Origin of the sequence: Fibrobacter sp. UWH1, assembly GCF_002210365.1 — a bacterium.
Classification (GTDB): Bacteria; Fibrobacterota; Fibrobacteria; order Fibrobacterales; family Fibrobacteraceae; genus Fibrobacter.
The window spans coordinates 57,672-115,342 of the sequence record NZ_MWQG01000003.1; the positions used below are offsets into that span (position 1 = coordinate 57,672).

Sequence of the window (57,671 nt, forward strand, 5' to 3'; positions counted from 1 at the left end):
ATCATCGGTATATTGTTCATCTCTGGGGAAGAACTTTACAGAAAATGCAGTAAGCAGGTGACTATAGTCCCTCTTTTCTAAAACAAGTCTGCCGCTCACATTTCCGCAGTCAAACAAAAAAGAAACGTACCTGTCAAAGCGTTCTTTTTTTACAAAAGGTTTGAGGAACGGAGCATCATCTTCAGTCAATGGCAGCGGGCGCAAAATGCCCCTGTCGTTCATAGGAACAATATTCTTCTCAATGTAATAAGGGTCCTCAACAGCCAGGATCCCGGTCTTTACCATATCACTCATAAGACACAAACCAGATGATCCAAATATAGAATGAAAAAAGCCTCCCCGTAAAAGGGAGGCCATGCAAATGTCGTACCGATGCGCGGGCGTCGGCGGATCTACACTTACTTGATTACCTTGAAGGTCTTGTTACCGACCATCACCAGGAAAGCACCCTTGTTGCTCATGGGAATTTCATGGGAAGCGGAGCTGACCTTGGACTTCATCATGACTCGGCCGTTCATGTCGGTCACGGAGAAGTTGGTGCCTGCGGCAACGTTTTCGATAACGATGGCGCTATTGGTAGACCATACGCGGGCGGCGTTCATAGCCTTGACAGAAGTAATCGCAATGGCAGCGTCGACGACAGGAGCGCTCTGCTTGCCGGTAATGGTGACTTCGTAAAGCTTGCAGCCTTCAAATGCGTTGATGGTGGTTTCCTTGTCATAGGTAACGCCATTGTATTCGGTACCTTCAACAGTCTTCTTTTCCACGGTGGGCTTGGGCTTCCAAATCTTGAAAGTGCCAGACAGGTGGAGCATGGAGAGGTAGTGAACCAGACCATCGTAGTAGCGGTACTGACCGGTCATCAAGCTTGCGTTCCAAGCCTTTTCCAGGTTGGTCTTGATAGCCTTTTCGTAAGACGGATTGTTGGCCAATGCCATGGCGGCAACAGCGTTGGCACCGGTTTCGCCCAGGGTGTAGGATTCAGAGGGATTGGAACCATCCCAGTTGAAACGGGCGTGCTGGTAACCGTCCTTTTCGAAGAAGTCGATAATGCGCTTTGCCATTTCTTCTTCGCGCTTTGCGTCGGAACCGAACAGGTAGTAGTCCATACCGAAGTTCATAGCGCAACGCATGGCGTCGTACATATACCTGGTAGCGTCGTTATTGAAGCTAACGGCGTGGGGAGTACCATCGAAGTTATTGTAGTCAGAGAACAAGCCGGAGGAGGTGTTGGAGGACTTGTAAAGGTGATCGCGGGTTGCCTTAGTAGCGGCAGTCCACTTGTCGGTATGAGTCTTGGACCAGCGAGCGAAAAGGTCTACGTAGGCCGGCAGGTCGTAAGACGGGTCGGACCAGGTATTGTTACCGTTAGTGGGCTGGAAGGTAATGATGTAGGAAGAGGTGTTGAACAGCTGATGGTTATAGTTGCTCCACATCTTGTCCAAGATGTACTGGGCGTCGTCCATGTACTGGCTATCGCCCCAGCGGTTTGCAGCGAAGAGCAAGGACATCATGAAGTACATTTCGCCATCGGGTGCGCAGTTGTCGTCGCCGCCCTGGCCGTTGTCGCCACGCTTCCATGCAAAGTAGCCATCCCAGTCGCCAGACTTGTGCCACATGTGATTCTTGGCCCAGTTCCAGAGCTTGTCGAATTCTTCCTTGTGGTTGGTCTGAACGGCGATCATCATACCGTAGGACATGCCTTCGGAACGGACGTCGTTATTGTTGATATCCTTGATGTAGGCTTCGTTGCCGTTATCGTAGTAGACCTTGGAGTTGTTGTCGCCCTTGAAGTAATGGTTCCAAAGCTGATCCATTTTTTCCTGGATTTCAGCATCGGTCTTGCCCAAGAAAGTCTTGAAGGGGCTGGTGTAGTCGCCGGTGTAGTATGCGCCAGAATAGTTGGTCTGGTCGCAGTCGGGACCGAAGTAGCCACCGTTTTCATCGAAGAAAGACGGAGCAGTGTAAATCGTTTCTGCAGCAAAGGCTGCAGAGGCACCCAGCAACAGGCCAAGAGAGAGAGAGGTCAATTTCTTTTTCATGCCCTTAATGATAACCCCAAAAAAAGGACGTGTTTAGGGTTTTAGCGAAAAAAGGATTGTAAAGTTTTACAACACCCCTAGACGAAAATCACCCCTCGAACAGGCGGCAGGCGCGACTCTCATCCGGCTTTTCGAATACAAAGGTTAGATGTACCGACCCGCAACTATTCCCAAAATCCTCAAGGTCGTTCATCCACATGGTCCTATAACCGGGGATCCTGATCTCGACCCAGGTGGAGTTGCACTCTTCTCCCGAGACTTCGGGAATCTTGATGACCTTGCCCCACTTTTTCTTTTCGATGTAATTCACGATGCTGACGTAATCCCTAGAAGATACTGCCGCAGACAGGCAGATTCCGTATACAAGGTGAAAAGTTCCCGACCAGGAGATCCCCCAGGGGACTTCTTCCACCACCTTGTGCAATACCTTGGTCATGGACTTTCCGTCAAAGCGGATGTAAAGCGAGCCTATGCGACCAAGGCCTCCAAGCCCCGAAACGATACTGCTCGAAGGCACCTCGGACACACCGTCGGTTTCCCAGTCCACGAAGGTGCCGGGCTCCGCCAAAAAGCGTTCGTCGTGTACGGTGCAGCGGCAACTTTTAGGGAGGGCGATTTCCTTGAGCAAGTCGGAGAATTCCACCCCGCGTACGGTTTCAGCCCCCTCCGCCCAGACCCATACGGCACAGAGCATCACAACACAGAACAACCTCATAATCACCCCTAAATCAATCCTTCTGCAAACTCATGGTAATCCACCTGATAATCCCCAGAGAAATCTGTATACAGGAAGGGATCGGCGCACACCTTCGTAAAGGCGTAATTCAGCAGTGCATTCTCTAGAAGTGTTGCATTCGGTACAGAGGGAGCCAGATCCTCTTCAAGAAATTTCAACATCAGGGAAACCCGTTTGCGCAATGTTTCTAGACCTTCGTGCAAGTAATCCCGATCATTTAAATCAGGATTATTTTCTAAGGAAATTTCAACATAGCCATGGGTTGTGGCAAAGCGCATTTCGGATCCATAGCATTCTCCCGAATCAAAAGCTTTCTGGCACTGTGCTAGCGCTCCATCAAGGGACTTGACATACCTGCACATATCGCCCAATGTCTGGTCACTCTTTACCCGCTGTTTTACCTCATAGTAATTTTTGTTCTGTAGCCAACCCACAGTCTGGCGTCTTTTCAGGCCTTCAAAAACATCCCTTTGATCCGTGGTGGATTTGCCGTACTTAAAGTACTGTGCATAATTGTAGAGTACCTCCATGGAACCAAAACACCTTCTACCATACATCAGAAAGAACTTGCGACGAAGTATCGCTTCATCGGTAGACTTAGTGATGATGTAATAACCGGATTTGGTACAAATACATTCAATCCCATCCGGATTTACAATCACCTCGTACAGCACCCGCGAAGACGATCCCGCCTCGAATAATTCATTGGAACTAATCTTAAGGCCGCGATCAAGTTCATCGGAGTTCAATCTGGAAACAGCCTGATTTAGCGAAACCGAGGAATCAAAAGTCACGGTCACCACGCGGCCGCTAAACACCCACTTTACGCTGGAAGAATCCACTTTCAGCGAAACCTTGATGTTCCCTGCCACAGTCTTGGGAATCGGCAAGGTACAACCCTCGCCAAAAATCGATTGCACCATCTGGGCCACAATTTCTTCGCGAGCCAGCGATTCAGGCAGTTCCACCATGAGTTTGTTGTCCACAACCAGCAAGGATTCCCCTTCTAGAAGACGACGGAAACGGAAGCCCTCAGGCGTCTTGGCCCGATTCATCCAGTAACGCACATTTCGAGTGGGCATGTTGAAACTGATCCGTCTCCTTTTAATTTCCCCCTTAAAGTCAGACGAATTCAACCTGATATAATCATTAATGTGAAAAAGATCCCGCATACACCATTATATCGTGTACACGGGACCATTTTGTCAAATTCAGCCAAGGATGGATTGCGGCCTAAAAGGCCTTTCTACCCACGGTAGGAGCGTAACGGTAGCCAAAAAATATGCTGTTGTCGGAAGTAAGGTTCTGGGCAGTGTCTTCAAGCACACCTCCACTAACACCCACATAGAATTCATGGTTCCTTGCAAACCTGAAACCCAATTCAAACATGCCCACCGCAGGGACTGACTCTAGATCCAACATGCCTCCATATTCCATACTTACATTAAAGCTTAAGCCGGCCCTCGCAAAGAATTTAAAACCTGCCCAACCCACGCCCAGCACACAGAAGGCATCAATGTTTATCAGTTGCACATCATCACTATAGCTAACATAGTCGCTATAATAATAGTAGTCGCCATAATAGGAGCTGTTGCTATTGTAGATATCGTATTGAATATTCTGCGTTTCAAAAGACATGCCTAATCCGAGGCCAAAAACAAAGCGGCGGCTGGTGGCCAGGTCATATTCAAAACCTAAGCCAAATTTAAAATCCGTGTCAGAACGCTCCTCTCCGTTGCTTGTATAAAGCAATCCACCAAAAGAAACGTTAAAGAACAACTTGGTTTCACGACCGATTGTATCCTTGGGCATACCCGATCCATCAAAGGTCGAAGCCTTTACCGGTGCGTCCAGGTGAGAAGCCTGGTAGTCTTCTTTTCCGTAAACAGACGAGTATTTTGAGGGTTTGTACACATAGCGGTTCTTCTGGCCCGGTTTAAGGTCAGTAACCATGGTCTCCTTGCGTACGCCCATCTGGATCTTGGCGCAAACGGGAACCTGCCCCGTATAAGGAGTTACACCCACTTGAACCCCATTCACGTACACAGGCTCCGGATCATCCCAATTTCCATTTTCAGCAGACTCGATAGTAATACCAGCCATGGCCACATCTAGAGCCTTGCTAAACTTCAGCTTACTTCCGTTAGACACGTTCACCGTAGATTCACGCGTTTCGTAACAGCGATGAGAAACTGCAATCTTGTAATTGCCGGGAGCCAATCTAAACTTGGAGCCGCTCTGAGTCTTGCCATTTACAGTCACCCGTAAATGGCCTGCAGCCTCGTAATTATCCGTAAACACAGGAGCCACCGTAATCGTGCCGAAGTTAGCCTCCATAGAAGCCCACAATTTCTGATTATCCTGCCTTACATCGACGACCGTATCCAGATCCTTATAATTTTCACTAACAAAAAGGAATCGATGACGTCCGGGAGTCAAATACACGTTACAGGGAGTATTCTTACAGGACCCCTGAGGCTTTCCATCTACACTGAGCAAGGCACCAACCGGATCCGTTTGCACATCCACCACATAGCTACGAAAATCGTCGGCTTTGGAAGCCGGCACACCTGCGGGTCCGCCCTTCACCAGTTCAAAAAGTTCTGGGGCCTTTTCTTCGATATCTTCGATGAGGCCCTCCGCATCGGGCTTACGGGCGGTAAAGCTCCCCACCAGTTTATTGGATGCGGTTTCGTAGAGTTCCACAGTCAAGGTCAACTGCTGACCGAACATTCCGATACGCCCCTGGGCAATAAAGTCAGCGGCAATATTTCGGCCAGTTTCAGCCAGGCACGAACCTTCACATTCCTCAATCGTCTTACCCGGAGGCAGCATGGCGTTGATGTTCTCGCGAGTCATGATGGTGTAATCCATATAGGCAGGCAAGGTACGACTGGCAATTTCGCGGAGCTTATCGGTCAGGTACATTCTTTCGGACAGGCCAAGAGCACCCGTACTAGACATTGTCTCCAGAACAGCCACATAGGTTGCAAAGGAATTTACCACCAGGCAAAGCAAAAAGAGAACAGTAAACTTTATACGAGCACTCATAATAATACGCAATAACGATGATTGCAAAAAAAGATAAAAACTTTTTATTCAATCAGACCGTTAGCGTATATTACAACCTCTTCGACGTCGGAATCCGTATACAACAAGGGATCTAGCGATACCACATCTGTGATTTTTTTCGCAAGTTCCTTGCGGGAGCGAACAAGATCCCAATTATCCAAAAGAGATTGCAAAATATGGATCCAGGAATCCACTGTTTCAAAGAACGTCTCATAATCCCCAGGAGAACTCAAAACACCGGGGCTATGCCATCCCCGATAATCAATTTTCAAGTGGCAATTTTTAGGCGCACCGGCCTGCATGATCTTAAGCAAGGGCGAAAGCAGATTCCACTCATTTATTGTCCCAAAATCACAGAAACATCTCAGCATATTTTCAAGACACCATACGTCACCAAAGTACTGCTTGTACTTGAAATCCCTATATTCCTCTAGGGTCGGAACGGTCATCAGGAAACAGTCACTCACACAAAGTTCAAGAGGATGTTCAAACAGGTCGCGAAAAAACTGAAAAAAATCCGCCCTCGAAAAGTCCATATATACCCCACCTTTATATCGACTTAAATCATTGGAAAGTTCGGTTCCGCCTACCAGGTAACCACGACTTTCAACAGAGCAGACGAATTCAACAAAGGTAATATTACCGTCGGCATCGTAATCCCACTCAAAATAATTGACAAAGTCACCCCAAAAGTCATTTTCATCTGCAGGCTTTCCTTCATATGGATCACAGGAATAGAAACAGACATCAGACACTTGTACCGTATCTAAATCATGTTCAACTTTTATGCGGGAATCTCCAGTATCTGCATAGTAGTGTTCCACAAAATGACGGGCCATTTTTAGCAGGCCCCGCGGAGTGGTGTCGTTACAAGTCGCTACAAACTTGAGTCTAAACCGACTGGTCGACTTGGTTTCCTGACCACACAGGAAACTATAGGTCCTAGGGTACAAGATTTTTGCCATAGGGCAATTAGGCAGGTACGCAGCCGTCTCCATCAAGCGATGGAAAATACCATAGGCAGAAAAGGTTTCTGAATCACCCAAAGTATAACCGTCAATTCGCCCCGCCTTATGTTCCGCCCAATAATCAGAAGACTGGATTCTCGGAGATAAAAAGGAATCGTTAAATTCTAGAAACGAGATGCGTTCATATTCCGGAAAATCTCGTACAAACCGCTGACCTCGTTCATGGGGGGCAACGACCTTGAGAAGGTCCCCATAGCTTGCAGTTCGCTTGCGCTTCCACTTTTCCGAAAAGCGATACTCCATAAAGCCATTCCAATCGCCCTTGATTTCTTGTTGAATATTGTACAGGTGCGCCATACCTAGACGAAAATCAACCAGTTGACTTACGAGGCGTTCAATGTTTCGCTTCGTATGATGTCCTACAACCTCGCTGTAGAAACCGACGCTCATTATGTCTTCTCCAGGTAGACAGCCTTGTACGATACCCACGCCCCTCAAAAGTCTCCAGACGCCATAGAGATTCTTTGACCCGAACTTAAACCGGCGAAAGTTTTCAGACATACACGCACCTCAAAAGCATTATCGTTTTGAGTGTGAGCGGTGTCAAGTAAACCTTTCATTTTTTACAGCTACTGTTCCACTTGAGAATAGGGCTTTGGGACTTTTCCATTATAAAGGGCTTTATGTCAGCATATATTACATAGCATACTTTTGACAAGGAGCCTTTCATGATTTTCCCAATTTTAACATCACGAAAAGTGCTGATGGCAGCATTGCCTTCGGCCATGCTCCTTGCAGCCTGTTCTAACGAAGACTTGATCAACGCAGAACAGGCAGTTAACGCCAACGGCGAGATTACGGCAAACGTTACGGCATCGGGCACAGTCTCCGGCTCGACCGCAACCAATGTCCAGAGCGTTCCCACCTGTTCCATGGTTAGTGTGTCTAGCGGCATCCATGTCATTTGCAATGGAACCCTAGTCGGAGTGTTGACTAACAGCCAGGTGAATACGTCTGGAACAAATACCGGCAATCAGGAGTTGGCGGGCTGCGACCTGATGGAGCTCGAGAGCAACCTCGGCTACACAGTGACTTGCGGCAACAAGTCCGGAGTAATCCTGAACGGGAAGGATGGTAAAGATGGGGCAGACGGCAAAGCCGGTAAGGACGGCACCTCCTGCCAGACCACTCCTATTCCCGATGGCTCCGGCATCTACGTCATTTGCGACACCTCCGTGGTGGCGGTCTACAATGGTCGCGACGGCCTTGATGGCGCAAATGGCGTAGATGGCAAGGATGGCGTCGACGGTAAAGACGGCCGTGACGGTGTTGACGGCAAGGATGGCGTTGACGGTAAAGACGGTCTGAACGGCCGCGACGGCGTAGATGGCAAGGATGGCGTTGACGGTAAAGACGGCGCCGACGGTAAAGATGGTGTAAATGGGAAGGACGGCACAAACGGTGCCGACGGCAAAGACGGTAAGGATGGCAGGGATGGCCAAGATGGAGTCAACGGAACGGATGGCGTTGGGTGTCGCATCCTGAATTCCTCGGACTCCACCCTTACCGTTGTTTGCGGTACCGATACCAGCACGATCAAAGCCACCATCTATAACAACTACACCAACGGAACCCAGACCAGCATCACCTACGAACCGGTCATCGTATATGTTTCCTCCAGTTCCAAGGCTCCCACCAGTAGCGCTGCCCAAGTGACGGTGAACCCCCAGCCCGCCTACAGCTACAGCGTGGAACCGGGAGTCGTAAGCGGATACTGCGGAGCATACTATCCTGGATGCGTTGGTTGTATGACAACTATATACCATGGAGATTCCGTCAAGTTCCAGTTCGACGCCAACGAAACTTCCTCTATCGTAGACATTCTCAATTCCGTTTACGAATGGAAGTTCCCCGGTGCCACCATGGCCTCTTATGATGCTACCGGCAACGACGGTATTGTAACCGCCAACGTGTTCTACGACACCATCGGAACGTTCTACTCCAAGCTTTCCATCAACGGAAATGGTTACGAAAGATGCGGCGGTTATGTAGAGGTAAAGGCATCCCAGATCAGAAACTGTGCCTGTACCGAAGATACCGAAAACACCACCGATACCCATCGCGCCTGGAAACTGAGCGGTTGCCAGTCCTACGCCCCCATTACCAGCTATACCTGGGATGGTGTGGAATCCACCTCTGCCGACGGCATGAGTGCCCTGGCCCCCTACGAATACGAAGGTCAGACGAGGGTGACCCTGAAGAACTCCGACAATACGGTAAAGGAAGTGGCTTGCGGCTATATTCTGGACAACATGACCGGATATACCTTCACCCGCCCCGGCACTTACTACCTGACCTACATGTGCAACAAGGTTGGTCGTTCCTTTGTAACATTCAGGGCCCAGAACGAAGAAAGCGAAGGCATGTGGGTCACGAGCAAGACATCCGCAGAAGTGAACTACAGCACGATTTCCAACACCCTTTACGGAAACGTAAACTACAGCAGATTCTTCAACGCAAGTTCCAACGAGAACGCATCCGGCTCCGCAATCGCCTTCATCTTGAAATCCGGTTCTTTCAGAGTCCACTGCGATTACTAATACAAAACAAGTCTACTCCTCCAAATCAAAGTCCGCTCGCTGCATTTCAAATCCGGCGAGCGGATTTTTTCTATCCTTGTGATATGAGCATCAACGACGCCACAGCCCTCATCAAGAAACTTTCGCCCCTTATGGACGAATCTTCCGAAGTATTTCGGGAGCTGGCCTTCTTTTTCGGAGGCAGCGCCAAGGTGATGGTAAATCAGGCGGACCTGACAAAATTCCTGGGCCGCAAAAGGCTATACCGCGTGATCCGTCTGAAGGGCGAATCCTACAAGGATTGCGTTTACCAGCTGGTAGATGACTACCCCGAATCCATGGAAGCACTGGGCATGCTCAGGTACTACAAGGCCCCCGCAGGCAAAATCCAATGGCAAGAAATCGAGAACGCCGAAATTGCCATGGGCAAGGAACTGACCATGAATGCCTACGGTTGGGCCCCCGATGCATGGACTGCCTTTGAATCCGGCGCCACCAAAAACGACAGCGAAGAAAGCCCCCTCCACGAGATGGTGGCCATTCTGGCCTTCGATTTTTAACGGATTTTTTCTCCCCCCCGCCTTTTAAAGGTGTTTTATAGTGTTCTAAAACACTCTTATCATTTATTTTACCGTTAGACGTTCAAAATGTGCGTTCACATAGTTATTATTCTCTAGTGAATTAACTCGGAGGATTCAATGGCCGACGCCGTCGCAATTTGGAATGGATTTTTGCAGAAAACAGCAAGTCTCCCTGGAATCAGGGTCGACAGGAACGAGTACCTGACCAAGGAACTCAAGCTTTACTGCACCCAGGAACAGCTGGACATGATCCCTTCGAAACGTCCTTACGCCATTGTCAACGAAGACGTGATCGATCGCGTTGCAACGGCATGCATCCGTAACCACACCATCGCCGTCACATCCGCCTCGGCTGTTGCAGGAATCCCCGGCGGCATCGCCATGCTGGGCACTATTCCCGCAGACCTTTCACAGTACTATTTTCATGTGCTGGTACTCTCGCAGAAGTTGGCTTACCTGTATGGATTCCCCAATATGGTTGACAACGACAGCGGCGAACTTTCTGACGTGGCCCTCGACATGATGACCATTTTCGTGGGAACGGTCATGGGCGCAGGGTCGGCATCCCAGGCCATCCACTCCCTGGCGCAAAAGCTGGCCAAGCAGGCCCTGGAACAGCTCCCCAAGAAGGCGCTGACCAAGACTGCCATTTTCCAGATGGCAAAACCCATTGCAAAGATGCTGGGAATTAAGCTAACCAAGAAGGGATTCGCCCAGGCCGTCAGCAAGGCAATTCCCTTTATCGGGGCTCTTGCATCGGGCGGCATTACCGTAGCCACATTCCTCCCTGGAGCCAAGAGGCTGCAGAAAGAACTGATGGCCCAGCGCGGCCTCTTCGCCAACGAAGAGATCAACCTGACCAGCTACGAAAAGGCAACCGAAACTACTGCGGAATAAATTCGAAGAGAACTATGCCAGGAAGCTTTCCGCGGCGACTTTCAAGATAATCTGTAAGGGGAACTTCCACCACCTGCTTCTGCAAGGAAGAGGCGTGGCGCAGCTGCGGCAACTGACCGGGACGCAACACAACGAATCCGGTGTGGGTCACGTCGATCTTTTCGGACTTGGCCACAAAGGCAATTCCAACCACAGTAAAGGGACCCTCGTAGGCACGAGACATCAGAACCATAGCCTTGTCATAAGGCAGGTAACGAAGGTCTGTGGGTTCGTCGTCCCTCTTACGGGTAATGCCCTTCGCCTTAAAGAATTCCTTTTTGGGCATGGTGCGCTGAATAATGGTATCGCCAGGCAGAGGCAGAACCCTGGCATACTTGCTGCCATTCACCCAGTCAACAATCATGTAATGTTTGCGATGAGCGAAATCAATAATGCCCTTGTAGTAGCGAATACGCTGAAGGGTATTGAAAATTGAATCTTCATCCGCGGCCCTTGCCATAGCCAAGGCATGTTCCAGATAAGTTACACAGTTCACGGAATCCATGTTCACCAAGGGTTTATTCTCGATGGTATCCAGATAGCTTTCACCCATAGCGGCCAGCAAGTAGGGCTTACCGATCATAGCCTTGGAGAAGTAATCCAGACGTTCATGGAAAGGTTTGATGTGTCTGGCAGACAACCACAAAGATTTCATTTCCATGAGGGAGGCGTAACTGTCGTTGGTCTGCATGACAATGCGGGTCCACAGAGTATCCAACACATCTTTCAATTTGGCATCGGGGTTCTTACCGGTATCATTCAGGTACATGGCCAGGGCCAGAGTATCGCCATCCATGGGGAACACATAACCCACCAAGGCATGGGCTTCACCAATGAATCCTGTCTTGAAGCGGGTAAGCCAAGGATAGGGATTTTCCAGCTGACGCTTGCTACCTGTACCAGCGCCAGGGCCAGCAAAACTGTTGATATAATAACTGCCCTTGGGATGACGAGCCATCTTTGTCAGCAACAAAGTTTCTGTAGAGGGCAGCAATTTGTTCTTGGGAGAAAGTCCGCAACCGTCCCACACTTCAAAGTGGGTAGAGTCTATTCCCATTTCGGCAAGGAACTTGCGTTCCATAGCCTTGCCGCCTTCGACGCTTCCTTCCCCAGCCATCTGTGCGCCAAGATTGCGGAACAAGGCTTCGGCGTGGAAGTTCTGGCTGCGCTGATTGATTTCGTCAAGGATACTCAACAGTGGAGCGGCGCTAAAGGTGAATTTCTTGATCTCGATACCGGGAGTAACCGTGCTATCGGGAACGTAGCTGAGGCCCTTTTCCTTGAAGGCGTGCATCAGGGCTGCCCTAAAATAAGCCACCGGATTTCGCACAGGAAGAACCAGCTGATTGGAATCAATGCTAGTGCCAATGGTACCGCCAAGGACTATCTCGGGTCTTACCGGATCCAGAGCCCATGTCCATCTCTTGGAACGCCCCTTAACCGTCTGCAGTTCATTCTTGAGAACCACATAACCTACATCGGGAACGATTTCGGCAATAGCACGATCACCAGGTTTTGCACCGGGCTTAAAGCGGATCATGGTGCAGTTGTCATTAAAGTTCAGGGGAGCGATTTCTGCACCGTACCAGGCATCATAAAAATTCTTGCGCCAATGCTCAGCCTTCCAGGGGCCAGTGTAATAACTGGTATCCAAATTCAAGTTTCCGCGGATAGTATCAATCCCAAGGCTCTTGATAGAATCAGCCATGGCATACAGGGCGTCAAAGGGATCCGCATAATAGCGTCCCGAAAAATTTGGATCCCCTTCTCCACGAACATTTACGGTTCCTACGAAAACCGGCTTCAGGTCATAGCCATCCATACCCTTGTTCTTCTGGATACTGCCCAACAGAGAAATCTCGGTCTTGGGTTCATAATCCAGAGGCAGAAAATGCAGGGCCGTAGCCGTAGTCAAAGTCTTTAATGTACTTGCCGGAGTAAACTTTTCGGAGCCGCGAATCTGACCCAGTTCCACACCGGATTTCACAGAACGGATCGAAAGACCGAAACGGGAACCCGGCACAACAGAATCCACATAAGACTGGAAAGGGGCCAGGTCAAAACCGGCAAGGGCGTTTACACAAAGGAACATCGAGAGCGCCGTCATCTTGCGGGCCATCGAAAAATTCTTAAGGCTAGAGAAAAGCTTCATATTCAGGAAACCGTACAGGCATCAACGCTTGCGGCGCAAGACAACAACAATAACGACAACAACAAGGACAAGAGCCGCGGCAGCAACTAACACGACAAACAGGGGACGTTCTGTTTCCTGAGGTTCTTCGCGGATTTCATTTTCATGTTCTTCTACAGGTTGCATCAACGCCAGGCGGATACAAGCCCATAAGGAATCTCGGTCTAGGCCGCTTTCGTGGCGGAGCAGGCTATCAATCTGTTCGTGTGCGGCAAGAACCACTCGAGGAATTTCATCGGACTCATCACTGCTGGTGTCTGCCAGGGACTTGGCAATGCGGCCCACCATATTGTTCATGACCACTTCAACTTCACGCCATTCAGGAATGTTAATGAAGCTGCGGCCATCCTTTTCGAGACCATTAATCAACTGGTAATAGCGGGAGTCCTGAGCCCACAGGTGGATCAGGCTGCGGTCTGCCGGCAAGAAACCGATCTGACGGGAATACTGGTCCACGTTGTCGGCGCGGAGCAGGAACAGGAACAAATCCGCAGCCTCCTTCTGACGTTGGGCTGACCTGTAAGACAGAAGCTTCGGGAGAGCCAGATGACTTCCGCCCACGAAGGTAAAGCGACCGGCAGGTCCCTTAGGAGAAGGGATGACAGCAATGCCATCTTTAGCCAGGGGACTTTCCATAAGGCCACCCACATCACTACCGAATTCCATCTTGCGGATGATTTCGGAGGTCCCGTGAATCATGAGCATTTCGGAACGGACAAAGCGGTCGGCAATCTGACTGGAATTTTCGCGAAGACCGTTAGGAGAAATTTCCCGGTCGCGGACAAACTTGAGATAATGACGCAAACCTACCAGGGAAGCAGAATCCACCAGGGCGCTGCGATAGCCAGAGAATCTAGAGGAATCGTTCTCGTGGACCTCGCATTCCACCACCAGGTCACCACCAAAACTCCACAGGATCGGAGCCATCTGCTGTTGAGCAGTCCAGTCTTCGCGTACACCAAATTCAAAAGCTGTCACAGGACGACCGTAACCATTCTTAAGCTGAGCCTTGGCCACGGAACGCAATGTTCCATAGAATTCAGGGAAGTTCTCTACATCTTCATCGTTAAAGCCCATAGAAAGCCACAGACGTTCATTCACGAACAAGCCGCGCACATCCAGGAACCATGGCAGGGCGTAAGTTTCCTTGCCACGTCCAACGTGAGTCGCCTTCATAGCCTCGCTATAGAAGCGTGTGGAGTCCACAACATCCAGAAGGGAATCAATGGAGGAAATCATACCAGCATCGGCAAAGTAGGGAACCCAGCTGGAGCCCAACTGCACAACGTCAGGGACTTCGACACCAGAAGCTTCCACCTCAGAAGAGTCCATAGCAAACACGCGCTGCAATTCGTCAAAAGCCTCGCCCCAATTCAGGAAGCGAACCTTTACAGGCTTCTTTGTCTGCTGGGAATACTTACGGGTAATCTTCTGCAGGGCAAACCCTGAATTGACACCGTCGTCCATAACCCACAGAGACAGAGTATCCTTGGCAGGCACCGCATGCAGCTCGGGATCGGCAAAAGCCGCTACCGAGAAAACAACCAGCAGAAATAATCCAAAGATCTTATTCACTTTTTCTAATCCAAACACACCGAATTACTTAGCCAACTTCTTGAAATCCTCGAAGTACTTAGGATAAGTCTTGTTCACGCAGGCCGGGTCCATAATCTTCACCGGCACACCACCCAGGGCCACCAGGCTAAAGCACATGGCCATACGGTGGTCGTTGTAAGTTTCGATAGCTACGTTCTCGTTGAGCTTGGCCGGCGGGGTCACGGTAATGGAATCGTTGGTTTCTACCACCTGGGCGCCAACCTTGCGAAGTTCGGCAGCCATGGCGGCGATACGGTCGGTTTCCTTGACACGCCAGCTGGCAATACCGCTAATGGTCATGGGGCCGTCGGCAAACAGGGCCAGCACGGCAACGGTCATGGCGGCATCGGGAATGTCGTTCAGGTTCATATCGCAGGCATGCAACGGAGCGCCTTCGCATTCCACCCAGTCGGGGCCCATGGTAATCTTAGCACCCATCTTCTTGAGCACTTCCACAAAGGCCACGTCACCCTGGCGGCATTCGCTGCCCACGCCTAGAACGCGGCACTTGCCCTTGGCGATAGCGGCGGCGGCAAGCGGGTAGCTGGCAGAACTGGCATCGCCTTCCACCATGTAGTCACCGGGGCTTACATAAACGCCCTTGGGAACGTAAAAATCAGTCAGGCCATCGTGACGCACTTCGATGCCGAAATGCTTCATCACATCCAGAGTCAACAGGATGTAGGGGGCAGAAATCAGCTGACCTTCTACATGAATGTGGAGTTCGGAACCTTCTTCGCCAATGGCGTAGGGGGCGCAAATCAGAAGGGCGGTCAAATACTGGCTAGAAATATTGCCGCGAACACTTACGGAACCGCTCTTCAGGCCGTTGGAGCGGATGCATACCGGCGGGAATCCAACCGTTTCCATGTAGGTGATGTCGGCGCCAAGGCTGCCCAGGGCATCCACCAGGTCGCGGATGGGGCGTTCCTTCATGCGCTGCTCACCACTCAGGTGGAATTCGCCCTTGCCCAAGGTAAGGGCCGCACAGAGGGAGCGCATGGCGGTACCGGCATTACCCAAATAAAGGTCTGCCACATAATCGCCATCTACATTTTCGGGGGCATCCATAGGACCACCGTTGCCCACCACAGTGGCTTCGGTATAGTCGTCGGACATTTCGATCTTGATGCCAAGTTCCTTGAGGGCCTCGCCCATGTAGCGGGTATCATCGCTGCGCAAAAGGTTATGCAGCTTTGTGGTTCCGCGGGCCAATGCCGAAATAAGGAAAACACGGTTTGTAATACTCTTGGATCCGGGGACTCGAACTTCACCATTGTAAGAACTGAGTGCCGGCAACTGTAACGAACTGGGACGAGAAAATGCTTCTACCATGGGCACAAATTTATAAATTGTGAAGGAATTTTTCTGTGATGTTGCAAGCATTTAAGGGTCTAACGAGAGCGACGTCACACTGCGAGGATTTAATGATTTTTGAAAAGCTATTTGGTAAAAAAAAGCAGGCCGGTACCGCAAACACAGCAGATGGTGCCGTCGAAGTCGCAGGTACCGCCGCGAAAAAATCCCAGGGGTTTGACGCCTCGTCCATCGCCGTAACCCCCATCAGCCCGGAGCTCATGGCAAACGCCACCCGCACCGCCCCAAACTCCGACGAAGACGACACCGACGAAATCACCGAGCTGAAATTTACCGTACGCTTTTCGGACTGCGATGAACACAATCGCCTCAAGCTTTCTAGGCTGTTTCAGTTTACTGAAGAAGCCGCCTTGTCAGATGCCGAACGCAAGGGCTATGGCTTATGGAACATGATGAAGGCAGGCTACGGCTGCGTCGTGACCCGCATGAAGTTGCGCCTGAACCACACTCCCGTTTTAGGCGAAGAACTGCTGGTCAGCACCTGGGCCAAGGAGAACTACAAGGACAAAGTAATTTACAAGGATTACAGGGTCTGCGATGGCCGCGGCAACATCCTGGTCGAAGGCACCTCCTCCTGGCTGCTGGTGGACTTGAAAACCGGCAAGGCAGTCCCCCCATCTACCAGCCCCTTCCCCCTGCCCATCGAAGAAGGCCGCGAAGCTCTGCCCTCCAAGCTGGACATCCTTTCTATGGGATTGTTCCCCAAGGTTGTGGACCAGGTTCAGGGCCGCAACACCGACCTGGACATCAACCATCACGTCAACCACTGCCGTTATGTGGACTGGGTTCTGGACGCCTTGACCCGCGAAGAAGTCAAGGACCGCGGCATCCGTTCCATCCAGATGAATTACATCCATCAGATTCCCCTTGACGAAAAGGTCGACATCGTCCGCTTCAGGGATTCCAAGCACCACGCCGTACTCTTTGGCATGAACGCCGAAGAAATGAAGAAAAACCCTCTCAAGGCCAAATGCCACTTCCAGGCCCGCGTAGGATTTTTACGATAAACGCGAAAAGGCTTTTCAAAAAGGCATTTTTTGGGGAAAGTACTAACCAAATGAAGGAAAAAGGGCTTTCGGTTAGTAAATATTTAGTTTGTTCGCAAGCAAAACAAGCAAATTGGGGATTTTTACCACCCACAAACCTCAAAAAAGGCCATATCTCCCGCAACAACGTCTAATTTCGCCACAGAAACAGTTAATTTATTCACAAAACTACTAACCAAGCGCTCGTAAAAAGGCCATTTGGTTAGTAAAATCCGAAAAAAAACACATTCTCAAGGTTGCGGGAGCGGCGGTTGCAGAGTCGTGGGAGCGGCGGTTGCAGAGTCGTGGGAGCGGCGGTTGCAGAGTCGCGGGGACTATGGTACAACGCCTACGCCAGGCACCAGCATGAAAGTAACATCGCCCTCCCGGTCGGTGCGGAAAAGATTCGTTACGTCTGCGGAGTTTGAAGTTGTCGCAGAAATTTCCGCATCCGCGGAGTCGGGGGACGTCGCGGTATCGGCCGCGGAGATTGTCGCGTCTGCGGAGGGAGTCGCGGAATTGGAGATCGCCGCGGAGCCCAGCACGTATTGCAGCTTTCGCAGGACAGGTTCCGCGGGGTGGCCGTAACTATTGCGGGCCCCCACGCTAATAACCGCATACCGAGGCGACACCCCGCTCAAAAATCGCAAGGTGGAACTGTGGACGGAACCGTGGTGCCCCACCTGCAAAAGATCCGCCGACACATCCGAGGTCACCTCCAGCAGGCGGCACTCCCCCAGCGAATCCAGATCACCCGTCAGCAGAAACGAGCCTTCGTCAGTACCGCCGGCGGACACCCCGACGTTCCCAGCAGACTCCCCGGAGCCATCATCGACAAGGCGGCCCCGCAAAACGACGCTGGCCCCGTTTTCGCCCACCTGCAGATATTCCACCGGCCAGAGCACCGTCAGCAGCACCTTGCCCAACGACACTTGATCGCCGCGGTGTAAAGTGTCTATGGGAATGCCCCGCCGGCGGGCGGAGCGCAGTACGCTGTCCACCAGAATGCCTCCCGAGGTATCCGGCCCTACCATAAGGCGCCCCACCGGAATGGCCCGGCGACCGTCCGACGAAACAGACCGCGAATTGTCCGACGAAACAGACCGCGGATAATCCGACGGACCAGACGACAAATCGCGCGACGGACCAGACGGATCTGCCAGCAGTTCCAGCAGCCCGCCCAAATGATCCCGATGATTATGACTCAGCAGAACCCAGTCTAACGAATCCACCCCGTGGTCCCTCAATTTTTCTATAAAATTTGCGGAATCCGGCCCGCTGTCATATAGGGCGTAACGCCCTCCATATTCCAGCAGCACCGAAAGCCCCTGACCCACATCCAAAAAAGTCACCCGGCCAACCTCCTCTTCAGCCCCTCCCCCAGACACGTATTGACAGCCCCAGGAAACCATGGCAAAAAACGTCAAAATTGCGCAAAACAGACCAAACCAGCCATATTTTTTCATCAACAGACCTCCAAATTAAGGAATAGCATGTACTTATACACGCACGAAAACGCAAAACGTTCATTTTTCCGCCTTTTTTTTACTATCTTTCCCCTTAAACGAGGTTTGTTATGCAATTACCCAAGTACAAAAAGAAGAAGCGCATCAAGTTGAAAGTCTGCCAGGAACCCGGCTGCGGCCGCGAATTCTGGGGTCACCCGATCGCCAAGTACTGCGAATTGCACCGCGACATCAAGCAGCGCCAGAAGCAGAAGAAGGATGTGGAAAACATCGAATCCAAGAACATCATCTTCCGCCACAACTACACCGAGTCCATGGACTTGACCTTCAAGTGCTGCCTCGACGGCTGCGGCGAGTCCTTTAGCATCCGCGTGTTCCCCAAGCAGTACATTTACCCCCGTTTCTGCGAAGAACACCGCAATGACTTTAAGCGCGCCAATTTCCAGCGCATTATGGCCAAGATGAAGAACGACTAATTTTTTTGGGGCCCGCGGGCCCAAAAAATCAGATTTTATAAAAAAAAATTAGGAGCTACCCTTGAATTTCGGGGTAGCTTTTTTATATTTGGGCCACATTCATGGTGGATGTAGCTCAATTGGTTAGAGTCCCAGATTGTGATTCTGGATGTTGTCGGTTCGAGTCCGGTCATCCACCCTTAAAAAAGAAGCGTTGCGAAAGCAGCGCTTCTTTTTATCACTCAGGGGCTTCGCCCCCGAACCCCTGGGCAATCGCGTTGCGATTGCGAACTCTGGAACAACCTCGCGAAAGCGGGGTCTTTTTTTAACAGCGGCAAAGATGCAAAACTGTTGCCAAACGAAAAATCCCGCGGATTCCTCCGCGGGACTTCTCCTAACCCGGGGCAAACAGCCCCTTCCTCCTAACCAGCAATTTTAATCAGCCTTGATGCAACGGACAGACAACAGGTTGTAATAGCCAGGGTCGAAAGCACCATAGATATCTACAGCCTGAGCGCCACGATCAATTTCTACATAATTTCCGTTCAAACCAAACTGATTATCTTCATCAGCCCCAGGAATAATTGCAAAATATTTTTCATGCTGAGCGCCATTGGGGGTGGCAGAAAAATCAACAACGTCCATCGACCTTGCAAACATAAATCCGATAGCAGATTCTTCGGCCGCAACCATAATAGGCCAAGCATCATCCTTCATCAGCTTTACATCCATGTTGTCGCCCAGGAATTCAGACAGAGCATTCCAATCCTTGACCGAAGGAATTCGCCAGCCATCGGGGCAGATCCCCTGATGATTACGCGGGTCAATTGATTCAAGAACCTTGCTGTACTGAACCTGCTGATCCATGCATGCCAGGTATGCGCCGGTACTGTCCAGACCAATCCATTCGAGGTTTCCATCCGTCATTTCCTTTTCCATACACTCTTCCAAGGAATTAAAGCGCTGAATGGTCGGCTTACCGGATTCATAAACAGCAGTTTCCATATAGCCTGTTGTATCCAAGTCCATAAGATCCAGCCAAGAATACAGACGTCCATATGAATCACAATTCTCGGGAACATCCCCAAAGCAACGAGATCCAGATACATTGTACTGTAAATCTTCGGCCATCCAGGTCACACTCTTTCCATCAATAGAGAATGTCGTTGTCATATAAGTCCGACCATCACGGGCATCCGTCATAGTCCCCACCTGGTGTTCATATTCCGGCGCAACCCAGAACCACAAGCCATCCTCACACTTCAAGCTATAGCCGAACTCCTTCACAGATCGGTCAAGGAAGCCGAAATCAAATTCATTATATCGAATAAGGCGTCCCAGGTTTTCACCTTCACAGCGTCCAAGATTTAAAAACACTGAAGCAAAATTCGACATATATTTATCTGCCAGCGACATGAAGGATTCGTCAGGACGATCTACACCCAGCCATTCCCAGAACGGATCACTGTGAAAGAATTTTGCACTCATGGCAACATCGACGAGATACTCTATGGATTGTTCTTCCGAAGGCAATTTCAATGCAAAGGTTGCAGCAACCAAGGCAGCATCAGACTTCGAGGCACCTGCGAGGTTCATCTTCCCGAAATCATCATAACCTTCTCCAAGTCCCATAGTGTCTAGAACGCTTCGCCTTGCCTGCGCCAAAGCATCTTCAACACTTGCGCCCGATGCCACAAACTTATCAGCCAAATAGTATTCCCATTCAGTTAGAATATTCACATTTGTCGCCAAGCTTTTTTTCGCATCAACAACGGCGCGGTAACTAACAGGCTCATCAAGCCAGCTCCCATTTACGGTAACTAAACCGTATCGCCAGGATTTATTATCAAGCTTCAAATCATAATTTCTTTGATCTCCCACAGTTGCACGGAAGCACTCCTCAGAAACAGCAAAAGTTGCAGAATCCAAAACGCAGAATTCAACATTATGAGCTTCAAAGGAAATGGCCTTTGTAGTGCTTCCGAAGTTTTCCAAATCCGAAATGACCATCTTAGCCATCACCTGAACAGATCCCGCCAATCGCAAAGTTCCCTGGGCGATACTTGTTTCTTCTTCGACTCCGCCGTGGCCAACCGCATCGCCACTTTCGGAGCAACCCGCCATGAAAGCGGAGCTCATAAACATCGTGGCACCGGTGAGCAAGCTTGCGCTCAGTTGTTTAATCATTCCCTTTTTCATGTTATCCTCCTAACCTTCTTTCCCAAATTTTTTCACGTCCATTTCTTTTGCACCAGCATCAATTCCAGAGACATCGTGAGTCATGGGGAACAGTTGCATATTCAATCGGTAGACTCTTTCCACAGTATCATCGCTAGTAACGATAGACGCAACCTTCTTTCTGAATTCTGCGATTTCCTTCACAATCTGATTGTAGGATTTCGTAGAGAGACCCATAGTAAGCCCAGAAAAATGGCGCTGATTCTGGGGAACATTCTCGATGGTATCCAAGGCAAGTTCACCCATTTGATGATGCAATTCACGAACAGCCAACGGAGTTATCTCCATGGGGCCCGTGGTCACGAACTGTTCCGTTTGGGTGTAGCTGCCGTCAGCGTTCTTCTTGAGAAGTCCCGACTTTGTCAAAAAGGCGAGAACCTCGGAAACCTCTGCCGCGGTAATTTTAGGCATGCAGGCCTTGGCCATTTCCAAGGGCTTTGCGCCGGGCATGGCCGGTGCCAATTCGCGGATTACAGGATTCTTCCAGTCGCTAAAGAAGCGGAAGGAATCCCCTTCTACAACCGTGGCCTTATGGACATCCGCGATGCGGAGCATTTCGTTAAAATACTCCCTTCGACTTTCGTTATCCTTGGCATGGTTCAGATTCACCAGGACCTTGAAGTAATCCACCTCCCAGTCCCTGAGCCCCATGGCTTCTGCGACTCGCTCAACGGCGGCTTCGCTCAGGTTGTACTTGCCCTCGGCAACCAGCTTCAGGTAAACCGGCGAGGAAAAACCCGCGCTCTTGGCAAAGTCGCGCCAGGTAAAGGACTTTCGTGCCTTGCGATCCGCATAGTAATCAGCGATGTACCTGCGATAATCCGTGTATTCTATGATTTTTTTCAAAGGAACCTCCTTTCCCTTGACCCCAAATTTACCTTGTTACAAAGAAAAATCAATATTTCGCAACACAGAATATCAAAATTTTTAACAAGAATTAAGAAAATTTTGTATCGTGAAAATTTCTAAGCAAAAATACGATACAGAAATAATAAAGGAGATGCCGGATCGCGCCCGACATGACAACAAAAAAGCACGGCACGACTTCTAAAGTTCAGCTTCCGTTTTATTCTTCGCAGGGGCCACTCACCCGAATACTAAAATCATAGGATTCACTGAAAAATTTTTTCCCATCCTGAATCTCTAAGACTAATTTAGCAGGCAAGATTTTGTCATTAAGTGATTTCATATTTTTGACGTTATTCGGCAAATAAAACCATTCCTTAGGTAAATAATCATCACCTTTTCTTTCAAATACCCCGTCCTTAACAGAGACATATCCTTTCCCATAATCAATCTTTGTCATAATCCTTCTTTTAACACTATCATCACAATAAATACATTTTCCTTCAGACTGAAAAGCATGTCGAGGAATGTAGTCAAGTTCCTTCTTTAACGTTAGGCTGTGACGTTTGTTATCAAAACAATACTCAGCAACAACCCTATTTTTAGCACACGGGCCAACAATAACCGCATCAAAAGATTTACGATACAAACAAGAACCCCCATTCGATTTAAATTCCCACATGCCCTTAAAGGGCTTCCAATAATACCGGACAATTGAATTCAACGCATCTTTCAAATGAAAATGCAGTCTATCACGATCAACAGGACTTATTTCCATTGCAGACATTTTTAAATTTCTACAAGAAGTATCAGATAATGATGGCGCATCAAAGGACTCAACAATACGCGCCTGAAAATCACCAGAAGAATCTGAGGGAGCATCAAGAACAAATTTAGTTTTATAAATTTCTCCCATATCAGAAGCGTATGGTTCTATAACCCCCTCTCTCACCAAGTGAAGACCATACATATCCGCAGACCTAGATTCCACACAAAATTCAAATGTTTCCGGCTCAACAGAGCACTCTCCCACTATGACAGCCATAAAATCCGAGGAGAGTTTCACTTCTGTATTGTAGAGTTCCGCAAACCACGTTCCCTTCAATTCTTTTCCATAATACGGTTTCAACGATTTTTTAGCATTTTTTAGATAATAACAAAGACAGGAAGAACCTTTGACTAGCTCTGTTTTCAAAGATTCAGTTTTTTTCTTAACATCTTTAAGCCCCCCAAAACAAGCATGAAAACCCATTCTAAGCAGAGAATCCATTCTCTCATCCTCTGGGGCATCAACAAAGTAATTGTAGTACCAGTCAGAACAACCCACTTCAACAGAATCCGGAATAATCCAGTTTGAGTCCGTAGGAATTCTAATATTTTTCAGCAAATACAATTCATACGAGTTATCAGTTCCGATTTTCGCACAAAATTCAGCAACTTGCCCGTTCTTGTTTTCGGCAATCGCATGAGAAAAGAAAAGAACGGTAAAAACCAATCCTAAACATCGAATTTTCATCATAACTTACACCTATCAATTTGCATATCGTGGTATTTTTTCACAGTATCCTGAACACTAGGATAGCTCAAATGGCCTTGGCTACCATTGTAATCAATTGCATTTTGAGCATCAAAAAGCGACTGAAGTTTCCACTCTACTTGTTTCCAAAACGTCTCTGCCGCCTTCTCTGCATAAGCTCTATTTTCATAAACAATGCAATCAGCAAGTAACGACGTGTTAAGCCAAAACAAACAAGCCAACAAAATTATCTTTTCACCACTCCAGCCCTTTACTCTACGAATTTCATGTTAGGATATTTCGCCTGAACGCATTTACGGAATTCCTTCGTGCCGGAACCATACTTCTCCTTACATTCGCTAAAATCGTAGGCACCTTTTGTAATGGGCTTAGGAGGAGCAGCATTTAAAAAACGCTCTTGCGTTTCCAACGGTCTTTGGAGATGCAATTCATTCGGACCCGTCAGGATTTGCGAATCTTGAATTCTTGAGGTTTCAGGATGGTTATGGGTCAATGCCTTACGTTCTTCATCATTGCAAGCTGCGACAAGGAACGTCATTGCAATTAGCATCGCAATTGTCTTCATATCATTCTCCTATATTCCTAACAGACAAAAAAAATAATCATTCCTGACAAATTACGCAACCTCGTTTTTTGTATATTCTTACCAACGTTCGCGGACGCGGCTTTTGATCCGTCGCAGGCGCAGCGATTTTCTTAGATGGCGGCCATTGACTGCCCATGGAGTTAGCCCCAACTAGGCTATTCCACGATTTTTTACATCCACATATTCAAGTCCCGTTTCCAATTGCAACTGGTTTACAGCATCCACAGCAATAGATTCATCCACAAGAATAAAAGACTTTTCCCTTATCTGCTGAATTTCGTCAACGAAGTCTTCATTGCAGGTCAATTCGCGATAAACGGCATGCGGTATAACAACAGTTTCAAACAACTGCTGCAACATATCCAAGCGATTGATTTTCAGGAAAGATATTAACGGAGTGGTATCGGATACAACGAGCATTACCCTTTCCTCCGCACTGCATCGTAGGCCGCCAATTCTTCGTTCAGCATATTCGCATCACCATCGATATACGGAATTCCCATATCTCCATAGAGAGCAATTAGCCTTTCCTTTGGTATTCCTAAAATTTCAGCAGCACGGCCGTGGGAAATAGTCAAATCTTTAATGTAAGGGTATAAAATCAAGGCATTACGCACCAACTCGTCACGGCACCGGTTTTCCGTGATGAAATCATGCATTGATTCCGGGACCTTGATTGCTACAGTTGTGAGTTCCATATTGACTTGTCCTTCTAATATACAAACACATATAAGTTGGAGCAAGTGGCAGAAAATGACATTGTACAAAAAAAGGAAGACCTCGGTTCATCACCGAGGTCTTCTTGGATCCTGTCTGATCCTATCGCTACGCTCCAGGATGACAGCTCCAGGATGACTTAGCTCAAGCGGCTAATCATGTAACCAGCGCAAACTGCGGTACCGATCACGCCAGCCACGTTGGGGCCCATAGCGTGCATCAGCAGGAAGTTCTGCGGATCGTACTTGGCACCTTCAACCTGAGAAACGCGGGCAGCCATGGGAACTGCAGAAACGCCTGCGGAACCAATGAGCGGGTTCACCGGATTCTTGGGAGAAAGTTTGTTCATGATCTTTGCGAGGAAGAGGCCTGCGGCAGTAGAGAAGCCGAAGGCAACCACGCCCATAGCGATGATCATGAGGGTCTGGGGGCGCAGGAAGATGTCGGCAGACATGGTGAGGCCCACAGAAGTACCAAGGAAGATGGTCACGATGTTCATGAGTTCGTTCTGACCGGTCTTGACGAGACGATCAACAACGCCAGATTCCTTGAAGATGTTACCAAGCATAAGCATGATGATCAGTGCAGATGCATCGGGCACAACCAGGATGCAGACGATCATAACCATGACGGCGAAGGCAATACGTTCGGCCTTGGAGACCTTGCGGAGAGACTTCATGCGGATCTTGCGTTCTGCATCGTTGGTCATGAGGCGCATGATGGGCGGCTGAATCAGCGGCACCAGAGCCATGTAGGTGTAAGCAGCCACGGCGATGGGGCCGATGAGGTGCTTAGCCAGCTTGTTGGCGGTAAAGATAGAGGTCGGACCGTCAGCACCACCGATAATACCGATGGAAGCTGCTTCGCCCAGAGTAAAGCCACCGAAAGCAACGGCGCAGAACATGGTTGCGAAGACGCCGAACTGAGCACCACCACCCAGGAGGAGGGTACGCGGATTTGCAATCAGCGGTCCAAAGTCAGTCATGGCACCCACGCCCAGGAAGATGATGGGCGGGAAGAGTTCCAGGTGGATACCCTGGCTGATGTAGTAATAGAGGCCTTCAGTCGGGACAAACATGCCCTCGATGCTCCAGCCACCATCATAGAATCCCTTGGTGGGGATGTTCACCGCAAGAGCGCCCAGTGCGATCGGCAAGAGCAGCAGCGGTTCGAACTTTTTCACGATTGCCAAGTACATCAGGACGAAGCTGACAATCCACATCACGATCATAGACGGCGTGATGTAGGCAAAGCCAGTGTCGCCAGCGAACTGGACAACGGAGTTAAGGATTGAACTCATTTATATGTACCTCAGTAGGCTAAATTAAGCGATGGTGAGGAGAGTCTGGCCATCAACGACGGTGTCGGTTTCCTTAACGGAAACAGAGTTCACGGTACCTGCGCAAGGAGCGACAACCGGGTTTTCCATCTTGAGAGCTTCGATGATTGCAACTTCCTGGTTAGCTTCGACCTTGTCGCCAACCTTGACCTTCAGCTTGAACACAGAACCAGCGAGGGGGCTCTTAACTTCGGTGCCACCAGCGACAGCAGGTGCAGCAGCGGGAGCAGGAGCGGCAACCGGTGCGGGAGCAGCAGCCGGAGCGGCAGCGGGAGCAACGGCAACATTGGAATCAAGAACTTCAACTTCTACATCGTAGCTCTTGCCTTCGAAACTGATACGTACGGTCTTCTTCATTTTTCTTTTTCCTGGCTTTATAGCCTGTTGAATTTTTAAAGGTTGTTCCTAGATCTTAGACAATGGTCCAAGCAGGGGAGTTAACATTCTTGTAAGCGGTGACGCGGCAGGGCTGACCCAGGACCTGAGTTGCAGCTGCGGTCATGATCACCACCAGTTCGTCGTTGGTAAGGCCCGGATGTTCTTCGAGGGCGGCAATAGCAGCGATAGACAGGAAAGCCTGGAGCTGCTTGTTGGTCATACCCGGATGAACGCTCTTGGCATTGGGATCCCAGTCGCAGTGGGCGGGGCCAATGGTACGGGGTGCAGCGGCGGCAGGGGCTGCAGCGGGAGCGGCAGCAGGAGCAGCGGCGGCGGGCTTGACTGCGGGTGCAGGTGCCTTGTCCACGTTGAGGCCAAGCTTTGCCATGATGAAGTTCATCAAGTAGCAGAGCAGGCAGAGGCCGATAATAACAGCCATCACTACGATAAGGCCAGTAGCCTGGAATTCAGCCAGCTTGCCAATAGTGAAGGTTTCCTTTTCGCCCTGGCAGACGCCTTCGACAACGTCGCCATTGCAATATTCCTTGCCCAAAGTAGCCTTGGCAATGGGGAGCACCTTTGCAGATGCATCGTCCTTAGCCTTGAGGGCGTTACGGGCGGTCACAGACTGATCGTAAGTCTTGTAGAGCACCTGGAATCCACCACCATGAGCTTCGACAATTTCGAAGACGGCGGAATCGGCACCAGGAGTCAGGTCAAGCTGAGCCTGAACCTTAGCGGCATCAGTAGGAGACATCAAGGCGATCTGCTCGTCGAAACGTCCCTTAGCCTTTGCAGCCGGTGTTGCAACTACAGCTTCTTCGGCAGCGGGAGCTACCTGGGATTCTGCAGTGATTTCTTGCGTTTCATTCATATTGGATTTTATCCATTCTTTTAGGTGAACATTTTGATAAAAATCAACGATGGAAATTTAATTAATTAGCGGAAAGCGAAAAGGTTAAAGGTTAAAGATAAGGGCAAATGAGGGGGAAATTTTTAGACTAAAAAAGCGCCCTTTTTTACCAGGCGCCCATTGATAAACATTTCTTTACATCAGACGTAAACCGTCCTATAAAATCCGGGACTAGAGCTTCATGACTCCCGATTCCAGACCGCGGACAGGAACGTAACGGACGTTGCCTGCATTGTCAAAAATGATTGCGGCACCTGCCAGGAAGTTCACCCAGTTTCGATTACCCTGCTCATCGAAGTAACGCAGGTCCACCTTCTTCTGGGAAGCGTAAACCGCAAGGGGCAAGACCATCCTGTCATGGGAAATGTAGAAGTTGACCTTCTGCAACTTGCTGCGGTTGGCCAGAATGTAATCGGACACCAGTTCCTTGGTGCGGTCTTCCAGGTCGTAGAAGTTTCCGGCAGGCACGCCCCTATAAGCCCAGCTAGACAACTCGATAATGGAGGGGTCGCCAGACTTCACATACCATTCCCCATCGAGGCCATCAAGAACATCGGGGTTAATGCTACCCTGCCCAGCCCCATCGGCAATTCCTTCGCAGGTTTCCAGGGTGCGGGTGTAACCGGAATAGGCAAAGTAAATCCTGCCGACGCCACTAAACTTGGCACCGACACTCTTAGCCTGAGCCTTGCCGTTATCGGTCAGATGCCCCTTGGAGCCAGTTTCATTGGTACGTTCTGCATGACGGAGTACAAACACCACGGACTCGCCTGCACCCAGATTGCGGTACACATCGGCCACGTCAGAGAAATCCATGATATCGTTGCTGGTAGCAACACGCCATTTTCCGGTAGAAGTTTCATAGATGTAATTTTTGTCCTTGTTGATCACACCGGGGCGAATAGCGCCATCGTACTTGGAGGTATCGGCTCCCAGCCCCACCGTATCCTTTTCGATATCGGTAGCGGCACGCCAGCGGCCCAATTCAGCATCGCAGGTAAAGCGGAGCTTGGTCTTGGTTGTATCCCTGTAATCACAGCCAAAAAGAGAGCTCTGACTTTCAGAAATATGAGACACCATTCCGTCAGTAGACGCATTGCATTCGGGGAACTTCAATTCCTTTGTCCAGAAATTGCGCAAGTGCTTTTCGAAATCGGGAACATCCCCCAGCTTCCAGCTAGCCACGTTCTTACGGATTTTTTCAAAGTCACCATTAATGTCAAGAGACATAAGCCAGTCAGCCAAATGAGCCCTGGAAGTCCAGTCGTCCCAGTTTCCGGTATTGGCGACTTTCTGGGCAATGGAATCTGCAAACAGGAGCATTTCCTGGCCAGAACCATGACGCTGCAGCATTACGGATACAGCCAAGAGAGCGGCACTGAATTCGTCTCCGTCAAACAGGTTGACTTCGTCGGAAATCTTCGAAACAGCAGAAGTGCCCGGGCCGAACATACCACCCTGGCCCTGCATAAAGAGGTCGTCATTGAACCCTTCAATCTTGATGCCGAAAGCGTAAAGCACCTTCTTTAGGGACTGTTCCTTGAGCATACGGATCGGCGTATTGAAACCACCCTGTTCCGCAAGCTTCATCACCACGACGGCATCGATATGAGTCAGGATGTTCACGTTTACGGAATCACGTTCCGTAAGGTCGGTAACGTTCCTCAGCTTAATCAATTCCGAAGACAGGCCACCAGTCAGTTCGTTTTTATAATAGCCTTCGGCCTCCACTCGAACATAGGGGGAAACCACGTCAAAGGCATCGAAGCCATAGGAACCGTCGGCAGTAACAACGCAAGTTTCATGTATACGGTCGGAATCGGCCATACGGTTCATGCTATCCAGTTCCACCACCTTCACCGAGGTACCAAAACGGAAGGGACCCTTTTCGGCGATGCCAACCACAGAAACATCCTGACGGCGGTAGACGAACTCGCCAGAAACAGTATCATAACCGAACATGGAAGACACCGTATCCAGAGGCATCCGCATGCCCGCAATCAGAGAACCGTTTTCGCAAGAAACGCCGATGTCTTCCACAACGCCAGTAACCCATTCGCCTTCATAGCAGAAATAGATTGCATTCTCGGAAGCGACCATCATCGCTTCACCCTGATTTTCCGAAGTACACTTAGGCAGGTCATCGGAATCGGAGACCACGGTGGAATCTTCTACAGGGGGATCATCGCTAATCACGGGCCCCGGAACCACTTCCCCAATGGAGCTATTGCCAGAAACTTCATTCTGGGATCCGCTACTACCATTCTGGGAATCTGCGGAATTCGGAATTTCATCATCGTTTCCGGACGGGGTAAAATTCGAGGAATCGTCGCCGCAGGCAACGAACAAAGCAGACAGAAAAATCAAAAATGCCAAACGATACATCAGGCCTAATATAAAAAAGTGAGCCCGATGTTTCCAAATCAATTTTTACTTACAATGATTACATCCGCTGTCAAAAAAACGTGCTAATTTGGCAAAAACAGCAAATTTAGAGCATGCTTCCCGTTTCCAGGAATTTCTCGTGCATTTCGAAAGCCCGGGAAAGAGCCAGCGGCACATGCACGCCCTTGGCATGCTTCAGGCTGAATTCCAGGAAATCGGTCAGAGGTTCCTTGAAATTGGGATGGGCGCAATTCTTGATAATCAGGCGGGCACGTTCTTCGGCGGGGAGGCCACGAAGGTCAGCCAAGCCCTGCTCCGTCACGAAAATCATGGTATCGTGATCGGGGTGGTCCACATGGCTCACATAAGGCACCACGGAACTGATGGTTCCATTCTTGGCCACAGAGGGCGTCATGAAAAATCCAAGCAGACAGTTGCGGGCAAAATCAGCGGAACCGCCGATACCGTTCATCATGGCGGAGCCTGCCACCAGGGAACTGTTCACGTTGCCGAAGATATCGACTTCAAGGGCGGTATTCATGGAGATAACGCCGATGCGCTTGATAACATCGGGGCTGTTGCTCACTTCCTGCTGACGGATCACCAGATGCTTTTTCCATTCCTCGGCATTGGCGACGAATTCCTTCTGGGTACTTTCAGACAAAGTAAGAGCCGTTCCGGAAGCAATCCCCAGCTTACCATTCTTCAGCAGCGGAAGAACCGCTTCCTGAATCACTTCGGTATAAAGGTCAATCTTGCTCAGGCGATCATCCGCCGCCATGGCAGAAAGAACAGCGTTAGCCACCTTGCCTACGCCACTCTGGTAAGCAAGCCCCTTCAGGAGTCGGCCACGCTTTTCCTCAAAGCGGACAAAGTCCAGGATGCGTTCGCCAATGTTGCGGGAAATTTCATCGGGCTCCACAAAGGGAGTCACTTCGTCGAAGCGGGACTGTTCTACAATGGCCACCACCTTCTCGGGATTGACGCAGGCAAAGGCCTCGCCCACGCGATCACCGGGCGCATCGATAGCCAGGGACTTGGCATGGGGCGGCAAATCCGGAAGTGCCACGTCGTGAATGCCCACGCAAGCATCGCCAAAGCGGGTATTCAGTTCCAGGATAACACGGTCTGCCATTTCCAGGTACGTTACGGAATTACCGCCAGACGTAGAAAGGCATACACGACCATCGGGAAGAATACAGGTCACCTCCACAATAGCTACCGTGGGGCGGGGCAGCGCACCGGTACGGATCCAGTAGCCCATCTTTCCAAGGTGTGCGTCAATATACTTGATGGAACCGCCATTAATCGCCTTGCGCAGCGCCGGATTGGACTGGTACGGCATGCGGAAACTGACCGCATCGGCGCGGGCCAGCGCACCATCGCAGCTATCGCCGGTCGATGCGCCAGAGAACAGCGTAATCTTGAAAGGCTCGCCATTGGCGTGGAGTCTTTCGGCACGTTCGGCAAGAGCGGTCGGCACCACCTTAGGGTAACCCGCCAAGGTAAAACCGGACACGCCAAGAACGTCCCCATCCTTGATCATTTCGGCAGCTTCCGCCGCAGAGCACTTTCTAGATTCGATCCATGACATAATGGGGTCAAAAATAATTATTTTGCGGGCCATGCTTCACTTTATCAAATACAATCTGATCGGAATCATGAACACTTTGATTACCCTGGCAGTCGTCTGGGTGCTGCATCAGCTGCTGGACTGGAATCTGGAGCTTTCCAACTTCCTGGGTTTTGTGGCCGGGGGCTGCAACAGCTACATCATGAACCGCATCTGGAATTTCAAAAGTTCCAACAAGAAGTCTGCGGAAATTACCCGATTCCTCATTGTATTTTTATGTGCCTACGGCCTGAACCTTCTGGTTCTGGAAGGATGCGTCTACGCCCTTGATAATTGGGGTCCGCTGGCCTCAAGCGCAAACTTGATTTCCAAGTTCATGAAACCCAGCTACTTCGCAAACATTGTTGCAAACGTAGTCTACGTATTGGCCAGTTTCACCCTCTACAAGAAGTGGGTCTTTACCAAACAATAAATTCGATGCGACGATTCGCCTTGCGGCCCTGCAAGGTTCCATTGTCGGCAACAGGACGGCTAGATCCAAGCCCCACCGCTTTCAGGCGACGGGCATCAATCCCCTTGCCAACCAAGTAGTCAACCACAGACTGGGCACGTTCCTGAGACAGCATCAAGTTGATGTTCTCGGGACCGGCGTTATCCACGTGGCCCTCGATTTCAAGTTTAATGGTGGGAGCGCCGATCAGGATGTCTACCAGGGAATCCAAGGCAGAAAAACTTGCCTTGGTCAGCTTGGCAGAGCCAGTCTGAAAATCAATTCGGCCCCTCAGATAATCCAGAGTTGAATTCCTGGAAACAGGGCAGCCAACGGAATCTACAATGGCATCGTAGGGTGTATTGGGACACTTGTCCACCTGGTCGGGAACACCGTCCCCATCATCATCACGGACACAGCCTCGTTCATTCACCAAAGCACCTACCGGACTGTTGGGGCACTTATCCAGATAATCGGGAACGCCATCCCCATCAGTATCCAGGGGGCAGCCAGTCTGATCTACGGGAGTTCCCGGTTCCGTACCGGGGCACAGATCCCTGGTATCGTAAACACCGTCATGGTCAGAATCCAAGGGGCAACCTAGGGAATCAACGGGAGTGCCCGGCCTTGTATTGGGGCACTGATCAATATCGTTGGGTACACCATCACTATCGCCATCTAAAGGCTGTGCTACAACCATGGCGCAAAATACAAACAAAATTGAAACGAGTCTTTTCATCCAAAATCCATTACTTAACTTAAGTAAACCCAAACTAACTCGCCTTCCAAAATTTAGTATTTTATCGTCCGCTGCAACCCCGTGGAATGTAAAAGCATCTAAAATTACGACTATGGACAACTCCCCTATCCTTTCTATACAGAACTTACGTCGCGACTTCAAGATGGGCGATGAAACTGTACACGCCCTGCGCGGAGTAAGCTTCGACATTCACAAGGGAGAGTTCGTCACCATCATGGGAACCAGCGGATCGGGCAAGTCTACCATGTTGAACATTCTTGGCTGTATGGATAAGCCCACCGCAGGCCACTACATTCTGGACGGGGAGCATACCGAAAAATTGAAGCGGGACGCCCTGGCAAAAATCCGAAACCAGAAGCTGGGTTTTGTCTTTCAGAGTTACAATTTGCTGAGCCGAACTACAGCTCTCGAAAATGTGGAACTGCCCCTCCTGTACAATTCAAAAGTTTCTGCTTCGGAGCGTCGCAAGCGAGCCGTCCGCGCTCTTGAAATGGTAGGGCTTTCCGACCGCATGAATCACCTGCCCAACCAGATGTCCGGCGGTCAGCAGCAGCGAGTGGCCATTGCCCGCGCCCTGGTCAACGATCCGGTCATTATCCTTGCCGACGAAGCCACCGGTAACCTGGACACCCGTACCAGTTACGAAATCATGAGCATCTTCCAGGACTTGCATAGGCAAGGGAAGACTATCGCCTTCGTGACCCACGAACCGGATATCGCCACCTTCAGCGGACGCACCATTACGCTGCGAGATGGCCTTCTAAAAAAAGACGTCATCAACGAGAATGTGGCCGACGCAAGGGCCGCCCTTGAGGCATTGCCCCCGCCGGAAGTTTTTGACGATGATTCAGAAGATCGTCGCGGGGAGGGCGCATAATGGGTCCTATAACCCTTGTTAAAATTGCAGTGAAGGCCCTGTTCCGCAACCGCATGCGAACCTTCCTTTCGGTGCTGGGCATCGTCATCGGTGTGGCCGCCGTGATTGCCATGGTAGCCATGGGCGAAGGCTCCAAGCAGTCCATCAAGGAACAGATGACCAGCATGGGCACCAATGCCATTATCGTCATGCCTAATCGCGACCGTCGCGGCGGCGTGCAAACGGAATCCGCAGTTTCCCTAGAAGAAGAAGACGTTATCGAAATCCGCAACAGGGCACAGTTCATCAATGGCGTATCGCCCATGATTACCGCCAACGGCCAGGCCATTGCAGGAAACAACAACTCCCCCACCCAACTCAGCGGAATTTCCAGCGACTACCTCAAGATCCGCAACTACGAAATCGAGGACGGCGTCATGTTCGACGACGAAGCGGACCGGATGTCCAAAGTCTGCGTCATCGGCCAATCTGTCATCAAGAACCTGTTCCCCGATACAGACCCCATCGGAAAGACCATCCGATACAAGAGCATCCCACTGAAGGTCATCGGCACATTAAAGGCCAAAGGCAGCGGTGATTTCGGGCAGGACCAGGATGATGTCATCTTCACGCCCTACCAGACGGTAATGAAGCGTTTTAACGCCACCACGGAAATCCGCCAGATTTACGCAAACTCCATCGGCGAAGGCTACGCGGAACAGGCCACAGAAGAAATCATGGGTATCCTGAAGGAACGTCGCAGCTGGACAAAGCCCACGGACCCCTTCCGAATTTTCACCCAGGAAGAAATGATTACCATGATGACCAACACGTCCGATATGTTGTCCTTAGTCCTTACGGCAATTGCGGGCATCAGCCTTCTGGTTGGCGGTATCGGCATCATGAACATCATGTACGTTTCCGTTACGGAACGTACCAAGGAAATCGGCCTGCGCATGGCTATTGGCGCACGCGGTCGCGATATACTCTTGCAGTTCCTGATTGAATCCGTCATGATCAGCCTGCTGGGCGGTCTCATCGGAATCGGTCTCGGCATCGGAGCCTCTCAGGCAGTCAAGTCCATACTGAACTGGCCCATGAGCGTTTCCATTACCAGCGTGGTGGTCAGTTTCGGCGTCTGTTTTGTGACTGGAGTATTCTTCGGCTGGTACCCTGCACGAAAGGCAAGCCGCCTGGACCCCATAGATGCTTTAAGGTTCGAGTAACATACTTTTTACTTGCATTCTTATAAAGGTTAGCTATTATTACCTTGTGAACAACGAGGTATTAATGCGTCACCCCAAAAAGAAAACCCTGATAGCCGCTTCCGCCATTGCAGCACTTTCTGCAACCGCCTTTGCAGCTACCACCCCCTATGACCTGATTCGCCCCACCTGGCCCCTGACCTGGGACGCCAAGGCTCTCGACAATTTCGAGCCGAATGCAAAAAAGGATAACGTCCTGCCCGAAGAAAAGACCCCGGCAAACTTCAAGGCCGGAGCCCTCATGCCTGACACCCTGGACCAGGCCTATCTTGACGTCATCAACACGACCATCTCTCCCATTCGCGTAAACCAGGCCGGCTACCTGAAGAGCGATACGGAACGTCAGTTCTATTTTATCGGCACCGCCAAGGAATTCGAAGTCGTCGATGAGAACGGCAAGTCCTTAAGCAAGAAAATTACCGGGACCCTCACGAAGACTTCCGAAGAAACCACCTCCAGCTGGCTTATCGTCGCAGGCACTGACGCAACTATTAGCGATCATAAACGCTACTCTGTCGAGTTCAACGGCCCCTCCGGAAGTATCCTCGTCGGAAACATTCCCCAGTCCGTCCCCACCGACAAGCGCCTCCGCATCAAGGTCGGTGACGAGATCTCCAGCACCTTCATCGTAAGCGAAGACGTCTACACCATGGTGAAGGATGCGGCCATTAAATTCTTTGGCATCCAGCGCAGCGGCAATTCCGATTCCTGGTTCCATGGTCCGAGCCACGTCAAGGACGGCGCAGGCAAGGTGGTCCTCGACGAAAAAGTAGTCTCCGGTGTAACAACCAATGAAGGCGACCTGCAGGGTGGCTGGTACGACTGCGGTGACTACCTGAAGGAATCCCAGACCCAGGCTTACGCATTTGCAAATCTTGCCGTCGCCGCGGTCTCCAACCCCTCCAAGGACGTTGACCATTATGCATACAACCACGGGGAATTCGTAAAGACCGACAACGTTCCTGACGTTCTTCGCGAAGCAAAGCACGGTGCGGATTTCTTCCTGAGATCATTCAAGGCTGCCAATGGCGTTGTCGACAACATGGCCGTTTCCGTGGGTAACTTCGGTAGCGATCACGGTTCATGGGTTCGCCCTGAACTTCAGGACTACATCGTCATTTCGATGCGCGGCGGTCCCGCAGATCGCGACGTCCGTCTCGGCGAACTGGGTTCCAATATTTCCGGTCAAATCGCGGCTGGCCTTGCCATCCTGAGCAAGGACTACGCCAAATACGACAAGGACTTCGCCGACTCCTGCCTGATGGTCGCCGAAAAGATGTACGACTTCGCCAAGAACCTGGCACTTGGCAACGACTCCTATGACAAGGGGAAGAAGTTTGTTTACAACACAATGGCCGCAGGATGGAGTACCCCAGCCTACAACGGCAATAATGAATATCACGACGATCTCGCCCTGGCAGCGATCGCCCTCCACTACGCCACTTACGAAAAGTCCGGCAAAATGGATTACCTGAACGACGCCGTCGAAGATACGGAAATCGGGACAGATCAGATGAGCAGAAGCTTCGCCTTCAATGGCGGCTGGATGGCCCATGGTCGAAACGGCATGTTAAAGTCCAGCAGGAACACCAGCTGGGCAAACGTCAACACGCTGACACTCTATGCTTTCTACAAACTGTTGCTGAAGGATTCAAAGACCGCAACCAAGTACGGCATCTCCGATGAAAAACGTCTGGGATATGCAGAAAAGGTAGCAAGCACCATGGCCATCAACCTGCAAAATCTTTCGAACTCCGGCACAAGTAGCATCGAACTTCCTGTCAGCCAACTCTCAAGCGAATCCGGAGCCATCAGCTATGACGGTGCATGGTATAGCATGCAAACGGATCAATCATGGATATATAACCGCTATCAAGCGGGAAATATCTTTGAAGTCCTCGCCCTTGCCGATATCGCCAAGGACCTGGAAAAGGTAAAGCTTCCGACATTGGGCACCTTGAACTGGAACTCCGAAAAACTGCATCAGTTGGGTATCAACCAGCTGAACTACATGCTAGGCGTCAACCCCTGGGACGTTTCCTTCATTTACGGCGTTGGCGACAAGAACGACAACCATCCCCACCACAGAATATCAAACCCCGAAGGACGTAATGCACGAGGTAGCGTCGCATACAAGTACGTACGACCCGTTGGAGGTCTTTTCGGAGGAATCATTCCTGGTGCAGAAAATTCCATTAGTCCTAGCTCGTTGAGCTGGGAAGACTATCATCTTTCCGAGACTTGCCTCGATGGATCTGCTGCACTTGTCTCTGCCTTGACAATCGTCAGCAACGGCGGCGACGACTACTTTGAAAAGAAGTGCGACAACTGCAACAAGAATCCCGACATTTTCCAGGCAGACAACATTCACGTCGGTGCATACCATTACGAGTTCAACGAACTGGACTACTTGACCATCAGCTTCAGCAACAGCACCCTGAAGAGAATGGACAGCGTTGTTACATACGTCTACTTTGACGCAACCGAAGATGACGTCGAAAACTGCAACGTACTGTTCAACCTGTCAATCTGCCAGGCCTACGACCAGGGCGGATTCAACAGGCCTTGCAGCAACGAAGACGAGATTCGCAAGGAACTGAGAAAAAACAATCCCCAGAAGATCAAGGATACCTACGACAAGAAATCCAAGACCTACACCTGGGCACTCCCCATTGTTCTGGACTCCTTAGGTATCGGCCGATATGTCCGTCTCGACCTTAGCGTAACCTCCGGTACAAAGGTTAGCGGAGCCTGCGAATACGCTCTTGAGCCCGCAAAGGTAGACTTCACCAAAGGCTGGAGCTTCAAGTCGCATACCGCAAGCAACAGCATGCCCGCCTACGATGGAATTTCCGACAAGGATAAGGATTACATCGAAGTCCAGGAAGCGCCTGATGCTCCCTACATCGTACTCCGCAGCCAGGGCAAACTCATCTGGGGTTATGGTCCCGCAGACGAAACCAGCGACCGCGTAGGAGTCCGCAAGATTGCCGCTCCTGCCGCAAATGCAAAGATGATCGTCAACGGCCGAGGCCTCTATGTAGTTGCACCTGCACAGGGCACAAAGACCCTGAAGGTCTTCGACATGCTGGGCAACCAGCTCATGGCACAGACCTTCGAAGGGACTTCCGCACAGGTCAGCCTCGCAAAGCTTCCTCATCGTAGCGCCATGGTTGCACGCCTCATGTCCGGCGAGAAGGTTCTTGCCGCCAAGGCATTCAAACTGAAGTAATCCATCAAATTACATCAAGCGTAAAGAACGTCGGCTACAAAAAAGCCGGCGTTTTTCATTTTGCGGAAAAGTCGCAGAAAACGACAAGCACATCCCCTTAGACCCATGTGAGATTTTTCATGCAAAAAATCCAATCCAATTTTTTTTGCACTATATTTATTGCCATGGAACTACTTGAATTTTTGAAAGACATGCCGGTCATCGGCATCCTTCGCGATATCCCCCGGGGATCCGAAGAACTCTGTGCACAGACTGCGGCCAAGTGCGGTCTTAAGGCTATTGAAGTCACCATGAACACCGACAATGCCGCAGAAATCATTACGGCACTGAAGGCCGCCTGCAAGCCCTACGGCATTACCGTCGGCGCAGGCACCGTGCGCCATGATAGCGACCTGGAAAAGGCCATGCACGCAGGCGCCAACTTCATCGTAACCCCAAACACCCGTAGCAACATCATCCGCACGGCGGCAGGCTCCAAGACCCCGATTATCCCCGGAGCACTGACCCCCACCGAAGTGCAGAAGGCCTACGACCTGGGCGCAACGGCCGTCAAGATTTTCCCGGTAGATTGCGTTGGCGGTCCCAAGTACATCAAGGCTTTGCGCGGTCCCTTCCGCGACATACCCCTGCTGGCCTGTAGCGGCGTGAACGCCGAAAATGCCGGTGAATACATCAAGGCAGGCGCCAACCTGCTGGCATTCGGCGGAAGCATCTTCAGCGCCAAGCTGATGAAAGAAGGTAACTGGGAAGAAATCGGCAAGCGCCTGACAGAATTGCTGGACGCTGTACGCGCAGCCCTTAAGTGAGGGCGCGCGCGGAGCGCGCTTCCAGGCTTCAGGTATGAGGTATGAGCTCGGGCCTGCGACTCCTTTCAGCGGTGAGCTATGAGCTAGATAATCGCACCAACGGCGCCCTGTTCAGTCATGAGCGTTCAGCTTTGAGCCATGAGTTTTTATAATCGCACCAACGGCGCCTTACTTTAACTCATAACTCATATCTAGTTATATCATCCCACAATTAAAGGACCCGGATTTCTCCGAGTCCTTCTTTAAACTGTCAGCTATAAGCTCTCCGCTATTTTTCACTTTTCATCTTCTTTTTACATTCGTACATAGATACATCTGCACTGTGAAGCATGTCGTCCATTTCGGAGTAGTCTTCAGAAGAGTGTGCGATACCATAAGCGAAAGTCACCTTCTGATCGACGATGGTAATTGCGTTTGCAGCCCTTTCCATACGTTCGACACAAATGAAGGCCCCCTTCTTATCGGTTTCGGGGCAGAGGATCATAAACTCGTCACCGCCCATGCGGAAGAACAAGTCGGAATCGCGGAGCAAAGCCTTGACGGAATTCACCACGGAACGGAGCATCAAATCGCCAGCCTGGTGGCCATAGCGGTCATTCACCTGCTTAAGTCCGTTCAAGTCAAAATAAATCAGGGAGAACTGCGTTCCATAACGGCGTGCGCGAGAGAAAAGTTCGCGGAGTGAATTCATGCCGTGGCGTCTGTTGTAGCAGCCGGTCATGTCGTCCGTCAGGGAAATATCGCGCAGATAGCGCAGGGAACGGGACAGTCGAATATGCACATTGACGCGGGCCAACAGAATGTCTTCCACGGCATTCTTGCTCACAAAGTCAGACGCACCTGAATGGAATCCCTTAGTCACGCTTTCGGTATCTTCACGGCTCGTCAAGAAAATCACCGGCAGATCATCCAAGGCATAACGCTGACGGATTCGAAGACAGACTTCGTACCCGTTCATGCTAGGCATGTTAATGTCAAGAAGAACCAGGTCAACGCAGTTTAATTCCAAATACTCCAGGGCCTCTTCGCCAGAGGTACAGGCAGTAACATTATAACCCACGTGAGTCAGAAGGTTGCGGGTACGCTCAAGAACTTCCGCACTATCATCAACGATGAGAATCTTTTCTTCGACCATTTTATCCCTATCTTTGTCTCTTAACCTTTTACACACACACCAACAGAGACATACTAAAAATAGATTTTCAAGGGACCAAAGTCATCACCGTTCTTGTAAAAATTCCAATACCGGAGCGGCCTGAACAAGCCCCAAATCTGCGGCATACCTAAAGAAAAGGTTCAGGGACTCCTTGCGTTCCTCGGTAAAACGGTAATCCAGGGCCGAGTAGTAACTTTCAATAACGGGGCGGGGCAAGTTGACAGGATAACGGGCAAGCCATTTATCTAGGGCCGCAGAAGGCCTAGCGCTAAATGTTTCGATACTGTTCCTGGTCGCATCCATGTACCGCAGGAGAGTCGGGCGCAGTTCGTCGGACAAAGCCTCCTTGGCAATAATCCAGGCGCCAAAGACGAAGGGCAATTTCTGCCAGTCCTGCCACAAGGTTCCAAGGTCGTAACTGTAGGCGAACCGGCGACGTTCATTTTCTTCAAGGGCCTGATCGCCAATAAGCAGGCAGGCGTCATCCCCAGGCTGATACGCCCCATCCACATAATCAGGACGCAGACCGAAGCGAGTCTCCAGCAAGATCCGCAAAAGCGTCACGGACGTCTTGCTCTGGGCTGTCATACGCACCCGCTTCCCCGACAGTTCCTGGACCGGCAGATTTGAAAACAACTTAACGGAACGGACTTCAAAGGAGCAGGAAGTGCAGAGCGTCGGAGACAGCACAAAAGCCCCCGGTTTCTGGGCAAAAGTAATGGAAGATGCCGGGGAAAGGTGGATAGATCCATCTTTTAGACCCGCACAATGGGCGCTAGGTGGCCCATCCACAAAATCTACATCGCCAAATTCGGATTCGCGGCCCAAAAAGTCGTGAAAAAAGGGTGCACAGACCAAAAAAGGAATTCGTCCTACTCGCAAAGTCATATAAAAAAATTAACTTTTCCCAAAGCCTTACAACAGGCTGGATTTAATAAACTGAGGATTAACTGAAGTATAAATAGTGGCTAAAGTACAATGGCTGTATTTCACGTAAAGAAAACCTCCCTTGGCGAAGACCAGAATACTCTGGTGTTCAAGGGTAAGATTATTGAAGGCCCCATCAGCAAGGGGATGACCATCGAAATTCCCGTTACCCAGGAAGCTGTGGTAAAGATGAAGATTTATGATGTCGCCCTGTTCGAAAAGCAGAAGGACGACGAAAAGAAGGTTGGCCTGATCGTTGACTTTAACGGACTTCCCGACGACATGGAAGTAGTTCTCGGTCTGAACATTGCAGACGAAGACCTGAATATCGTTAACGAGTAAAGTTTCTCAATCGGCCGTCAATTCCGACGGCCTCAACTCAAATGGGATGGTAACATGATTAAAGAAAGACTGCGGGGAGTTAATTTGGGCGGCTGGTTCAGTCAGGTAGACTGCATCCAGGAAAAAGATCCCGTGGGTTTCCCTGGGATCATCCAACACGTAAAGACCTTCCTCGGTGTGGAAGATTTCAAGCGCATCCGCAATGCTGGGTTCAACCACGTCCGTCTGCCGGTGGACTATTTCAACATGTTCGACGGCGAAGAACTGAAGCCCAACGAAGAAATGTTCGCCCTGCTGGACAAGGCCCTCAAGGAAATCCAGGCTGCAGACCTGGATGTCATCCTGGACCTGCACAAGTGCCCCGGCCATGACTTCCACCTGGCCAGCTACGAAGAACAGGCTTTCTTTGTCAGCGCCGACGCCCGCAAGGACACCAACAAGGTCTGGTCTTATCTGGCAGAACGCTACAGCGGTGAATCCCGCGTCATGATGGAACTGCTGAACGAACCTGCAGCAGGCGACTCCAAGGTCTGGGACAAGGTGAAGGATGAAATCTTCTGGACCATCCGTAAGCACGCCCCCAAGAACACCATCGTGGTCGGTGCCAACAAGTGGAACAGCGCCCGCGAATTCCAGTACCTGACTCCGCTGGACGACGACAACGCTATCTATAGCTTCCATACCTACACTCCGGTGACATTCACCCACCAGGGTGCCGCATGGATCAAGGACCCGTTCTTCCACATGGAACGCCCCTGGCCCGGTGACTATGCCGCCCCTGTCGATGACGGTTGCACCCGCCTCGACGTTGAATATGGCAAATGGGACAAGGCCCGCCTGCAGGCAAGCATCCAGAACGCTCTGGATTTCCGCCGCAAGTACAACCTGCCCGTCGCCTGTAACGAATTCGGCGTCTACGTCCAGGTGGCCCGCAAGTACCAGATGGCATGGATGCGCGACTTCATGGAAATCCTCCGTGACGCAGATGTCGGCTACAGCTACTGGAACTACAAGAACCTGGACTTCGGTATCGTATCCAAGGGCGAATCCCTGCACAACAACCTGGCCCAGTACAACAATCCGGAACGCCTCGACAGCGAACTCATGGAACTGCTGGCAAAGGGCTAGAATTCAGGCGTCAGGATTTAGGTATCAAGTATCAGGCGCCAGGCCGCATAGAAAAGGCTCCAGTTAAACTGGAGTCTTTTTTTTAAAAGTCAGCAACGATACCTAGACCCACGGGGAAAACAAGTTTATCATTATCGAGTCTGCCATAAAGCTCGTCAAAATTTGTATAGTAGCCGCCATCTCCAGCAAGGAACTGGAACCCAACTTCAACATAGGCTCCCAGATGCTTTGTTATCAGGTACTGAAAACCCAGGCCGAAAACCAGACGCCAGTAGTCAAACCTTCTGCAGGTTTCCTCCACATCGGCAAATTCACCATCTTCCAACCTAATCCTAAAGCCCTCCACTTCACCGGTCATCCAATCGGAGGAATGGAATACATAGGCGCCGGACAGTCCACTGAAACGATAGGCGACACCCATTCCACCAAAAAAATCATAATCGGTGCTAAAGTTCGACAAGTGGATGTTCGCAGAAAAATGATCATCCATCATGGTGTACCCGACACCGACTATTCCATGATAAGGTCCAAAACCGAGAGAAGCCTCAATTCCGGCAAAACTCAAACTGGCAAGAACCGATAGCAAGAAAACAAGTTTCCTCATAAACAACCTCCTATTCATTTTTTCCACTAACGCTTTAAAGACGGAACTATGTTACACAATGCTGGAGTACCTCCTGGCCTGTACGCAAAAGCCGAAGCCGCGCATATTCCCATGCGTAGTAATAAGTTCGCTTCATTTTTGGGCTGATTAGCCATAACCGTAGAACTATCAAAAACAAATTCTTTTATCGTATCAGAAAATCCAGACAGATTTACGGACAACGAATCCGACTTCACGGAAGCCTCTTTTGGAGCGACTTTAATTAATTGCGCAAGGCAGATTCCTTGAAAAAAAAGAACTACCAAAAGCATAAAATAGATCTGTATAGGTTTCATCATAGAGTCTCACCAGCACAACATTATTCAGCGATAAGAAAGAGTATACTTTGAAACAATCGCTTTACGAGTTTCGCTTGTTAAATTCTTGCTTGTTTTAGCCTTAAATTCCAAATCTTTATGTTTTACATAATGCAATCCAATCACTCCGTATTCAGATGCTTTAGTAAAATTCGTATTTTCCATGGGAAGTTTTTGCACATGAAAAATTTCCATATCTATCATAACCACAATAACGCCATAATAGAGTAAACTATTTTTTTCATTCTTTGTTCTCCTTATCATTTGGCCCAAAGAATATAGCACAATTTTTCTTAAGTTGTTTACAATAGTGCAATTTTTCACACGCATTTATAAACTTAAAAAGGACTCCCCCACGGGAGCCCTTTTTTAAATGCAATAACGTTACCGATTAGCGGAGCGCAGCTTACAGTTCAATGAGAATGCCGGCTTGCACGTAAACGTATCCGTGGCCGTCGTGTTCCAGGAATTGGTAGCCGCCCATCAGCATGATAGAGGAATAGTCCCCATTCTTGATGTCAACGCCACCCCCTGCGCGCCAGAACATCTGATGGTCCGATCCGATCAGGTAGCCCCAATCGCCCGTTGCCACAGGAAGCATCTGACTGCCAATAGGCAAGCGCACCCAGGCACTGGCCGCAATCGGCACAAGGGACACATTGTCCAGTTCCTGATAGCCGCTACCGACACCCACAAAAAGCATCTGATCGATGGGGAACCAGAAATGGCCGTAAATGTTCAGGTTAAAACTGGTAATGTCGCTCCAGGCGTTTACCACACCGCCCTGCACATCCATGGTAAAGGCTCGGGCAGGAGTTGCGCCAAATCCGGCAACCAGTGTGAGCGCCAAGGCAAGACTCGCAAGCAGACGTTTCATACAAATTCCTTCTCGTTTTAAAATCAGACGTTCCGATCTAGCGATTCCACAAAAAACTAGGCTTCATCATCGCTTCGGGCTTCGCGTGCCCAGCCGCCACTTTTCTCGCGACCAAAGGCCATAAAGAATCCCTTAAGCATGGCGAAGTTCATCAAGAGGAAATAGTATCCGCTAGGAACAATCTTGAAGATCGCCACAAGAAGTCCAAGGACAAAGGCACCAAAGAAAATCTGGTACACCAGGCCGCTGGTCAGCAGAAGAACGTTGGAGATAAACAGCAAGATAAAGATGTGCGCAGAGAACCAACGCAGAATTTTATGAGAAAAAAAGAGGTAGGCGGTCAGGGGTCGGAACGGGTTCAGCAAAGGCAAGTAGGAGAACAGGAAGTTGAAATTGGCGCGGCCGATACGGACCTTGCGGCGGTATTCACCTGTAGATTCCTTGGAGGTCTGTTCCGTGCCGATAGCACTAGAAACGAAGGTGCAATAGTAACCCTTCTGCAAGACCTTGGTGGCAATAAAGAAGTCATCCATGACGCTCTTCTTCACCGGCAGTTCCGTATAAAGTTTACGGCGGATGGCATAGAGAGCGCCGTTGCCGCCAATCAGACGGTCCAGCACACCTTCGAACTTCTTGATTTCAGATTCCAGATCCCAGTAGGAGCTTTCGCCGCGGCCAAGAACGCTTCCGCTCTTGTCAGAAAGAATCAGGTGACCGCAGGCGCAGCCGATCTTTTCATCCTGGAAGGCGCGGACAAGTTTACGGACTACGTTAGGGAAAAACATGGTGTTGGCATCGCAAAGCAAGAGGATGTCATTCTTGGCGATTCCGTTAAGACGGTTCAGCATGGCGGCCTTGCCTGCATTCTTGGGAGCCTTCACCAAAGTGATTCCCTGGTCGGCATAGCGGGCGACAATTTCTGCAGTGCGGTCCGCAGAACCGTCATCGCCGATCAGAACTTCCAGCTTTTCCTTGGGGTAATCAATCTCAAGAATGTTCTGGATCTTGCGTTCGATAACAGCCTCTTCGTTGTAGGCAGAAATCAGGATAGACACCGTAGGCAGCTCACCGTCAGAGGCATCGCAGGACTTCTTGCGCTTGAAAAGCTCGCTGACAAAAGGAAGCGTTACAGGGAACAGCAGATAGCAGTGGATCAACAGCACCAGCATCGTCCAAAAGACAATCTGAACACCAAAGAGGAAATTTTCACCCATCAATTCGCTCATCGGGATATCCATTCCTTTTCTTTTTCTAGAAACTTGAGAAGCAATTCAAGCATCTCCTGGGGCGACATGGAATCCGTCACCGTCAGAATGCTCATGCCTTTCGGAGCCACCAACACAAAGGCGGGCAATGCGTTCAGCTCCCACACATCAAAATAACAACGTTGCACGGTATTCTTCTGACCGTCGCACATAATGGAATCCTGGGAATCCGCATCAAGCTTCACCGGGTAGAAGTACCGGTTCAGCGCATCAGCCACCATAGGATTCATATACACGTTCTTGTCCATGACACGACAGGGAACGCACCAGTCCGCATATAAGTCCACGAACACCAGCTTGGGTTTGGACTTAGCCAGCGCGAAGGCCTCGCTGTACCCCATCCAATGGACCAGGCTCTTAGGTTCCTGCGGGTCGGCAAAGGCGCAGACCGCGGCAAACAAGATCAAGAACAGGAGTCGCATCAGTCATCACCTCCCTTAGGCTTCCTTTGCTGAAGCATAGGATTCGCGGGCTTAACCGGAGGAGAATGGGGAACCGATTTGGAAGCCCTGACATTATCTTCCTTGCGGTCCGCCAACAAAGTGTCTAACTGAGCCACCACGGCCTTCTGGAATACGACCCACTGCCTTTCATCGTCCAGCAGTTTTTCGGTCTCGGCCAGGAACTGTTCGCGGGTATAGCCATGCTTCTTGATGATTTCCTGACGCAGAATACGGGCCGACGGAGAATCTGCCCCAAACGTCATTTCCACCACGCGCATTTCCACAAAGGCGTCCACAAAATTCGAATTATACGATTCTTCTTTTTGGCATGACGTCAGAAAGGGTAACGCAAACAATAAAACAACGGCGCCAAGGCGCCTAGCAAAAAACGCAAAAGAAGGGGCGGCAAGACGCCCCTCCTCAAAACATGCTTTTTTGCAAGACAAAAACATTAGCCTTCGCTCTTTTCGTCCAGTGCGTTTTCGAAGAGTCCGTCTACGTATTCACGCTTGTTGAACTCCACCAGCTGGTCGATGCGTTCGCCCATGCCAATCCAGCGGATAGGAATCTGCAGGGAGCTGGCGATAGAAAGCACGGCGCCACCGCGGGCGGTACCATCCAACTTGGTCACCACCAGGCCCGTCAGCGGGAAACTCTGGTTGAAGATCTTGGTCTGGTTGATGGTGTTCTGTCCGGTATTGCCGTCGATGACCAGCCACATGTCGTGGGGCATATCCGGATTTACCTTCTTGATGACGCGGACAATCTTCTTCAGTTCTTCCATCAGGTAGTCTTTATTGTGCAGACGTCCAGCCGTATCGATCAGAACCACGTCGCAACCGCGGGCCTGGGCAGCCTGGCAGGCGTCATAGGCAACCGCAGCCGGGTCAGAGCCTTCCTGATGCTTCACGAATTCCGCACCGGAACGTTCGGCCCAGGTTTCCAGCTGGTCGATGGCAGCAGCACGGAAGGTATCGCAGGCAGCGATCATCACCTTCTTGCCTTCGCCAATAAGACGAGCCGCAAGCTTGCCGATGGTCGTGGTCTTTCCGGCGCCGTTCACGCCAATCACCAGAACCACATGGGGCTTACCCTTCAGTTCGAACTTGGGAGGATCCTTCAGAAGGCGTTCCGCCTCGTTACGCATAATATCAAGGACCTGCTCCGTAGTCAGGGACTTGCCCAGGGCGTTTTCGCGGAGGGCGTCGGTCAGGAGGAATGCCGCCTCCACGCCAACGTCGGCCTTGATCAGATGTTCTTCAAGATCTTCCAGGGTGTCGTCGGTAATCTTACCGGCGCCAACAATACCCTTCAACTCCCCGATCAGGGCGTCGCGGGTCTTGGCAAGACCATTCTTAATGGCTGAAAAAAATCCCATAGTTTTCTCGCGGGCAATAAATTAAAGCTTGCTTTCGACGATATCAACCAGGCCGTACTTCTTGGCCTCTTCGGCACTCATGAAGTTGTCGCGTTCTGTATCGCGGTCGATTTCTTCGATGGTGTGGCCAGAAGTTTCTGCAAGAATCTTGCCGGTGATGTTACGGATGCGCAGCATTTCTTCGGCCTGAATCTGGATATCGCTTGCGGGGGCAACGATTTCGCCGTGGATCAGGGGCTGGTGAATCATGATGCGGGCATTGGGCCATGCATAGCGCTTGCCCTTGGCACCGGAAGTCAGCAACACGGCACCCATAGAGGCAGCCTGGCCACAGCAAACGGTAACCACATCGCTCTGGATGGCGTTCATGCAGTCATAAATAGCGAGACCACTAGAAATAACGCCACCGGGGCTGTTGATATAAAGAGTAATATCGTCGTGATTCAGGGAATCCAGGTAAAGAAGCTGCTTCACGATACGTTCGGCACTTTCATCATCCACGCCGCCCCAAAGGAAAATGCGACGGTTGTTGGCCAAGTATTCCTCGGCCTTCTTCATCATGTCCGGAGTCTGGGCTTCTTTCTTTTCGTTACAATCTGCCATAAATAGCATCCTTTAATGCAATCTTTTTGTTCAAGGTTAATATTAGCAATTTATATATCGTCAGATTTTTAAGAACTGTCAAAAAGGAGTGAATAGTGAAGGGAGGGTGTCATTCTGAACTCGTTTCAGGATCCCACTGTTTTTAATTATGAATTACGAGATATGAATTGCAAATTATAAAGTTAGGCACCACCGACGCGATTATCTAGCCATGAACACATGGGTATGTGTGTGCAATAGTGAATCCGCTATAAATTACGATTATGAACCTCATAATTCATATCTCGTATCTGATATCTAGATCCTTCGCTTCGCTCAGGATGACAGCCAAGCGCCTGTAGCCTGTTGCCTCATACCTGACACCTAATTCCGGCACCACCGACGCGATTATTAAACTCATGGCTCAAAGCTGAACGCTCATGGCTGAACAAGTCGCCTCCGGCGCGATTATCTAGCTCACCGCTCACAACTCATCGCTCATCACTAAAGGCGCCCCCTCCCCCCGCTCCTTTGCTATATTTACGCCCATGACCAGTTCAACCAAGTATCTTGTCGGCCTCATTGGCCCCGCCGCCCTAGAAGCCGCAGAAAAAGACGCCAACCATCCGGTTCGCAAGGATTTTGACCGCTGCACCGCCGTAGAAATCCGTTACGATTTCTTTGAAGAAAGCCAGTGGCCAGGCCTCTCCACCCGCGTCCGCAAGGTAGCTCCCGGCAAGCTGCAGATCGGCACCATCCGTCTCAAGCACGACGGCGGCACCTTCCCCGATGCCCGCGTGGTAGACCGCATGGAACTGTGGAGCAAGATTCTGGATGCCGCCGAAGTCCCCGAATGGCTGGACCTGGAACGAGACTACCTGGCCAACTACAGCAAGCTGCACGACATGGCCGCCCTCCGCAGGGTCAAGCTGCTCATTTCGGAACACAACTTCGAAAGGGTTCCTAGCGACGCCGAACTGGAAGAATACGCCAAGGAACTGTTGCAGTTCAAGGCACCCGGTCTGAAGATCGCCGCCATGAGCAATTCCGAAAACGACTGCGACCGCCTCTACAAGTTCATCAAGAAGAATTTCAAGAAATTCGAACTTTTCGCCGCCTTCGGCATGGGCGAAACCGGCAAGGTCAGCCGCCTCTGGAGCCTAAAAGAGGGCGCAAATCTGACCTACGGCGCCATCGGAAAGGCCGAAGCACCCGGCCAAATTGATGTCTTGACCATGAAAAACGCCCTGGAAAGCGAAACTGCACTCAACTCGCAGACAGAATTATTGGCTTTTTTACGTTAAAAACGGCAATTTTTAATATTTTCTGACTACATCTGCATTTGGGGACTCCCCAAATGCGATTTTTTTTCTAAAATATCTATTTATAGACATTTACAAAAGGACTAAGGACAATATGCGTCTTTCCGAAAGATTTGTTGACAATTGCATCTTGATCAATTCCGCCAGCACCACCAAGGAAGCTATCCTGAACGAGCTGGTGGACACGCTCTGCAGTGCCTACAAACTGGATCACCGCAACGAAATTTTCGATGCAGTATGGAACCGCGAGCAGAGCCGTTCTACCGGTATCGGTTGCGGACTGGCCGTACCCCACGCCAAGATTGACTACGTGGACCGCATGTGCATGGTGGCAGCCACCATCGAAAACGGTCTGGACTTCGCTTCTTTCGATGGCGAACCGGTCTACCTGATCATCCTCATTGTCAGCCCGGGCAACACCGTTGGCCCCCACCTGAAGGCCCTGTCCTCCGTCAGCCGTCTGCTAGCCGATGGCGGCGTCCGTAAGGATTTGATTGCCTCCAAGACCCCGGCTGAATTCCTGACCATCCTCAAGGCCGCCGAAGATAAGTACCTGTAAGGCAAAACTCATCTTGTCCCTTGACAACCCCAAAAGTTGTTTATATATTTGGCTCACACTTCGGACGGTTAGCTCAGTTGGTTTAGAGCGCTGCTTTCACACGGCAGAGGTCATTGGTTCAAATCCAATACCGTCCACTGAAAAAAGACCTGGCAATACGCCGGGTCTTTTTCTTATTGCCACCATAGCCACACCACTTTTTCTATTTTGTATTCGCCGTTCGCCACGATTGCCCGAGGCAACGAAACCGCCACCTCAGGCATCCAAAGGTCATGATCAACTCGAAAGCATTTTTCTACGGATTTATCGCCAGTGCAACCGCGCTCTGGGCAGCAAACGGCACATGGACCCTCGAAGAATGCCTTGATCAGGCCAAAAAGGCAAGCCTCTCCCTGGAAGCAGCCAAGCTCAGGGAACAGTCCGCCGACATTTCTGTAAGGCAGGCCCAGGCTAGCGGCGGCCCCACTGTCAGCGCAAGCATCGGCAACTCCATTTACGACCGCCCCCTGGCCGCCCACCCCCAGGACCACTACCGTTTTTCTGTAGGCGTTTCCGGCTCCTATACCCTCTGGGATGGCGGATCCTCCAAGCTGAACACCGAAGCGTCTCAGCTGTCCAAGGAAGCCACAGTCCTCGCCACCAAGCAGACCGAGCGTTCCATTCAAGAAAGTGTGCTGAACGCCTACATGAGCCTGCTGGCCGCCCAGGAAAACCTGCGCACCGCCGACGCCTCCGTCGAACTGGCCCAAGCCGAATTTGAAAATTACGGTAAGCTGTACGAAGCGGGCTCCGTCACCAAGAAGGATTTGACCCAGTCCCAGTCCAGCGTTTTGCAGAAACAAGTTTCCCAGCTGACCGCCCAGCTGAATGTCAGCACCGCCAAGACCACCCTGCGCCAGCTTATGGAAGTGGACGCCAGCGACAGCATGAACGTGGTGGCCCTAGAGGCTAACGTTTCTACCCCCGACTCCCTAGAGGCTCTTCCGCCCTACGAACAATTACAGGCAGACGCACGTATTGCGAACCCGGGTCTAAAATCAGACAGTATTTCCGTGAAGGCCGCCAAGAAGAACACCGAAGTGGCCGGCAAGAATAGCTCCATTACCGTCACTCTGGGCGCAAGCTCCACAACAGGATTTACAGGTTTTGAGTCAGACCAGTACGGCAAACAGATGAAGGAAGGCTGGACAAACACGCTTTCCCTGAACATCAATATTCCCATCATCGATAACGGCTCCACCGAAAACAAGGTGCTGCAGGCCCAGGTGAACGAAGCCTCTTCCCAGGTAGCCCTCCAGGAATCCGCAAAAAATCTGGAGAACAACATCGAGAAGCTGTACATCAACGCCATGAGTGCCGATATGCAGTGGAAGGCCGCCAGCCTCCAGGTCGATGCCGAAACAGAAGCCCTGGCCGTCGCCGAAGAACAGCGCAACGCAGGCGCCCTCACTTATACCGATTATCTTTCCCAGAAAAACAACTTGGAAAAAGCCAAGGTCACCTTGACCAACGCCAAGTACACAAGCCTTCTGGCCCGCAAGCTCCTGGAACTTTACCAGGGCAAGCTGGACTAATTACTGGCGAACAGAAAGTCTGGAACGACCGTTTTCCTTAGACTTGTACAGAAGCCTATCAGCAGACTGATACAGTTCATTGAAGGTGTTCATCTCTTCGTTAGAGATAATGGCACCCATAGAAAGGCTGGTTCCCTTTGCAGCCATCTTCAAGGTCATGTTGATCTTATCGAAAATCTGCTGGGCGCGTTCATACATAAATTCATCGGAGCTTTCTTTCTTAAAGAACAGGGCTGCCGCAAATTCATCGCCGCCCATACGTCCGGCAATGTCATCTCGACGCAAGGAAGAAAGCAAGGTCTGACCGATAAGATTCAGGAACTCGTCACCGGCGACATGGCCATAGGTGTCGTTGTATTCCTTGAATTTGTCTACATCCAGCATCAACAGCATCACCTTGCACTTGCCTTCCAGCAACTTGAATTCCGTATCACTCTTGAAGGCGTTTCGGGTCAACAGGCCGGTCAGGGAATCCCTGCGGTAAGCATTTTCCCACTGAGCCTGCTGACGGCGAACCTTGTTACGTTCCATGTCAGCCATGATACGCAAAGTATAGGTGTCCGCCACATCGGCCACAATGACCTCGGCACGACCGGACCTGGTGGCAGAATCAAAATAACGACGACCGTAGCACAGTACGTAAATAACAGAACCGTCCTTACGCATGATACGATGTTCAAAGAACGCACTGGGATTCTTGCCAAGCGCTTCTGTAATCTGGCAGACATATTCGGTACGGTCTTCAGGCGGCAGCAAGTCCGTCTGGTTCATGCGATTCTTTTGAATATCCAACGCACTAAATCCAGTTAGACGTTCAAAGTCCTTGTCAAAATCAATAATGTTATTCTGCTCGTCCAGGGTATAGCGGACATAGCGCAGGTTATGCACACTATGGAAGGAATTGGCAGAACTTGCACCTTGAGTCAATTCATCCCTGACCACTTCACGGACTTCTTCGGAAACCGCCTCGGCCACTTCCGAAGCCTTGGAAGGCAGCGCCTCGATCATCTGGATGAATTCAGAAACAATGTTGGGGTCGAACTGAGTACCGGCGCAGCGCTTCAGTTCCTCGATAGCCACATCCTGAGGCAGGGCCTTACGATAGGCACGGGTATTCACCATGGCATCAAAGGCATCCACCACCGCAATAATTCTAGAAAGCAGGGGGATCGATTCGCGGGCCAGACCATCCGGGTAACCGGCACCATCCCAACGTTCATGATGGTGCAAAATCATATCGGCGATACCGCAAAGTTCCGGAGAACTCTGGGCAATCTGATAACCCTTCACCGGATGAGTTCGCAGAGTATCCCATTCTTCGGCAGTCAGCTTGCCGGGCTTGTTCAAAATTTCAAGGGGAACACCGATCTTGCCAATATCATGCAGGAGGCACAGCAGGGAAAGGTCGCTCAACTGCACGTCGTTCAGGCCGATACGGCGGCCAAGTTCCGCGCCCATCAGCTGAGTTCTGCGGACATGTTCCTCGGTATCGTTGTCACTTTCCTGCAGGGCCTGCACCAGGGAATTCAGGATTACGGAATGGTTGGATTCCTTACACAGCAGTTTTTTCTGCTTAAGTCCCTTTATGGCAAGACCTATGCCTTCCAGCATATTGTCGGAACTTCTACATACGCTGACACCATACTGGATTTTAGGTTCAAACTTTTCTTCCAGCGCCTTCAAGGAGTCAACAACTATTTCTTCGGACCCACCGGCGCAGAATGCAATGAGAATAGCATCTTGACCGCGAACAAAATAGGCATCATCCGGGAAATAGTTACGCATCAAGTCTGCCAGTTCCTTAATGCAACGGTCACCGGCATGCCGGCCCTTAGAGCCGTTAATAAACGACAAGCCCATAATGTCGCAGGCAAGAACAACCAGGTCTCCGCGAGCAACGTCCTTGTTTTCTTCGGAATAGAAAACGAAATCATCCCAGTTATGGAAACCGGTCAGAGGATCCGTCGCGAGAACCGCATTGGAGAACATGAACAGTCGGCCAATGATGCGGCCACGCTTATTACGCAACGTTCTAAAGTCGCAACGCAGAGGCTTCTTGCCGGCATCTGTTTCGGCATAGCACTGCACCACGTAATTCTCGTAATTGTCCTTGATGTTCACGCCGCACATATCGGTGAATTCACGCAGCGGCAGCATATCCCTAAATTTAAGCCTAGGGAACTGCTTATACACCATATCGTTGTAGAGAATCAGACGGTTTTCGTAATCAAACAGCATGAGCCCCTGGTCGATATTCTCGAAGACACTCATCTTGAACAGATTTGTCATGCCCTTGATAGAATACTGGAAGCAGGCCCAATAGAACGCATAGGCGCCAATGCTATAGCCAAGAATGGAATAATCAAGGAAGTTGTACTTGGAAAGACCCGGCAGGAACAGGAATACGGCATTGATCGCCACAATGGAAACTACACCTGCGACGGCATAAAGGAACTGCCTCTTATATTCCAGGGGAACACTGACCAACTTATAAAGCAAGAAGTAAACGCAAGTCGCCACCATGGCGTAGCAGAAAAACAGATGCACGTAGAAAAGGCCATGCATGTTATAGCTGTACTTGGCGAATTCCGTTGCACGGGGAACATAGCTTATGGCGATTTCACAGAAGGGATTAATGGCAAAGACAATGATATCGACAAGAATAATGAAATGGGCGGCCATGAAATGCCCCCTACCAACAGCCGAGTTCCTAAACTTGCAAAAATCACGAATGAACATCACGAGGCAGAGCAGCATGATGTCGATACACACGAAATAGACGCTGGACAGGCAGGAATATACGAAGTAATCGTCAACAAGAACGCTAACCAGATAGCTCAAGTCCACAAAGGCGCAGCCAACACAGGTCGCACCCAAGGCCTTCCCCTGAACGCCACCCTTTCTAAAAGAGACAATGGCCAGGAGAGAATCCAACACCGCAATAAACAGCGAGGCAACAATATATCCAATCAGGAAATTAGACAAAAAAACTCCGCAAAACAAAAATCACCCAATTTATAAGTATAAAAATAAAATCTCGTGGCAAAAAATGCGTTTACCACAATGGGAAATTTTTGTGTTTTAATTCTGTTTCTGGCGGCGGCGACGTTCTAACCAAGCGTAGACCGTGATGCAAATCACAACCGATAGGAAGGACCCCGACAAAGTGGCGATTCCCATAGGGAACAGGGTATCCGGATACCAGACCGAAGCGAGGTAGGCTCCGGGCACCCTGAGAGTCACAATGGACACGGCATTGTGAATAAACGAAGCAAGCGAAAGCCCGCAGGCACAGAAGTATCCGCTGAAGCAGAAATGAATTCCCGCCACCATGCAGTCAAAAACGTAAGCGTGCAGATACTGGGCCCCAAACTTTACAACCTGGAGGTCATCGGTAAATAGGGCAAGGACCGGTTCCGAAACGAACTGGAAGAGGATTCCGCAGACCAGGCCAAAACCGGCAGCGATACCGATGCCGCAATACAACGTCTGTCGGGCACGATCATAACGGTCGGCACCGATGCACTGGGCGCTAATGGCAGAAACCGTAGAGAGCATGGCCGACGGCACCAAAAACAGGAAGCAGATTATCTTTTCGACGACCCCCACCGCCGCGGCAATTTCAAGGCCGCGGGAGTTGGCAATCAGCGTAATAAACAGGAACGAAATCTGGATAAAGCCTTCCTGGCAGGCCACGGGGAATCCGATTTTCAGCAAGGACCACATAAGCGCCTTGTTCAGGCGGAAATCCCGTCGGCACAGCCCCACCCCAAAACGTACCCGTTCAAGCCGGATAGCCGCAAGGGTAACGACCACACAGAACAGCTGGGAAAGCACCGTGGCAAGCGCAGCCCCAATCGGCCCCATTCCCAGAGGCCCGACAAAAAGGTAATCCAGCGCAATATTCACCACGCAGGAAGCCGTCACAAAATACATGGGGCTCTTGGTATCGCCAAGACCGCGGAAAGCGGCGGCAATGACATTATAGGCCGTAATAAAGGGAACGCCCAGAAAACATATAACCAGGTAACGGACTGTTCCGGACACAGCCTCTGCAGGCGTCGAAAGCAACGAGACAATCTGGGGAGCCGTCGCCAGGAGCACCGCCGTAAACAGGATGGCCACCACAGCAAAGATCACCACCGTATTTCCGAGAATCCGGCTAAGGCTCCTATGACGCTTCGCCCCCACGGCTTGCCCCATAAGGACCGTCGCCCCCATGGTAAGCCCAATAAGAATTACCGTCACGAAATGCATGACCTGACTGCCAACAGCCACAGCCGTAATCCCCGCCGCATCGGTAAACTGACCGATAATGAACAGGTCCGCCATGCCGTAAAGGGTCTGCAAAAAGTTCGCAATCAAGAACGGGACCGAGAAAAGTCCGATGTTCTTTAGGATATTTCCTTCGTATAGATTGCGCGGCATAGGGGGTAATTTAGAAATTAAACGACCGATGTTGCAGGGTTGAAACACCATACGTTTCGGGATGAAATGAGTTTTATGGGGAACGCAGACAAAAAACGCATACTATAAAAAATTCGCCCAAAAGAACCGCTTTTTAAAAAGTTGGCACGGCCTTTGCAATAGGCAGGGTGTAAAAACAAAAAGAAACCCACGGCGAGTGCCGAAGGGCAAAAAAATTAAAAAAGAGGTAAAATCATGATCAATGCAAACGTTATCCCCACCGCTTTCTATGGCATCCAGAACTTCCTGGACAGCTTGAACGCCGCCAACGCCCAGGGCGAATGCAACTACTCTCCCAAGGCAGACTACTACGAAGTCGAGAATGGTTTCATGCTGGAAGTGGAACTGCCGGGCGTCAAGAAGGAAGACATCGACATCCAGGTAGAAAAGAACATCATCACCGTCAAGGCTTCCCGCACCCGCAAGGAAACCAAGACCACCTACGAACGTAGCTTCCGCCTGGCCGACGATATCGACTGCGAAAACATCAAGGTCGCCCTGGAAAACGGCATCCTGGCATTCTCCCTGGTGAAAAAGCAGCAGGCCGCCGCCCGCAAGCTCACCGTGGCCTAGGCCATAAAAAACAGCTCTTTATCTTCATTCGTACTCCTCCAATCCACCAAGAGGTTCCTCCCCAGAGGAACCTCTTTATGCGTTAAATTGGCCTTTTTGCGTTTTTTTTCGCGATATTTCGCCCTTTACAACATTTAACAACACCATTTATTCCGAATTGGAACATTTGCGAAGTTTTGGGCATAGATTTAAGTTGGTTTGGGGCGCTTTGCGCTTGGACATATTGTCCATAAAAAGGAAGTGTTCCTTATAGGAATAATCCACCTTTTTGAATAGATATAAATAGAGCGTATTACGGGCATTGAGTTCGTTGTACGATTTATAAAGGAGTAGTTATGAAAAAGAAGTTCGGTCTGGCCTGCGCAACATTGGTCGCCATGTCCCTAATGGCCTGCAGCGAAGACTCTACCAACACCATCACAAACACCGAAAGTCTGCTGGCCTCCAGCGCCTCCGTCGGTGAAGAACTGGGTGGCGATCCGGCCTTGAACCCCGATGTCAACCCGGACGTCCCCGGCGAAGAAGTTGGCTCCGGCAACGAAAATGTCGATCCCGGCATCCCCGGTGAAGAAGTTAATCCCGGTGAAAATGTCAATCCTGGCGTTCCCGGCGAAGAAGTTGTGCCCGGTGGAGAAGTTGTTCCTGGCGAGCCCGGCGAAGAGGTGAACCCCGGCATCCCTGGCGAGGAACCCAACCCGACAAGCTCCAATAGCGATCCCACTCCCGCCAGCTCCGATAGCGAACCTGTAATCGAAAGTTCCAGCGAAGTCGCCCTGGGCCCCACCGAAAAGACTTATGCATTTGGCTATGCCCTAAAGAACGCTCCGCGCCCCTCCAAAGGCTGCGGCAAGAATTCTACCTTGGTGAAGACCAAGAGCGTTGAAAACGGCGACCGTTTCGAAATGAACATCAACGGCGAAAACCGCGAATATTTCATTACCCTGCCGTCTAACTACGACAACAAAAAGCCATACAAGTTGCTCTTCGCAATGCATTGCATGGGCTCCAATGCAGAAGATTTCGTTCATCACTTCGCAGATCAGGACCATCCGTCTCCCTACTACGGTCAGCAGAAACTGGACACCGAAGGAAACTACATCTTCGTAGCTCCCCGCGGTGACACCGATGGCATGCCCTGGAGCATGTACAGCGACAAGGACCACAAGTTCTTCG

Annotated in this window: 51 protein-coding genes and 2 tRNA genes (2 of these 53 cut by a window edge); 19 read left to right on the forward strand and 34 right to left on the reverse strand. The window is 50.5% G+C overall.

Annotated elements, in window-relative coordinates; translation table 11 throughout:
* The 6 genes from B7992_RS02250 to B7992_RS02275 all read right to left on the reverse strand — a co-directional run.
* A protein-coding gene (locus B7992_RS02250; protein WP_073159840.1) for a hypothetical protein crosses the window boundary here: on the reverse strand, positions 1 to 285 show its 5' portion. Its footprint begins 273 nt before the window's first position; the window shows 285 of its 558 coding nt (coding positions 1–285); the start codon lies at positions 283 to 285; its stop codon lies beyond the left edge, outside the window.
* A 113-nt stretch (positions 286 to 398) separates the two neighbouring features.
* Positions 399 to 2,042, reverse strand: coding sequence for a glycosyl hydrolase family 8 (locus tag B7992_RS02255; RefSeq protein ID WP_073235941.1), 1,644 nt, complete (start codon positions 2,040 to 2,042; stop codon positions 399 to 401).
* Between the two features lie 88 nt (positions 2,043 to 2,130).
* Positions 2,131 to 2,757 (reverse strand): hypothetical protein, encoded by a 627-nt coding sequence (locus B7992_RS02260; RefSeq protein WP_141100341.1) that lies wholly within the window; start codon positions 2,755 to 2,757, stop codon positions 2,131 to 2,133.
* Positions 2,758 to 2,765: 8 nt separating this feature from the next.
* Positions 2,766 to 3,860, reverse strand: coding sequence for a hypothetical protein (locus tag B7992_RS02265; protein WP_073286306.1), 1,095 nt, complete (start codon positions 3,858 to 3,860; stop codon positions 2,766 to 2,768).
* Positions 3,861 to 4,011: 151 nt separating this feature from the next.
* Positions 4,012 to 5,829: a PEGA domain-containing protein gene (locus tag B7992_RS02270; protein ID WP_088665507.1), complete on the reverse strand. Its 1,818-nt coding sequence runs from the start codon at positions 5,827 to 5,829 to the stop codon at positions 4,012 to 4,014.
* Positions 5,830 to 5,873: 44 nt separating this feature from the next.
* Positions 5,874 to 7,379 carry a hypothetical protein gene (locus B7992_RS02275; RefSeq protein WP_088665508.1) on the reverse strand — a complete coding sequence of 502 codons (1,506 nt, stop codon included), beginning with the start codon at positions 7,377 to 7,379 and terminating at the stop codon, positions 5,874 to 5,876.
* 167 nt (positions 7,380 to 7,546) lie between these two features.
* Between B7992_RS02275 and B7992_RS02280 the strand changes: the two genes are divergently transcribed.
* From B7992_RS02280 to B7992_RS02290, 3 genes are all read left to right on the forward strand, one after another.
* On the forward strand, positions 7,547 to 9,418 hold the full coding sequence (locus B7992_RS02280) for a hypothetical protein (protein ID WP_083539769.1): 1,872 nt from the start codon (positions 7,547 to 7,549) through the stop codon (positions 9,416 to 9,418).
* A gap of 83 nt (positions 9,419 to 9,501) precedes the next feature.
* A complete protein-coding gene (locus B7992_RS02285) occupies positions 9,502 to 9,957 on the forward strand; it encodes a hypothetical protein (RefSeq protein WP_073235959.1) in 456 nt (151 codons plus the stop codon).
* 138 nt (positions 9,958 to 10,095) lie between these two features.
* Positions 10,096 to 10,875, forward strand: coding sequence for a hypothetical protein (locus B7992_RS02290; protein WP_073235962.1), 780 nt, complete (start codon positions 10,096 to 10,098; stop codon positions 10,873 to 10,875).
* Here the strand turns inward: B7992_RS02290 and dacB are convergent.
* The 3 genes from dacB to aroA are packed head-to-tail and all read right to left on the reverse strand — an operon-like array spanning position 10,862 to position 16,036.
* On the reverse strand, positions 10,862 to 13,066 hold the full coding sequence (gene dacB, locus B7992_RS02295) for a D-alanyl-D-alanine carboxypeptidase/D-alanyl-D-alanine-endopeptidase (RefSeq protein WP_088665509.1): 2,205 nt from the start codon (positions 13,064 to 13,066) through the stop codon (positions 10,862 to 10,864). The two genes, B7992_RS02290 and dacB, sit on opposite strands and share 14 nt — an antisense overlap.
* Before the next feature lie 21 nt (positions 13,067 to 13,087).
* Positions 13,088 to 14,680, reverse strand: coding sequence for an extracellular solute-binding protein (locus tag B7992_RS02300; RefSeq protein WP_088665510.1), 1,593 nt, complete (start codon positions 14,678 to 14,680; stop codon positions 13,088 to 13,090).
* A 24-nt stretch (positions 14,681 to 14,704) separates the two neighbouring features.
* Complete coding sequence (aroA, locus tag B7992_RS02305) at positions 14,705 to 16,036, reverse strand: 3-phosphoshikimate 1-carboxyvinyltransferase (RefSeq protein WP_073159818.1); 1,332 nt, start codon at positions 16,034 to 16,036, stop codon at positions 14,705 to 14,707.
* Between the two features lie 92 nt (positions 16,037 to 16,128).
* On the opposite strand from aroA, the gene B7992_RS02310 reads away from it, so the two are divergent.
* Complete coding sequence (locus B7992_RS02310; protein ID WP_249269379.1) at positions 16,129 to 17,085, forward strand: acyl-[acyl-carrier-protein] thioesterase; 957 nt, start codon at positions 16,129 to 16,131, stop codon at positions 17,083 to 17,085.
* Between the two features lie 353 nt (positions 17,086 to 17,438).
* Here B7992_RS02310 and B7992_RS02315 read toward each other — a convergent pair whose 3' ends face one another.
* Positions 17,439 to 18,569 (reverse strand): ComEC/Rec2 family competence protein, encoded by a 1,131-nt coding sequence (locus B7992_RS02315; protein ID WP_254917585.1) that lies wholly within the window; start codon positions 18,567 to 18,569, stop codon positions 17,439 to 17,441.
* A 110-nt stretch (positions 18,570 to 18,679) separates the two neighbouring features.
* Between B7992_RS02315 and B7992_RS02320 the strand changes: the two genes are divergently transcribed.
* Entirely contained in the window at positions 18,680 to 19,045 is a 366-nt protein-coding gene (locus tag B7992_RS02320; RefSeq protein WP_073159815.1) for a hypothetical protein, read from the forward strand.
* Between the two features lie 104 nt (positions 19,046 to 19,149).
* Positions 19,150 to 19,223: transfer RNA gene (locus tag B7992_RS02325), tRNA-His, on the forward strand.
* A gap of 236 nt (positions 19,224 to 19,459) precedes the next feature.
* On the opposite strand, the gene B7992_RS02330 is transcribed toward B7992_RS02325, so the two are convergent.
* The 11 genes from B7992_RS02330 to B7992_RS02385 form a co-directional block, all read right to left on the reverse strand.
* Entirely contained in the window at positions 19,460 to 21,223 is a 1,764-nt protein-coding gene (locus tag B7992_RS02330; RefSeq protein ID WP_088665511.1) for an FISUMP domain-containing protein, read from the reverse strand.
* Positions 21,224 to 21,232: 9 nt separating this feature from the next.
* Positions 21,233 to 22,108, reverse strand: a complete 876-nt coding sequence (locus B7992_RS02335; RefSeq protein ID WP_088665512.1) for a TIGR02147 family protein — start codon at positions 22,106 to 22,108, stop codon at positions 21,233 to 21,235.
* Positions 22,109 to 22,328: 220 nt separating this feature from the next.
* Positions 22,329 to 23,627, reverse strand: coding sequence for a hypothetical protein (locus B7992_RS02340; RefSeq protein ID WP_088665513.1), 1,299 nt, complete (start codon positions 23,625 to 23,627; stop codon positions 22,329 to 22,331).
* A gap of 268 nt (positions 23,628 to 23,895) precedes the next feature.
* Entirely contained in the window at positions 23,896 to 24,210 is a 315-nt protein-coding gene (locus B7992_RS02350) for a hypothetical protein (protein WP_073159805.1), read from the reverse strand.
* Between the two features lie 171 nt (positions 24,211 to 24,381).
* The gene (locus B7992_RS02355) at positions 24,382 to 24,651 is read right to left on the reverse strand and encodes a hypothetical protein (protein ID WP_073159803.1); all 270 of its coding nucleotides are present in this window, start codon (positions 24,649 to 24,651) and stop codon (positions 24,382 to 24,384) included.
* A complete protein-coding gene (locus tag B7992_RS02360) occupies positions 24,651 to 24,929 on the reverse strand; it encodes a hypothetical protein (RefSeq protein ID WP_073159801.1) in 279 nt (92 codons plus the stop codon). Before B7992_RS02360 ends, B7992_RS02355 begins: the two co-directional genes overlap by 1 nt.
* Before the next feature lie 158 nt (positions 24,930 to 25,087).
* The gene (locus B7992_RS02365; protein WP_073159799.1) at positions 25,088 to 26,248 is read right to left on the reverse strand and encodes a sodium ion-translocating decarboxylase subunit beta; all 1,161 of its coding nucleotides are present in this window, start codon (positions 26,246 to 26,248) and stop codon (positions 25,088 to 25,090) included.
* A 24-nt stretch (positions 26,249 to 26,272) separates the two neighbouring features.
* Positions 26,273 to 26,644: an acetyl-CoA carboxylase biotin carboxyl carrier protein subunit gene (locus B7992_RS02370; RefSeq protein ID WP_073159797.1), complete on the reverse strand. Its 372-nt coding sequence runs from the start codon at positions 26,642 to 26,644 to the stop codon at positions 26,273 to 26,275.
* A 55-nt stretch (positions 26,645 to 26,699) separates the two neighbouring features.
* A complete protein-coding gene (locus tag B7992_RS02375) occupies positions 26,700 to 27,539 on the reverse strand; it encodes a hypothetical protein (protein ID WP_073159795.1) in 840 nt (279 codons plus the stop codon).
* A 210-nt stretch (positions 27,540 to 27,749) separates the two neighbouring features.
* Entirely contained in the window at positions 27,750 to 29,954 is a 2,205-nt protein-coding gene (locus B7992_RS02380) for a histidine phosphatase family protein (protein ID WP_176421817.1), read from the reverse strand.
* 115 nt (positions 29,955 to 30,069) lie between these two features.
* The gene (locus tag B7992_RS02385) at positions 30,070 to 31,557 is read right to left on the reverse strand and encodes an acetyl-CoA hydrolase/transferase C-terminal domain-containing protein (RefSeq protein ID WP_249506063.1); all 1,488 of its coding nucleotides are present in this window, start codon (positions 31,555 to 31,557) and stop codon (positions 30,070 to 30,072) included.
* Positions 31,558 to 31,588: 31 nt separating this feature from the next.
* Between B7992_RS02385 and B7992_RS02390 the strand changes: the two genes are divergently transcribed.
* The gene (locus B7992_RS02390; RefSeq protein ID WP_073159790.1) at positions 31,589 to 32,008 is read left to right on the forward strand and encodes a GtrA family protein; all 420 of its coding nucleotides are present in this window, start codon (positions 31,589 to 31,591) and stop codon (positions 32,006 to 32,008) included.
* Here the strand turns inward: B7992_RS02390 and B7992_RS17270 are convergent.
* Positions 31,995 to 32,765 (reverse strand): OmpA family protein, encoded by a 771-nt coding sequence (locus B7992_RS17270; protein WP_176421819.1) that lies wholly within the window; start codon positions 32,763 to 32,765, stop codon positions 31,995 to 31,997. The two genes, B7992_RS02390 and B7992_RS17270, sit on opposite strands and share 14 nt — an antisense overlap.
* Positions 32,766 to 32,877: 112 nt before the next feature.
* Here B7992_RS17270 and B7992_RS02400 point away from each other — a divergent pair, with 112 nt between their 5' ends.
* The 4 genes from B7992_RS02400 to B7992_RS02415 all read left to right on the forward strand — a co-directional run bounded on the left by B7992_RS02400 (position 32,878) and on the right by B7992_RS02415 (position 38,945).
* The gene (locus B7992_RS02400) at positions 32,878 to 33,663 is read left to right on the forward strand and encodes an ABC transporter ATP-binding protein (protein WP_073159787.1); all 786 of its coding nucleotides are present in this window, start codon (positions 32,878 to 32,880) and stop codon (positions 33,661 to 33,663) included.
* On the forward strand, positions 33,663 to 34,868 hold the full coding sequence (locus B7992_RS02405) for an ABC transporter permease (RefSeq protein ID WP_073159785.1): 1,206 nt from the start codon (positions 33,663 to 33,665) through the stop codon (positions 34,866 to 34,868). Before B7992_RS02400 ends, B7992_RS02405 begins: the two co-directional genes overlap by 1 nt.
* A 64-nt stretch (positions 34,869 to 34,932) precedes the next feature.
* Entirely contained in the window at positions 34,933 to 38,139 is a 3,207-nt protein-coding gene (locus B7992_RS02410; protein WP_073159783.1) for a glycoside hydrolase family 9 protein, read from the forward strand.
* Between the two features lie 164 nt (positions 38,140 to 38,303).
* Positions 38,304 to 38,945 (forward strand): bifunctional 4-hydroxy-2-oxoglutarate aldolase/2-dehydro-3-deoxy-phosphogluconate aldolase, encoded by a 642-nt coding sequence (locus tag B7992_RS02415; RefSeq protein WP_073159875.1) that lies wholly within the window; start codon positions 38,304 to 38,306, stop codon positions 38,943 to 38,945.
* A 268-nt stretch (positions 38,946 to 39,213) separates the two neighbouring features.
* Here B7992_RS02415 and B7992_RS02420 read toward each other — a convergent pair whose 3' ends face one another.
* Together B7992_RS02420 and B7992_RS02425 are read right to left on the reverse strand one after the other, a co-directional pair.
* Positions 39,214 to 40,080 carry a diguanylate cyclase gene (locus tag B7992_RS02420; RefSeq protein ID WP_073159781.1) on the reverse strand — a complete coding sequence of 289 codons (867 nt, stop codon included), beginning with the start codon at positions 40,078 to 40,080 and terminating at the stop codon, positions 39,214 to 39,216.
* A gap of 84 nt (positions 40,081 to 40,164) precedes the next feature.
* Positions 40,165 to 40,989: a menaquinone biosynthetic enzyme MqnA/MqnD family protein gene (locus tag B7992_RS02425; protein WP_073159779.1), complete on the reverse strand. Its 825-nt coding sequence runs from the start codon at positions 40,987 to 40,989 to the stop codon at positions 40,165 to 40,167.
* Positions 40,990 to 41,079: 90 nt separating this feature from the next.
* Between B7992_RS02425 and B7992_RS02430 the strand changes: the two genes are divergently transcribed.
* Both B7992_RS02430 and B7992_RS02435 read left to right on the forward strand, forming a co-directional pair.
* On the forward strand, positions 41,080 to 41,370 hold the full coding sequence (locus B7992_RS02430) for a hypothetical protein (RefSeq protein ID WP_073159777.1): 291 nt from the start codon (positions 41,080 to 41,082) through the stop codon (positions 41,368 to 41,370).
* Positions 41,371 to 41,424: 54 nt separating this feature from the next.
* The gene (locus B7992_RS02435) at positions 41,425 to 42,498 is read left to right on the forward strand and encodes a glycoside hydrolase family 5 protein (RefSeq protein WP_088665517.1); all 1,074 of its coding nucleotides are present in this window, start codon (positions 41,425 to 41,427) and stop codon (positions 42,496 to 42,498) included.
* Between the two features lie 82 nt (positions 42,499 to 42,580).
* Here the strand turns inward: B7992_RS02435 and B7992_RS02440 are convergent, their stop codons facing one another.
* From B7992_RS02440 to B7992_RS02480, 8 genes are all read right to left on the reverse strand, one after another.
* On the reverse strand, positions 42,581 to 43,102 hold the full coding sequence (locus B7992_RS02440; RefSeq protein ID WP_073235998.1) for a hypothetical protein: 522 nt from the start codon (positions 43,100 to 43,102) through the stop codon (positions 42,581 to 42,583).
* A 362-nt stretch (positions 43,103 to 43,464) separates the two neighbouring features.
* On the reverse strand, positions 43,465 to 43,788 hold the full coding sequence (locus B7992_RS02450; RefSeq protein WP_088665518.1) for a hypothetical protein: 324 nt from the start codon (positions 43,786 to 43,788) through the stop codon (positions 43,465 to 43,467).
* A 76-nt stretch (positions 43,789 to 43,864) separates the two neighbouring features.
* On the reverse strand, positions 43,865 to 44,335 hold the full coding sequence (locus B7992_RS02455; RefSeq protein ID WP_073159769.1) for a hypothetical protein: 471 nt from the start codon (positions 44,333 to 44,335) through the stop codon (positions 43,865 to 43,867).
* 56 nt (positions 44,336 to 44,391) lie between these two features.
* Positions 44,392 to 45,561, reverse strand: coding sequence for a glycosyltransferase family 2 protein (locus tag B7992_RS02460; protein ID WP_254917586.1), 1,170 nt, complete (start codon positions 45,559 to 45,561; stop codon positions 44,392 to 44,394).
* Positions 45,558 to 46,022, reverse strand: a complete 465-nt coding sequence (locus tag B7992_RS02465) for a DUF255 domain-containing protein (RefSeq protein ID WP_088658847.1) — start codon at positions 46,020 to 46,022, stop codon at positions 45,558 to 45,560. Before B7992_RS02465 ends, B7992_RS02460 begins: the two co-directional genes overlap by 4 nt.
* Positions 46,022 to 46,327, reverse strand: a complete 306-nt coding sequence (locus B7992_RS02470) for a hypothetical protein (protein ID WP_139258366.1) — start codon at positions 46,325 to 46,327, stop codon at positions 46,022 to 46,024. The genes B7992_RS02465 and B7992_RS02470 overlap by 1 nt, the downstream gene beginning before the upstream one ends.
* A 167-nt stretch (positions 46,328 to 46,494) precedes the next feature.
* Complete coding sequence (ftsY, locus tag B7992_RS02475) at positions 46,495 to 47,421, reverse strand: signal recognition particle-docking protein FtsY (RefSeq protein WP_073159763.1); 927 nt, start codon at positions 47,419 to 47,421, stop codon at positions 46,495 to 46,497.
* A 21-nt stretch (positions 47,422 to 47,442) separates the two neighbouring features.
* Positions 47,443 to 48,024 carry an ATP-dependent Clp protease proteolytic subunit gene (locus tag B7992_RS02480; protein ID WP_073159761.1) on the reverse strand — a complete coding sequence of 194 codons (582 nt, stop codon included), beginning with the start codon at positions 48,022 to 48,024 and terminating at the stop codon, positions 47,443 to 47,445.
* A gap of 527 nt (positions 48,025 to 48,551) precedes the next feature.
* Between B7992_RS02480 and B7992_RS02485 the strand changes: the two genes are divergently transcribed.
* The 4 genes from B7992_RS02485 to B7992_RS02500 all read left to right on the forward strand — a co-directional run bounded on the left by B7992_RS02485 (position 48,552) and on the right by B7992_RS02500 (position 51,458).
* Entirely contained in the window at positions 48,552 to 49,307 is a 756-nt protein-coding gene (locus B7992_RS02485; RefSeq protein ID WP_073159759.1) for a type I 3-dehydroquinate dehydratase, read from the forward strand.
* A 112-nt stretch (positions 49,308 to 49,419) separates the two neighbouring features.
* Positions 49,420 to 49,884: a PTS sugar transporter subunit IIA gene (locus tag B7992_RS02490; protein ID WP_073159757.1), complete on the forward strand. Its 465-nt coding sequence runs from the start codon at positions 49,420 to 49,422 to the stop codon at positions 49,882 to 49,884.
* Positions 49,885 to 49,946: 62 nt separating this feature from the next.
* Positions 49,947 to 50,021 (forward strand) — tRNA-Val (locus B7992_RS02495).
* 135 nt (positions 50,022 to 50,156) lie between these two features.
* On the forward strand, positions 50,157 to 51,458 hold the full coding sequence (locus B7992_RS02500; RefSeq protein WP_073159755.1) for a TolC family protein: 1,302 nt from the start codon (positions 50,157 to 50,159) through the stop codon (positions 51,456 to 51,458).
* On the opposite strand, the gene B7992_RS02505 is transcribed toward B7992_RS02500, so the two are convergent.
* Entirely contained in the window at positions 51,459 to 54,443 is a 2,985-nt protein-coding gene (locus B7992_RS02505) for a diguanylate cyclase (RefSeq protein ID WP_088665519.1), read from the reverse strand. It abuts the gene before it with no gap.
* A gap of 96 nt (positions 54,444 to 54,539) precedes the next feature.
* On the reverse strand, positions 54,540 to 55,886 hold the full coding sequence (locus B7992_RS02510; RefSeq protein ID WP_088665520.1) for an MATE family efflux transporter: 1,347 nt from the start codon (positions 55,884 to 55,886) through the stop codon (positions 54,540 to 54,542).
* Between the two features lie 234 nt (positions 55,887 to 56,120).
* On the opposite strand from B7992_RS02510, the gene B7992_RS02515 reads away from it, so the two are divergent.
* Both B7992_RS02515 and B7992_RS02520 read left to right on the forward strand, forming a co-directional pair.
* A complete protein-coding gene (locus B7992_RS02515) occupies positions 56,121 to 56,498 on the forward strand; it encodes an Hsp20/alpha crystallin family protein (RefSeq protein WP_073159749.1) in 378 nt (125 codons plus the stop codon).
* 335 nt (positions 56,499 to 56,833) lie between these two features.
* A protein-coding gene (locus B7992_RS02520; RefSeq protein ID WP_073159747.1) for a hypothetical protein crosses the window boundary here: on the forward strand, positions 56,834 to 57,671 show its 5' portion. Its footprint extends 521 nt past the window's final position; 838 of the gene's 1,359 nt are visible here — the first part of the coding sequence; the start codon lies at positions 56,834 to 56,836; the stop codon falls past the right edge of the window.

Excerpts from the sequence above, each read along its gene's own strand:
- B7992_RS02255 (WP_073235941.1), bottom strand. The coding sequence starts at position 2,042 with ATGAAAAAGAAATTGACCTCTCTCTCTCTTGGCCTGTTGCTGGGTGCC.
- B7992_RS02260 (WP_141100341.1), bottom strand. The coding sequence starts at position 2,757 with ATGAGGTTGTTCTGTGTTGTGATGCTCTGTGCCGTATGGGTCTGGGCG.
- B7992_RS02265 (WP_073286306.1), bottom strand. The coding sequence starts at position 3,860 with ATGCCCACTCGAAATGTGCGTTACTGGATGAATCGGGCCAAGACGCCT.
- B7992_RS02270 (WP_088665507.1), bottom strand. The coding sequence starts at position 5,829 with ATGAGTGCTCGTATAAAGTTTACTGTTCTCTTTTTGCTTTGCCTGGTG.
- B7992_RS02275 (WP_088665508.1), bottom strand. The coding sequence starts at position 7,379 with ATGTCTGAAAACTTTCGCCGGTTTAAGTTCGGGTCAAAGAATCTCTAT.
- B7992_RS02280 (WP_083539769.1), top strand. The coding sequence starts at position 7,547 with ATGATTTTCCCAATTTTAACATCACGAAAAGTGCTGATGGCAGCATTG.
- B7992_RS02285 (WP_073235959.1), top strand. The coding sequence starts at position 9,502 with ATGAGCATCAACGACGCCACAGCCCTCATCAAGAAACTTTCGCCCCTT.
- B7992_RS02290 (WP_073235962.1), top strand. The coding sequence starts at position 10,096 with ATGGCCGACGCCGTCGCAATTTGGAATGGATTTTTGCAGAAAACAGCA.
- dacB (WP_088665509.1), bottom strand. The coding sequence starts at position 13,066 with ATGAAGCTTTTCTCTAGCCTTAAGAATTTTTCGATGGCCCGCAAGATG.
- aroA (WP_073159818.1), bottom strand. The coding sequence starts at position 16,036 with ATGGTAGAAGCATTTTCTCGTCCCAGTTCGTTACAGTTGCCGGCACTC.
- B7992_RS02310 (WP_249269379.1), top strand. The coding sequence starts at position 16,129 with ATGATTTTTGAAAAGCTATTTGGTAAAAAAAAGCAGGCCGGTACCGCA.
- B7992_RS02315 (WP_254917585.1), bottom strand. The coding sequence starts at position 18,569 with ATGAAAAAATATGGCTGGTTTGGTCTGTTTTGCGCAATTTTGACGTTT.
- B7992_RS02320 (WP_073159815.1), top strand. The coding sequence starts at position 18,680 with ATGCAATTACCCAAGTACAAAAAGAAGAAGCGCATCAAGTTGAAAGTC.
- B7992_RS02330 (WP_088665511.1), bottom strand. The coding sequence starts at position 21,223 with ATGAAAAAGGGAATGATTAAACAACTGAGCGCAAGCTTGCTCACCGGT.
- B7992_RS02340 (WP_088665513.1), bottom strand. The coding sequence starts at position 23,627 with ATGATGAAAATTCGATGTTTAGGATTGGTTTTTACCGTTCTTTTCTTT.
- B7992_RS02350 (WP_073159805.1), bottom strand. The coding sequence starts at position 24,210 with ATGAAGACAATTGCGATGCTAATTGCAATGACGTTCCTTGTCGCAGCT.
- B7992_RS02355 (WP_073159803.1), bottom strand. The coding sequence starts at position 24,651 with ATGCTCGTTGTATCCGATACCACTCCGTTAATATCTTTCCTGAAAATC.
- B7992_RS02360 (WP_073159801.1), bottom strand. The coding sequence starts at position 24,929 with ATGGAACTCACAACTGTAGCAATCAAGGTCCCGGAATCAATGCATGAT.
- B7992_RS02365 (WP_073159799.1), bottom strand. The coding sequence starts at position 26,248 with ATGAGTTCAATCCTTAACTCCGTTGTCCAGTTCGCTGGCGACACTGGC.
- B7992_RS02370 (WP_073159797.1), bottom strand. The coding sequence starts at position 26,644 with ATGAAGAAGACCGTACGTATCAGTTTCGAAGGCAAGAGCTACGATGTA.
- B7992_RS02375 (WP_073159795.1), bottom strand. The coding sequence starts at position 27,539 with ATGAATGAAACGCAAGAAATCACTGCAGAATCCCAGGTAGCTCCCGCT.
- B7992_RS02385 (WP_249506063.1), bottom strand. The coding sequence starts at position 31,557 with ATGTCATGGATCGAATCTAGAAAGTGCTCTGCGGCGGAAGCTGCCGAA.
- B7992_RS02390 (WP_073159790.1), top strand. The coding sequence starts at position 31,589 with ATGCTTCACTTTATCAAATACAATCTGATCGGAATCATGAACACTTTG.
- B7992_RS17270 (WP_176421819.1), bottom strand. The coding sequence starts at position 32,765 with ATGAAAAGACTCGTTTCAATTTTGTTTGTATTTTGCGCCATGGTTGTA.
- B7992_RS02400 (WP_073159787.1), top strand. The coding sequence starts at position 32,878 with ATGGACAACTCCCCTATCCTTTCTATACAGAACTTACGTCGCGACTTC.
- B7992_RS02405 (WP_073159785.1), top strand. The coding sequence starts at position 33,663 with ATGGGTCCTATAACCCTTGTTAAAATTGCAGTGAAGGCCCTGTTCCGC.
- B7992_RS02410 (WP_073159783.1), top strand. The coding sequence starts at position 34,933 with ATGCGTCACCCCAAAAAGAAAACCCTGATAGCCGCTTCCGCCATTGCA.
- B7992_RS02415 (WP_073159875.1), top strand. The coding sequence starts at position 38,304 with ATGGAACTACTTGAATTTTTGAAAGACATGCCGGTCATCGGCATCCTT.
- B7992_RS02420 (WP_073159781.1), bottom strand. The coding sequence starts at position 40,080 with ATGGTCGAAGAAAAGATTCTCATCGTTGATGATAGTGCGGAAGTTCTT.
- B7992_RS02425 (WP_073159779.1), bottom strand. The coding sequence starts at position 40,989 with ATGACTTTGCGAGTAGGACGAATTCCTTTTTTGGTCTGTGCACCCTTT.
- B7992_RS02430 (WP_073159777.1), top strand. The coding sequence starts at position 41,080 with ATGGCTGTATTTCACGTAAAGAAAACCTCCCTTGGCGAAGACCAGAAT.
- B7992_RS02435 (WP_088665517.1), top strand. The coding sequence starts at position 41,425 with ATGATTAAAGAAAGACTGCGGGGAGTTAATTTGGGCGGCTGGTTCAGT.
- B7992_RS02440 (WP_073235998.1), bottom strand. The coding sequence starts at position 43,102 with ATGAGGAAACTTGTTTTCTTGCTATCGGTTCTTGCCAGTTTGAGTTTT.
- B7992_RS02450 (WP_088665518.1), bottom strand. The coding sequence starts at position 43,788 with ATGCGTGTGAAAAATTGCACTATTGTAAACAACTTAAGAAAAATTGTG.
- B7992_RS02455 (WP_073159769.1), bottom strand. The coding sequence starts at position 44,335 with ATGAAACGTCTGCTTGCGAGTCTTGCCTTGGCGCTCACACTGGTTGCC.
- B7992_RS02460 (WP_254917586.1), bottom strand. The coding sequence starts at position 45,561 with ATGAGCGAATTGATGGGTGAAAATTTCCTCTTTGGTGTTCAGATTGTC.
- B7992_RS02465 (WP_088658847.1), bottom strand. The coding sequence starts at position 46,022 with ATGCGACTCCTGTTCTTGATCTTGTTTGCCGCGGTCTGCGCCTTTGCC.
- ftsY (WP_073159763.1), bottom strand. The coding sequence starts at position 47,421 with ATGGGATTTTTTTCAGCCATTAAGAATGGTCTTGCCAAGACCCGCGAC.
- B7992_RS02480 (WP_073159761.1), bottom strand. The coding sequence starts at position 48,024 with ATGGCAGATTGTAACGAAAAGAAAGAAGCCCAGACTCCGGACATGATG.
- B7992_RS02485 (WP_073159759.1), top strand. The coding sequence starts at position 48,552 with ATGACCAGTTCAACCAAGTATCTTGTCGGCCTCATTGGCCCCGCCGCC.
- B7992_RS02490 (WP_073159757.1), top strand. The coding sequence starts at position 49,420 with ATGCGTCTTTCCGAAAGATTTGTTGACAATTGCATCTTGATCAATTCC.
- B7992_RS02500 (WP_073159755.1), top strand. The coding sequence starts at position 50,157 with ATGATCAACTCGAAAGCATTTTTCTACGGATTTATCGCCAGTGCAACC.
- B7992_RS02510 (WP_088665520.1), bottom strand. The coding sequence starts at position 55,886 with ATGCCGCGCAATCTATACGAAGGAAATATCCTAAAGAACATCGGACTT.
- B7992_RS02515 (WP_073159749.1), top strand. The coding sequence starts at position 56,121 with ATGATCAATGCAAACGTTATCCCCACCGCTTTCTATGGCATCCAGAAC.